The 57,671-nt window shown below is 40.3% G+C and carries 46 protein-coding genes and 2 pseudogenes (2 of these 48 only partly in view); 9 read left to right on the top strand and 39 right to left on the bottom strand.

Going from position 1 to position 57,671, the window contains the following annotated elements:
• Both JK635_RS22900 and JK635_RS22905 read right to left on the bottom strand, forming a co-directional pair.
• On the bottom strand, positions 1-805 hold the start of the coding sequence (locus JK635_RS22900; RefSeq protein WP_202656243.1) for a heavy metal translocating P-type ATPase. 1,262 nt of this gene lie to the left of the window's left edge; the window shows 805 of its 2,067 coding nt (coding positions 1-805); its start codon is at positions 803-805; its stop codon lies off the left edge, out of view.
• Between the two features lie 19 nt (positions 806-824).
• Positions 825-1,196: an ArsR/SmtB family transcription factor gene (locus JK635_RS22905; protein WP_202656244.1), complete on the bottom strand. Its 372-nt coding sequence runs from the start codon at positions 1,194-1,196 to the stop codon at positions 825-827.
• A 91-nt stretch (positions 1,197-1,287) separates the two neighbouring features.
• Between JK635_RS22905 and JK635_RS22910 the strand changes: the two genes are divergently transcribed.
• Positions 1,288-1,965: a YqjF family protein gene (locus tag JK635_RS22910; protein WP_202656245.1), complete on the top strand. Its 678-nt coding sequence runs from the start codon at positions 1,288-1,290 to the stop codon at positions 1,963-1,965.
• Between the two features lie 46 nt (positions 1,966-2,011).
• On the opposite strand, the gene JK635_RS22915 is transcribed toward JK635_RS22910, so the two are convergent.
• On the bottom strand, positions 2,012-2,572 hold the full coding sequence (locus JK635_RS22915; RefSeq protein ID WP_202656246.1) for a putative ABC transporter permease: 561 nt from the start codon (positions 2,570-2,572) through the stop codon (positions 2,012-2,014).
• 355 nt (positions 2,573-2,927) lie between these two features.
• On the opposite strand from JK635_RS22915, the gene JK635_RS22920 reads away from it, so the two are divergent.
• Together JK635_RS22920 and JK635_RS22925 are read left to right on the top strand one after the other, a co-directional pair.
• A complete protein-coding gene (locus tag JK635_RS22920) occupies positions 2,928-3,653 on the top strand; it encodes an ABC transporter ATP-binding protein (protein WP_202656248.1) in 726 nt (241 codons plus the stop codon).
• A complete protein-coding gene (locus JK635_RS22925) occupies positions 3,650-4,714 on the top strand; it encodes an ABC transporter permease (protein WP_202656249.1) in 1,065 nt (354 codons plus the stop codon). Before JK635_RS22920 ends, JK635_RS22925 begins: the two co-directional genes overlap by 4 nt.
• A 41-nt stretch (positions 4,715-4,755) precedes the next feature.
• Here JK635_RS22925 and JK635_RS22930 read toward each other — a convergent pair whose 3' ends face one another.
• From JK635_RS22930 to prfB, 9 genes are all read right to left on the bottom strand, one after another.
• Entirely contained in the window at positions 4,756-5,058 is a 303-nt protein-coding gene (locus JK635_RS22930) for an EscU/YscU/HrcU family type III secretion system export apparatus switch protein (RefSeq protein WP_202656251.1), read from the bottom strand.
• Complete coding sequence (locus JK635_RS22935) at positions 5,055-6,350, bottom strand: TP0910 N-terminal domain-containing protein (RefSeq protein WP_202656253.1); 1,296 nt, start codon at positions 6,348-6,350, stop codon at positions 5,055-5,057. Before JK635_RS22935 ends, JK635_RS22930 begins: the two co-directional genes overlap by 4 nt.
• Before the next feature lie 135 nt (positions 6,351-6,485).
• Positions 6,486-7,679 (bottom strand): PDZ domain-containing protein, encoded by a 1,194-nt coding sequence (locus JK635_RS22940; protein WP_202656255.1) that lies wholly within the window; start codon positions 7,677-7,679, stop codon positions 6,486-6,488.
• A 362-nt stretch (positions 7,680-8,041) separates the two neighbouring features.
• A complete protein-coding gene (locus tag JK635_RS22945; RefSeq protein ID WP_202656257.1) occupies positions 8,042-9,499 on the bottom strand; it encodes a S41 family peptidase in 1,458 nt (485 codons plus the stop codon).
• Positions 9,500-9,814: 315 nt separating this feature from the next.
• Positions 9,815-10,708, bottom strand: coding sequence for a permease-like cell division protein FtsX (ftsX, locus tag JK635_RS22950; RefSeq protein WP_202656259.1), 894 nt, complete (start codon positions 10,706-10,708; stop codon positions 9,815-9,817).
• Positions 10,698-11,384 (bottom strand): cell division ATP-binding protein FtsE, encoded by a 687-nt coding sequence (gene ftsE / locus JK635_RS22955; protein WP_202656261.1) that lies wholly within the window; start codon positions 11,382-11,384, stop codon positions 10,698-10,700. The genes ftsX and ftsE overlap by 11 nt, the downstream gene beginning before the upstream one ends.
• 310 nt (positions 11,385-11,694) lie before the next feature.
• Entirely contained in the window at positions 11,695-12,036 is a 342-nt protein-coding gene (gene cccB, locus JK635_RS22960; protein ID WP_202656263.1) for a cytochrome c551, read from the bottom strand.
• Between the two features lie 57 nt (positions 12,037-12,093).
• Positions 12,094-12,963, bottom strand: a complete 870-nt coding sequence (locus JK635_RS22965; protein WP_202656265.1) for a YitT family protein — start codon at positions 12,961-12,963, stop codon at positions 12,094-12,096.
• A gap of 169 nt (positions 12,964-13,132) precedes the next feature.
• A protein-coding gene (gene prfB, locus JK635_RS22970; RefSeq protein WP_202656266.1) for a peptide chain release factor 2 occupies positions 13,133-14,234 on the bottom strand; the annotation gives its coding sequence in 2 pieces (ribosomal slippage) (positions 13,133-14,161 and positions 14,163-14,234; 1,101 coding nt in all).
• 488 nt (positions 14,235-14,722) lie between these two features.
• Between prfB and secA the strand changes: the two genes are divergently transcribed.
• Positions 14,723-17,233 carry a preprotein translocase subunit SecA gene (gene secA / locus JK635_RS22975; protein WP_202656273.1) on the top strand — a complete coding sequence of 837 codons (2,511 nt, stop codon included), beginning with the start codon at positions 14,723-14,725 and terminating at the stop codon, positions 17,231-17,233.
• A gap of 187 nt (positions 17,234-17,420) precedes the next feature.
• Here the strand turns inward: secA and JK635_RS24835 are convergent, their stop codons facing one another.
• From JK635_RS24835 to JK635_RS23005, 7 genes are all read right to left on the bottom strand, one after another.
• Positions 17,421-17,552, bottom strand: a complete 132-nt coding sequence (locus JK635_RS24835) for a hypothetical protein (protein WP_306792991.1) — start codon at positions 17,550-17,552, stop codon at positions 17,421-17,423.
• Between the two features lie 34 nt (positions 17,553-17,586).
• Positions 17,587-18,906 carry a lanthionine synthetase C family protein gene (locus JK635_RS22980; RefSeq protein WP_202656274.1) on the bottom strand — a complete coding sequence of 440 codons (1,320 nt, stop codon included), beginning with the start codon at positions 18,904-18,906 and terminating at the stop codon, positions 17,587-17,589.
• Between the two features lie 47 nt (positions 18,907-18,953).
• Positions 18,954-20,807, bottom strand: coding sequence for an ABC transporter ATP-binding protein (locus tag JK635_RS22985; RefSeq protein WP_202656275.1), 1,854 nt, complete (start codon positions 20,805-20,807; stop codon positions 18,954-18,956).
• 21 nt (positions 20,808-20,828) lie between these two features.
• Positions 20,829-23,987 carry a lantibiotic dehydratase gene (locus JK635_RS22990; protein ID WP_202656276.1) on the bottom strand — a complete coding sequence of 1,053 codons (3,159 nt, stop codon included), beginning with the start codon at positions 23,985-23,987 and terminating at the stop codon, positions 20,829-20,831.
• 104 nt (positions 23,988-24,091) lie between these two features.
• On the bottom strand, positions 24,092-24,241 hold the full coding sequence (locus JK635_RS22995; protein ID WP_202656277.1) for a hypothetical protein: 150 nt from the start codon (positions 24,239-24,241) through the stop codon (positions 24,092-24,094).
• A 217-nt stretch (positions 24,242-24,458) separates the two neighbouring features.
• Complete coding sequence (locus tag JK635_RS23000) at positions 24,459-25,046, bottom strand: hypothetical protein (RefSeq protein ID WP_202656278.1); 588 nt, start codon at positions 25,044-25,046, stop codon at positions 24,459-24,461.
• A gap of 5 nt (positions 25,047-25,051) precedes the next feature.
• On the bottom strand, positions 25,052-25,939 hold the full coding sequence (locus tag JK635_RS23005) for a TetR/AcrR family transcriptional regulator (RefSeq protein ID WP_202656279.1): 888 nt from the start codon (positions 25,937-25,939) through the stop codon (positions 25,052-25,054).
• Positions 25,940-26,238: 299 nt separating this feature from the next.
• Between JK635_RS23005 and JK635_RS23010 the strand changes: the two are divergent.
• Positions 26,239-26,816, top strand: a pseudogene (locus JK635_RS23010) (Tn3 family transposase).
• Between the two features lie 279 nt (positions 26,817-27,095).
• Here the strand turns inward: JK635_RS23010 and hpf are convergent.
• Positions 27,096-27,635 (bottom strand): ribosome hibernation-promoting factor, HPF/YfiA family, encoded by a 540-nt coding sequence (gene hpf, locus JK635_RS23015; protein WP_202656280.1) that lies wholly within the window; start codon positions 27,633-27,635, stop codon positions 27,096-27,098.
• A gap of 269 nt (positions 27,636-27,904) precedes the next feature.
• Between hpf and JK635_RS23020 the strand changes: the two genes are divergently transcribed.
• Positions 27,905-28,399 carry a spore coat protein gene (locus JK635_RS23020; protein ID WP_202656281.1) on the top strand — a complete coding sequence of 165 codons (495 nt, stop codon included), beginning with the start codon at positions 27,905-27,907 and terminating at the stop codon, positions 28,397-28,399.
• A 182-nt stretch (positions 28,400-28,581) separates the two neighbouring features.
• Here the strand turns inward: JK635_RS23020 and JK635_RS23025 are convergent, their stop codons facing one another.
• From JK635_RS23025 to JK635_RS23055, 7 genes are all read right to left on the bottom strand, one after another.
• Positions 28,582-29,298, bottom strand: a complete 717-nt coding sequence (locus JK635_RS23025) for a ComFC family protein (protein ID WP_202656282.1) — start codon at positions 29,296-29,298, stop codon at positions 28,582-28,584.
• 66 nt (positions 29,299-29,364) lie between these two features.
• Positions 29,365-30,855: an ATP-dependent helicase ComFA gene (locus JK635_RS23030; RefSeq protein ID WP_202656284.1), complete on the bottom strand. Its 1,491-nt coding sequence runs from the start codon at positions 30,853-30,855 to the stop codon at positions 29,365-29,367.
• A gap of 166 nt (positions 30,856-31,021) precedes the next feature.
• Positions 31,022-31,861, bottom strand: coding sequence for a DegV family protein (locus JK635_RS23035; RefSeq protein WP_202656286.1), 840 nt, complete (start codon positions 31,859-31,861; stop codon positions 31,022-31,024).
• A 164-nt stretch (positions 31,862-32,025) separates the two neighbouring features.
• Positions 32,026-33,519 carry an aldehyde dehydrogenase family protein gene (locus JK635_RS23040; RefSeq protein WP_235888333.1) on the bottom strand — a complete coding sequence of 498 codons (1,494 nt, stop codon included), beginning with the start codon at positions 33,517-33,519 and terminating at the stop codon, positions 32,026-32,028.
• Positions 33,520-33,573: 54 nt separating this feature from the next.
• Positions 33,574-34,548, bottom strand: coding sequence for a PDR/VanB family oxidoreductase (locus JK635_RS24840; RefSeq protein WP_202656287.1), 975 nt, complete (start codon positions 34,546-34,548; stop codon positions 33,574-33,576).
• A gap of 30 nt (positions 34,549-34,578) precedes the next feature.
• Positions 34,579-35,097, bottom strand: a complete 519-nt coding sequence (locus JK635_RS23050) for a dimethylamine monooxygenase subunit DmmA family protein (RefSeq protein ID WP_202656288.1) — start codon at positions 35,095-35,097, stop codon at positions 34,579-34,581.
• A 26-nt stretch (positions 35,098-35,123) separates the two neighbouring features.
• Positions 35,124-36,110, bottom strand: coding sequence for a heme-dependent oxidative N-demethylase family protein (locus JK635_RS23055; RefSeq protein WP_202656289.1), 987 nt, complete (start codon positions 36,108-36,110; stop codon positions 35,124-35,126).
• A gap of 302 nt (positions 36,111-36,412) precedes the next feature.
• On the opposite strand from JK635_RS23055, the gene JK635_RS23060 reads away from it, so the two are divergent.
• Positions 36,413-38,281: a sigma-54 interaction domain-containing protein gene (locus JK635_RS23060; RefSeq protein WP_202656290.1), complete on the top strand. Its 1,869-nt coding sequence runs from the start codon at positions 36,413-36,415 to the stop codon at positions 38,279-38,281.
• A gap of 176 nt (positions 38,282-38,457) precedes the next feature.
• Here JK635_RS23060 and JK635_RS23065 read toward each other — a convergent pair whose 3' ends face one another.
• From JK635_RS23065 to JK635_RS23075, 3 genes are all read right to left on the bottom strand, one after another.
• Positions 38,458-39,981, bottom strand: coding sequence for an APC family permease (locus JK635_RS23065; protein ID WP_202656291.1), 1,524 nt, complete (start codon positions 39,979-39,981; stop codon positions 38,458-38,460).
• Between the two features lie 339 nt (positions 39,982-40,320).
• Entirely contained in the window at positions 40,321-41,004 is a 684-nt protein-coding gene (locus JK635_RS23070) for a response regulator (protein ID WP_202656292.1), read from the bottom strand.
• A gap of 125 nt (positions 41,005-41,129) precedes the next feature.
• Entirely contained in the window at positions 41,130-42,272 is a 1,143-nt protein-coding gene (locus JK635_RS23075; RefSeq protein ID WP_202656293.1) for a sensor histidine kinase, read from the bottom strand.
• A gap of 253 nt (positions 42,273-42,525) precedes the next feature.
• Between JK635_RS23075 and JK635_RS23080 the strand changes: the two genes are divergently transcribed.
• Positions 42,526-43,161: a YigZ family protein gene (locus tag JK635_RS23080; protein ID WP_202656294.1), complete on the top strand. Its 636-nt coding sequence runs from the start codon at positions 42,526-42,528 to the stop codon at positions 43,159-43,161.
• A 228-nt stretch (positions 43,162-43,389) separates the two neighbouring features.
• Positions 43,390-44,388: an LCP family protein gene (locus JK635_RS23085; RefSeq protein WP_202656295.1), complete on the top strand. Its 999-nt coding sequence runs from the start codon at positions 43,390-43,392 to the stop codon at positions 44,386-44,388.
• 111 nt (positions 44,389-44,499) lie between these two features.
• Here the strand turns inward: JK635_RS23085 and JK635_RS23090 are convergent, their stop codons facing one another.
• The 9 genes and pseudogenes from JK635_RS23090 to JK635_RS24845 all read right to left on the bottom strand — a co-directional run.
• On the bottom strand, positions 44,500-45,564 hold the full coding sequence (locus tag JK635_RS23090) for a glycosyltransferase family 4 protein (RefSeq protein ID WP_202656296.1): 1,065 nt from the start codon (positions 45,562-45,564) through the stop codon (positions 44,500-44,502).
• Positions 45,565-45,754: 190 nt separating this feature from the next.
• Positions 45,755-46,486 (bottom strand): WecB/TagA/CpsF family glycosyltransferase, encoded by a 732-nt coding sequence (locus tag JK635_RS23095; protein WP_202656297.1) that lies wholly within the window; start codon positions 46,484-46,486, stop codon positions 45,755-45,757.
• Positions 46,487-46,596: 110 nt separating this feature from the next.
• Positions 46,597-47,382: pseudogene (gene tagH, locus JK635_RS23100) on the bottom strand (teichoic acids export ABC transporter ATP-binding subunit TagH); the annotation flags it as partial.
• Between the two features lie 36 nt (positions 47,383-47,418).
• Positions 47,419-48,249 (bottom strand): ABC transporter permease, encoded by an 831-nt coding sequence (locus tag JK635_RS23105; RefSeq protein ID WP_202656299.1) that lies wholly within the window; start codon positions 48,247-48,249, stop codon positions 47,419-47,421.
• 114 nt (positions 48,250-48,363) lie between these two features.
• Positions 48,364-49,572, bottom strand: a complete 1,209-nt coding sequence (locus JK635_RS23110; protein ID WP_202656300.1) for a CDP-glycerol glycerophosphotransferase family protein — start codon at positions 49,570-49,572, stop codon at positions 48,364-48,366.
• The gene (gene tagD, locus JK635_RS23115) at positions 49,565-49,963 is read right to left on the bottom strand and encodes a glycerol-3-phosphate cytidylyltransferase (protein WP_202656301.1); all 399 of its coding nucleotides are present in this window, start codon (positions 49,961-49,963) and stop codon (positions 49,565-49,567) included. The genes JK635_RS23110 and tagD overlap by 8 nt, the downstream gene beginning before the upstream one ends.
• Before the next feature lie 213 nt (positions 49,964-50,176).
• Positions 50,177-51,952 carry an SH3 domain-containing protein gene (locus JK635_RS23120; RefSeq protein ID WP_202656302.1) on the bottom strand — a complete coding sequence of 592 codons (1,776 nt, stop codon included), beginning with the start codon at positions 51,950-51,952 and terminating at the stop codon, positions 50,177-50,179.
• Positions 51,953-52,417: 465 nt separating this feature from the next.
• Positions 52,418-56,002 carry a CDP-glycerol glycerophosphotransferase family protein gene (locus tag JK635_RS23125; protein ID WP_235888334.1) on the bottom strand — a complete coding sequence of 1,195 codons (3,585 nt, stop codon included), beginning with the start codon at positions 56,000-56,002 and terminating at the stop codon, positions 52,418-52,420.
• Between the two features lie 147 nt (positions 56,003-56,149).
• Positions 56,150-57,671 carry the 3' portion of a bifunctional glycosyltransferase/CDP-glycerol:glycerophosphate glycerophosphotransferase gene (locus JK635_RS24845; RefSeq protein WP_202656303.1) on the bottom strand. 728 nt of this gene lie beyond the right edge of the window, so only the last 1,522 of its 2,250 coding nucleotides appear in the window; its start codon lies beyond the right edge, outside the window; the stop codon is at positions 56,150-56,152.

The following is a 57,671-nucleotide window of genomic DNA, read 5'->3' on the forward strand; positions in this document are numbered from 1 at the left end:
CTTTGATTTTTAAAAAGCCCTCTCCGTTCAAAGTCCCGGCAAACACTTCATCATCTGGCCTTTTTTCTATAGGAACTGATTCACCGGTAATCGCCGCTTGATTCACGGATGAGGCTCCTTCGACAATCATCCCATCCATTGCAATCATCTGCCCTGGTTTGACCAGCATCAGATCGTCGATTTCAATATCCTCCGCTTTCACCAGCATCTCCCGGCCGTTACGGACGATCAGGGCCTCCGTCGGTGCCATTTCCATCAATGACCGAATCGAGTCTCTTGCTTTATCCATGGAATAACCTTCAAGCACTTCGCTGATGGCAAACAAAATGACGACAACGGCGGCTTCACTCCACTCTCCGATGATCGCCGCACCGATGATCGCAATTGTCATCAAGGTTCGCATATCAAATTCCAGTCGGAGCAGATTTTTCACACCGGTTCTAAAAAGCGAAAAACCTCCGGCGATGATGGCCGCGGCAAAAAGAAGATTGTTAGAAAAAAGGTACCCGGCCAACATTAACAACAGTGATACCCCTAGAAAAGCGTACCGTTTCCAAAATGATTCCTTCGGGATGGCTGCTGGACGTTCTTTTTCCGGATAAATCGTTAATTTTTCAAAAGCTCCGGCTTCCTGCAATTTTTCAAGACTGGTGTTTCCATAGACCGTCAGCTTGGAAGCACCAAAATTCACTTGTGCAGCAACAACACCATCCAGGTGCTGAACGTTCTTTTCGAACTTGGCGGCACAGTTTGCTCAAGAAAAACCCTGCACACGGTAGACATGTTTTTCAAGTGCGTTACCCATGGACGCCCCCTCCTTTGATTTACTTCCGCTCTGCCACCTCTTGCTGGTGTTCAAAGGCGATATGAATCAGTTGTTTAACATGGTCATCATCAAGGGAATAATAAACGAGCTTGCCCTCTTTACGGTATTTGGCCAACCCTAAACTGCGTAAATGTCTTAAATGGTGGGAAGCCGTAGCTGTCGTTGCCCCGACAATATGGGCGACGTCGCAAACGCAAAGCTCGTCTTCCAGTGTCAGCGTATAAGCAATTTTTAGCCGTGTTTCATCAGATAATGCTTTGAAAAGCTTCGTCACTTCAAAAAGATGCTGAGTTTTTGAAAGCTCCCGCTTAACGTGATCTGTTTTTTCACTATGGACACAAGTAATCTCACAAACATCGCGTTCTTTCATTGCGTCACCTTCTTCATTCAAATGTTCATTTGACTATATTATATTCAAATGTTTGTTTGAATGTCAATTATTTTGGAGGATTATGTTAAAAATGGGCTGGATTATGAAGCAAACGTGGGAATATGTATTATTTAGTCATTGGAATTTGGAACCGGAGCAAGTGCGGGATCTTATTCCGGCTGAGTTAGAGTTAGATTTGTTCGACGGAAAGGCCTGGCTGACAATGCTGCCATTTAAGGTGAGCCATCAGCGGTTTCGCCTTCTGCCAGAAATCCCCTTTTTAAATCGCTATTTGGAGTTAAACGTGAGGACATATGTCAAGCATCGGGGGAAAACAGGGGTGTACTTTTTCTCGCTTGATGCCAATCATTTGCCCAGCGTTTTAGGGGCACGAATAGCCTCACTGCCGTACCGGCTCGCGAGGATATCCATGGTTGAGCAAGATCAGCAGTTTGCTTTTTATTGCCAGCAAGTGTTTGACAACGGGGAGTTTTCGGTGCTTTATGAACCGGTTGGCGGCCCGGCTACGACGTCTAAATTAGGGAGCCTGGATCATTGGCTGTTAGAACGCTACTATTTATTTACAAAACTAGGACCGTTATTATTACAGGGCCGAATCAGCCATGAAAGTTGGCGTGTTTGCGGGGCAAATATCAAAATCCTGGCAAATTCAATTTCTCCGGTCGCCTCGGCAGGTGAGCCGCAGCTTGTTCATTTCTCACCCAGAAAAGAGGCGTTTATTTTTCCGTTGAAAATAGTGAAGGGGTAAGAATGGAGATGAACAAATTCTCCGCTTCCCCCCTCCTTTTTCACATTTATGGAATATCAGGCACCTCTTTGACAAGCTGCCTTGTTATATGTTTTTTTATTGTAAAAAATACATCAGCCATAAAATAAAGTACCATCGCATAGGCACCCCATCCCCAAAAAGGTGCAACAGCCCTATACATATCAACAAGTTGCGGGTGAATCCATTTTAGGCAAACCCAGGATAACACAAGCCAGCAGGCGGAAAACGGCAGACAGATATGTCCCTGGAATTGCAGCGGTGTATGCGAATAATCCCAGTACCGCTGCCCAAAAAACTTTTGCAGCACGACTCCTGACCAATATTCCACCATGGTGGGGATGATAAAACAGAGCAACAGGACAACACCCCAATGGGTTTCCGACGAAATGAAAAAAATTAGCAAAACAGGTGCAATGCCATACATCGGTTTAAAAGGACCAAAGAGAAAATTGGCTTTAAAAAACTTATGATTGACGATCAAATTATAGCTGTTTTCCAATAGCCACCCCAAGTAGGAGTAAACGGCAAAATAAAAAAGCACCGCTGCAGCCCCATCAATAGCAAGATTTTCCGAAAGACTAAACATTGAGCCCACCCTTTCATCCGTTATTTTCCAATTATTAGAGTGAACCCAATAGAAGGAAAATATGCAAAAATGCCTGACCCATGTAAAATTTAAGAAAATCATCATTTTTCGTCATGAGGGAATAGGTGCCTGACACTAATTAGCGAATCTTTAGTGCTTATTAGCGATTCTATCTCTTTTATTAGCGAATTATTAGAGTTTATTAGCGAATCTCAACCGTTTATTAGCGATTCTAAAAAAATAAACAGATTGCCGCTAATTGTTCATTGTAATTCGCTGCTTCGCATTTTAAGATGTTGATATAGAAATAGTCAACACGGTGTTCATTGCCGTAACGGCTTTGAGGAGGGATTAGATGAATCCAACCATAGTAGTAGAAAATGTGACAAAAAGCTTCGGAAAAAAGCCCGTATTAAATGAGATCAATGTAACGATTGAATCAGGGCAGTTATATGGACTAATTGGGCCCTCGGGGGCTGGAAAAACTACATTAGTCAAAATGATTGTCGGGATGGAGAAGTCAGATGCGGGCTCCATTCATGTCTTGGATAAAAAAATGCCGAACCTCGCCATTCTCCAGGAAATCGGGTATATGGCGCAGTCGGATGCCCTTTATGCAGAACTGACCGGTGAAGAAAATCTGAAGTTTTTTGCCTCACTTTTTAAATTAAGTAAGAGCGCACAAAAGCAACGGATCGCCTACGCAGCCGATTTAGTGAATTTGACCCCAGACTTGAAGAAAAGGGTTTCCGCCTATTCCGGGGGAATGAAGCGGCGGCTTTCACTGGCGATTGCACTGGTGCAGGATCCAAAGCTGTTAATCCTGGATGAACCAACTGTCGGGATTGACCCGGAATTAAAGCTATCGATTTGGAATGAGCTATTAAGGCTGAAAAATGAAGAGGGCAAAACGATTATCGTTACGACTCATGTCATGGACGAAGCGGAACGCTGCGATGTCGTGGCGATGGTGCGGAACGGCCGGATTTTAGCGAGCGGCACACCAACAGAGCTTAAGGACAGTTATCATGTGGGCAGCTTGGATGAAGTTTTCTTAAAGGCAGGGGTGAACCAAGCATGAGAATTTCAGCGTTAATTAAAAGAATAAGCCGGCAATTGCTGCGTGATAAACGAACATTAGCGTTAATGTTTGTGGCCCCGCTGCTTATTTTGACCTTGATGTACTTTTTATTTAATGGCAATACAGTTGACCCGAAATTAGGCGTTGTCGGAGTTGAACACAGCCTTGTACAGGGGTTGGAAAAGGTTGATATAAAGGTTAAAGAATATGAAAAAGCTACGAAAAACACCGTTGTAGATGATCATCTGGATGGTTTGCTACAGGTGGATGCCACCACCGGAAAAATGACCTTAACCTTGCAAAATGACGACCCAAGTAAGGCCAAAGCGTTGCAAATGAAAATAAGCCAAGTCGCTGCTGCCCAGGTGCAGGCAAAACTGATTCAACAAAATCCTGCCGGAGCCGCGAACTTGATAGCCGCTAAAATGAAAACAAAATATGTTTACGGCGATAAAGATACCGTCTTTTTTGATGTATTGAGTCCGATTTTAGTTGGCTTTTTTGTATTTTTTTTCGTGTTTATCATTTCCGGTATCGGACTTTTGCGCGAGCGGACAACGGGGACCTTGGAACGGCTGATGTCAACGCCAATCCGCCGCTGGGAAATTGTTACTGCTTATTTGACCGGCTATGGGATCTTTGCCGTCATTCAAACCATCATCGTCGTGACATTTTCGATCACAATTCTTGATATTGTATTGGTCGGTTCCATCTTTCATGTGATTTTGATTAATTTACTGCTAGCCTTAGTCGCTCTCTCCTTAGGCATTTTATTATCGACTTTTGCGGCCTCGGAATTTCAAATGATGCAATTTATTCCGATTGCTGTGGTTCCGCAAGTATTTTTTGCCGGGATCTTTCCACTTGATGGGATGGCTAACTGGCTTCAGGCCATCGCCAAAATAATGCCAATGTATTATGCCGGCGACGCCTTAAAAGCAGTCATGTATAAAGGCATGGGACTGGGTGAAATCAGCGGCGACCTCATCGCCCTAATGATCTTCGCAGCCATCTTTATCGTACTAAACATCCTTGCCTTAAAAAAATACCGAACACTCTAAACCGCTCACAAAGGAGGGAACATCCCCTCCTTTTTTGATGTTTACCCCTGTTGGTCACTTTCGTGTTCATCGCGATGCTGATCGACATGGTAGATGAAGGCGAAGACTTCAGCGACGGCCTGGTAGAGTTCCTCAGGGATGGTTTCGTTGATTTCAAGCTGGCTGAGGAGCTCAACCAGGGATGTATCCTGTTGGATCGGAATGTTGTGCTCCTGGGCTTTTTCGATGATTTTTTTGGCTACGAGTCCGTTTCCTTTGGCGGCCACTGATGGTGCTGCCTGTTCGTTTGCCTTATACGACAGAGCTACCGCCTTCATTGGTTTAGGTTGATTAGGCCCGCTCATATTTTAATATCCACCCCTTGATAAAGTTCCTTAGGCAGCGAAACTGATTGCCTCTCCTGAAATTCTGTCATTTGTTCCTTAAAAAAAGGTTTCACGTTAATGAAAGAAAGCTGATATCCAAGTTCCTCCAGCTTTTCCTTTAACACAGGCTTCCATATCGTAACAATCGGCTCGATTCCCTCCGTATCGTTGACGACGGTAATATGAACCACCTTGTTTTGTACCACCATATCAAGCATCGTCTGCCGCAGATGCTGCAAATCTAAATAGAATAAAATCCGGCAAAAATCGGGGTCAATTTGTCCGTTATCTTTTTTCCTTCCGTTCCATTGAATCGTCACGTCTGATTGCATATGTCCAAATGAAATTGGCAGTTGCATTACTAGTTGCTGCATTGGCGCCGCCGGATCCTGTGCGATGATTTGCATCCCTGTAAGCCGCTGCAAAAGCGGTTCCAACTTCTCTCCGGCTGCCCCAAGTTCCGCCATCGCACTCATGAGCAGCGGTTTTAACGTATCCAGCGGTTGCATGCTGTCTTTTCCTGCCAGCGACCATACGCCTACTTCCTTTTCATATGTAAGTCCCAGTTTGTGAATGATTTCCTGCAGCAGTTGCTTGACTGCTTCACCGCTATCAAACCTTACAATCCCTGAGTCAGCAGATCCATCCCTGAGGATATCCGCTATCAATTGTTTCAAGGGCGCAATCGTTTTCAAGGAAGCAAACTGCGGTTCCGCTAAAAATTGCTGCAGCTGCTTTAGTTCCTGAAAAAATGACGTCGATTCTTGAACAGCCACTAAGGCTTGAAAGGTTTCCTTCGTAAACGGCAAATTTCGGTTGAAGATGAATTCTAATGCGTTTAGCCCTTTAGTAGGATCTGTTTTAGAGCCAATCCACTCCGCTGCCTGCTTGAACGTGTCCGGTGTGATCGGCAAATTCCTTTCTAAAAAAAACTGCAGCAGCTGTCGGTTAGATTTTGTATCAGGCAGATGAAACTGTCTTAAGATCGATTCCGCCGCACGTTTATTCTGCTCAGGTTTGACGATCACCCTTAATTGAAGATCGTCGCCGCCGCTTGACTGGACTTGAAACCAATAACTGTTCCCAGCCGCCAGCGGTGCCTGGAGCTGGGCCTGCACCTGGAAATTCCCCAGCCTAACTAATGCTGTTTCATTGTGATACAATTCCTCTACCCGGCCAAATAATACCTGCCCCGTCCTTAAAGGAGGTACCTCCGCTTTTGGAATACTATCTTTTTGAAACAATAATGGCAACATTTGGATAGGACTCATTTGTCTGTTCCTCCATTGGTTGGTCTTTTTTGCAAGCAGGACGAATAATATTTCTTTCCCCTTAAACAATGCCTGTCAAACGAAACGCCTTAAAGGAGGATCCCTCAAGGCGTGTTTGCACATTCATATCCTTTATTACCCTGTCTTTTTGCCAAACTTATGCCCATCTTGGACGAAGAGGAGCCCGAGTTCATGGTGATCGCCTTCAAATAGCGCGCGTTGAACAAAGCGAATTTCGCCATTCGTATCGAGGACATCCAGCTTGCAATGAGCACGATTTTTTTGCAATGCCTCGTAAAAGGCCTTTTCATCGCTGATGGCGATTCCATTTGCTTTCACGATAACCTCTCCCACCTTAAGCTCCATTTTGCTGGCAGGCGAATCCGGAATAATTCCAATAATCATCAGACCATTATTTTTTTTCGAAAAATAAAACGGCTGGTTCACATCTCGAATATGAGCAATATAAGCCAATGCTTCGCGACCGATAAGAGCCAGCGTAGCAGCCACAATTGAAACAATTGGGTACCAATAACCGGCAATGGCGATCAGCGTGATAGCAATGCCCAAGCCAACTACCTGACGACCATGCTGCCCGATCGCTTCCGACGGCAACATCCCTTTAATTTGCTGTTGAAAGCCTACTGCAAACGGAACAAGAAACAGCGCGTACTCGTTAGCTCCCAGATGAAAAACCGGCCACCAGCTAAATGGAAGATCAAGAGCGCTTCCTGGGACGAGCATAAATAGCGGCACCAGCCAGAGACGTTTTACCTCATGCACGCCAACCACCTGCCCGCGTTTACTTTTTACCAGTTTTGGAGATGTGCCTTTCGTAGCATTTTTCACAATCAGAATGCCTTCCGCAATGAGCAACAGTCCGAGAATGATGACAATGGATGGGTAGACCAACTCATCTAAGGCTGCAAATGCCTTGGGAAAAAGAGAGAACGACCAGTTGTTATGAGCAATCAAGATGATAGCAAAAAAAGTGGCACTGACGGTATAAGCCGGTGACATCCAGCGAATATTGGTTGTCAGTGACCATAAAACAGTAAACCCGGCAATCAAAACGATGGCTGCAAATGGAACGGTTAGCCCTGTGCCAACAACCATAAGCGAAAGGATCAGCCCGAGAAATATTCCCAACGGAAACAATTGCCGCAGTTCGAAATAAGCATCCTGTGCCCTAATATGGAAATTTTTCCGCTCCCGTTTTACTCGTATGACGCCCAAAATACCCGATAAGAACACAAGATAGTATAAAACAGGATGAAGAAATAACTTGCCTGCTCCCTTTAGAAACTCCACAAGCCATATTTGCACCATACCTGCCACCGCCTCAATAAAAAATTTCAACTATATTTTAGTAGACTCTTACTCTTTATTTTACCAAATTAGGATGGCAAAACATATTGCTAGTTTATAGAAAAAAGGGGGAAAATCGTAGAATTTTATTGGGTGGTCCATTTTCCATAGAACTCCTACCTGAAACTATGTCATGTTAAGGGATTGGGGCCATGAGAGCGGGATACATCCCGCAGACCTTGAAAAATGACTCCTTGGAAAATTCCGTTTTATTTCCGAGGAAATTCGCCATGATTTTCCCATAATCGACACTTGTTTTGCATACACCAAGTATTCTCTAACAAAAAAACGAACCTCCCAGCTAAGAGGTTCAAGCAAAACTATTATTTTACAATTAATCGCAATGCGGTTTGCAGCTGCAGGTCATTTTTTGGCTTTTTCATTTCCTCGATGGCGGCTTCTTCCAACTTGGTGGCAGTTACCTCATCAATTTCCCCGGTTACCGCCAGGTCATTGTACTGTTGGAAGCCTTTAACCGCAGTGGCTGTTTCAGAGCTGAAGTAACCATCAGTTCGTCCCGGAGCAAAGCCCAAACCGGCTAAAATTTCTTGAGCATTCTTTACCTGTTCATTGTTCATATCGACTACCAGCGGCTCCTTAATTTGCAGCGGATGGGTGGTAAATATCGCAGGCTGGGCCACTTCGACGTCAGGCTTAATTCCCTTTTTGTGAATCCAATTACCATCTGGTGTCAACCACTTGAATAACGTTAACTTCACATTACTGCCATCATTCATTTCCAAAGCCTGCTGCACGGTTCCTTTGCCAAAGGTTGTTTCTCCGACAACCTTGCAGCCAGCTGCTTCCTGTAAGGCACCAGCTAGAATTTCCGAAGCAGAGGCGCTGCCTTTATTCGCCAAAACGACGATCGGATAGTCTTTTTTCTCGGAAATACTTGAAAAGAAACGTCTCTTTTCGCCATTACGCTCTTGAATTTGCACATATGGCTTATCATTCGGGACCAATTCTTTTAAAATCTCCTCGACGCTCATCAGCAGCCCCCCGGGATTACCGCGAACATCAATGATCAGTCCGTTAATATGATCATTTTCCAAGACCTTTAATTCCCTTTTAAAGTCCTCTGCGGTATTTTCTGAAAAAGAGGTAATTTCCAAATAACCAATTTTTTTGCCGTCTTGTTTTTTTACGTCGCTATGAACGGTTTCAAGCGGAATTTCATCGCGCTTGACTTTAATTTCCAGCGGCTCCTTCAAGCCTGATCGGGCAATCTCCAAGGTAACGAACGTCCCTTTTTTTCCCCGGATTTTCATCGTCGCTTGATTCAGATCCAGGCCATCAACACTGTTTCCATTCACCTTTAATATTTGATCATTAGGTTTGATGCCGGCTTTTTCCGCCGGTGAATTTTTGAATGGCGAGATAATCACCATTTTCCCATCAACCATGCCGACTTCGGCACCGATCCCTTCGAACGAGGATTCCAGTGTCTGGGTGAATTGCCGGCTTGTCTCCTTATCCATATAAACGGAGTAGGGGTCCTTTAACACTGAAAGCATTCCTTGGATTGCGCCTTCAACCAGCTTTCCTTCATCCACCCTTTCGACATAACGATTTAAGATGAGCTCATACGCCTGTTCGACCTTTTCGAGGTCATCACTCACGGCTCCGCTAGTTGTAACCGAAATACTTTTCGGAATGATGGCTTCTTCCATTGCGGATCTCGCTTGTTTTTTTTCAAAAAAGTGTAGACCGGCATATGTTCCCCCGGCACCGGTTAAAAGCGAAAGTGTCATCAATAAGGCAACCGCTTTACGATTCATCGAAACCCTCCTTATAAAAATGCCTGACGTTTCTGCTTGGCAAACTGCCTGACTAATAATAGTTATGTAAAAAATGGACGAGTTATGAATTTTTCGGTGCCTGACACCATAAGAAGAAAGATGAAAAAAGAGCGAAGCATAATCGCTTCACCCTTTTACAATGGTACGATTCCCATTGGATTGATATTGCCAGCGCTCTTTGTAGAGTTCAACTGGAGAGGCTAATCAGTAAAGTGGTCAGTGCTTCCCATAGTGGCAGGCCTGAAAAAAAAGAAATCAGGAGGGACAAACAGACAGTCCCATCCTGACCTGAGATTACACTTTTAAGAACTTTCTTACGGACATCACACTGCCCCATACTCCAATCAAAGCTCCCATTAACAACAGGATACCGGAAACTTGATACATAAATGGATCAAATGGCAGCAGCTTAATAAATGTGCCAGCAAGTTTCGGATTGATATAATCATAGGCCCGGTAATAGGCGATAGAAATCAGAACAATCGGTAAAATGGCCCCCAAAATACCAAGCCATAGTCCCTCGAGGAAAAATGGCCAACGGATAAACGAATTCGTCGCCCCGACTAATTTCATAATTTTAATTTCCCGGCGTCGGGCAATAATCGTTATTTTAATCGTATTCGAGATGAGGAAAACGGCTGTTAGGAACAGGCCAATAATAAGGACAACGCCAACATTTCGGCTTGCCTTAATAAACTTAAACAGTTTTTCAACTTTATCCTGGCCATATTTTACTTTAGCAACAAATTTAAGTTTTTCAATTTTTTTCGCAGTCTTCATCGTATCGGTTGGATGGACCGTTTTAACGATGAACACATCATTTAATGGATTGTCTTGTTTATACAGCTTAAAGGCCTTTCCTTCGTCACCCATCCTTTTAACTAAATCATTTAGTTCCTTTTCCTTAGGTGAGAAGGTGACCGTTTTGACTTCAGGAATAGCTTGGATCTCTGACTTCAATAAATCCTGGTCTTGCTTGCTTGCAGCCACATCAATATGAACGCGGATCTGGACATCCTCCTCTACCGTTTGCGCAACTCGGTTGAGGTTCATCATAATCACAAAAAAGACACCCACTAATATTAATGTCACGGTTACGGCACTGACAGAGGCAAAGGTCATCCAGCCGTTTCTGCTTAGACTCTTAAGGCTCTCACGGGCATGACGGCCAATCGTTCTAATTTTCATAACCGTATTCACCTCTTTGCTCATCACGGACAATTTTTCCGCTCTCTATGGCAATAACACGCCGCTTCAGCGTATTCACGATATCCCTATTATGAGTTGCCATTACAAGGGTTGTCCCGCGATTATTAATCTCTTCAAATATCTTCATAATTTCCCATGTCGTTTCGGGATCAAGGTTACCAGTCGGCTCGTCGGCAATCACCACTTTAGGTGAGTTCACGATCGAACGAGCAATCGATATACGCTGCTGTTCCCCGCCGGAAAGCTCATTAGGAAGCATTCTTGCCTTATGCTTTAAGCCAACAAGGTCAAGTACCTCCATCACTCTCTTTTTAATATATTTCGGCTGTGCCTCAATAACTTCTAAAGCAAAAGCAACATTTTCATAGACTGTCAGTGTCGGGAGAAGCTTATAGTCCTGGAAGACCACACCGATATTACGACGGTAATGCGGTACTTTTTTGGGTCTTAATTTTGCCAAATTGACGCCATTCATCAGGATCGTACCGGAAGTCGGCACTTCTTCACGGTAAATCAACTTAATAAAAGTCGATTTACCAGCACCGCTAGGACCGACGATATAAACAAACTCTCCTTGATTAATGCGAACATTTATCCCGTTAAGAGCGGTTACGCCATTCGGGTACTTCTTATACACATCTTGCATTTCTATCATCAGTAATCACCCGTAGTTTCATAGTTAAGATAAAGCATCATCGACATCATTCTTATCATTTCGACAAAATGGACCGCAATCACAAACATGGAGTGCAAAGTTTTGCATTGTTTTTATTATAACATCAAAAAGTATCAAAAAAAGCTTTAAAAATATTACAGTTTCATTTCAAAGAAGTAAATTATTGGCAGGAATAAGGCTTTACGGCGATATTTTTTCGGATGATCATGCTCATTATGTCGAATGATCCTAAAAAATTTTTCGACAAAAAACGCTCTGTCCACTTTAGACAGAGCGCTCCATGAAACGATTATTTTTTTGCTGCCAGCCATTCAGCCACTTGATCGGCTTCGTCACCAGCTGCAAGGCCAGCCGGCATAGAACCGATACTACCATTTTTTCCTTTATTAATGATATCGAGGATTTCAGCTTTTTTGTATTTGGCCCCAACTTTTGTTAAATCCGGACCAACACCGCCTTTTAGGTCGCCGCCATGACAGCTGGAGCATTTTTGATTATAAATCTTTTCCCCTGCTGAAGCGGTATCTTTGCCTCCATCAGAACCGCTGCCACTATCGGAACCGCCGCCGCAGGCTGCAAGGCCTAACACTAAAGATGAGCCTAGTAAAAATGTGACGATTTTTTTCTTCATTATTGCCACTCCCCCTACATGTGTAAATAATGCCATCATTGCTTTATTATACCAATATCAGGCGCGTTTGAAACCCTCTCCAAGTACCTCTGAGGCATCCATAACAACGACAAATGCAGACGGGTCAAGGCTTTTCACTAATTGTTTCAATTTTGTGAACTCCGTTTGATCGACAACACACATCAAAACCGGCCGTTCATGATCGGTGAATCCACCATAAGCTGATAGTTTTGTGACACCGCGGTCAATTTTTTTCAAAATTCCCGATCGGACTTCTTCATGATTATTGGTGATGATCATCGCCATCTTCGAACTGCCGAATCCGACCTGAATCAGGTCAATCGTTTTGCTGGTAACATACAGGCCAATTAAGGCATATAACGCTTTTTCAATATCAAACACAATCGCCGCGGTTAGGACAATCAATCCGTCGATCAGGGCGACACATTTTCCCAATGTAATGCCAGAATATTTATTAATAATCTGGGCCGCTAAATCGGTTCCCCCCGTTGAGGCCTGGCCACGAAACACGATACCCAGCCCCAAGCCGACACCGATGCCGCCAAACAACGCTCCAAGCAGTGCATCATGGGTCCACGGCTCCCAGCTTTTTGTTAGAAACACAATGAACGGGAGAAAAATGGTCCCGACAAGCGTTTTTACCCCATATTGTTTCCCGCCTAATAAAATCATCCCGGCGATAAATAACGGAATATTAAACGCCCATTGGACATAAGCAGGTTCGAGTCCCCAGACAGATTTTAAAATCGTACTGATCCCGCTAACCCCTCCTGAAGCAACTCTATTGGGCAGGAGGAATACATTAAACGAAATTGCAATGATGGCCGAGCCGATGAGCACCAGCAAATAGTCGCTGACCATGCGGATTTTCGGATTTCTGTCGGCCAAATTACCTAGTCTAGTCATGATATTTCTCCTTTAAAAGCAAACTTTTCGCAGTGAGTATAGCATGGGTAAAAAATAGTGTAAATGGCATTAAGTTGCCGTGGTAAAGCAGTAAAATTACTTTATTCGACCAGCTTTGAAATAATAAAGCCTTTGCCAAACAATACCGGCAAAGGCTTTTTGAATGTCATTATGAAATTCTCGAACGAAGATAAGCATTGATAAATGGATCGAGGTCACCATCCATGACCGCTTGGACATTACCAGTTTCAACACCGGTACGATGGTCTTTCACCATCGAATATGGGTGGAAGACATAGGAGCGGATTTGGCTGCCCCAGCCAATTTCCTTTTGCTCGCCGCGGATTTCCGCCAAAGCCTTTTCTTTCTCTTCCAGTTCCCTTTGATAGAGTTTTGATTTTAACATATTCATCGCCCGCTCGCGGTTTTGGATCTGGGAACGTTCCGTTTGGCAGGAGACAACAATCCCAGTCGGCAGGTGGGTAATCCTGACAGCCGATTCCGTCTTATTAATATGCTGACCACCGGCACCGCTCGAACGGTACGTATCTATCCGAAGATCCTCCGGACGAATTTCCACTTCAATATCATCATTAAATTCCGGCATCACGTCACAGGAAACGAAGGAGGTATGGCGGCGGCCCGAGGAATCAAACGGCGAAATCCTGACAAGGCGATGAACGCCCTTTTCCGCTTTCAAATAGCCATAAGCATTATGGCCTTTGATGCCTAACGTCACACTCTTAATCCCGGCTTCATCACCCGGCAAATAATCGAGCGTTTCCACCTTAAAGCCCTTGCTTTCGGCCCAGCGAGTATACATTCTTAAAAGCATCGAACCCCAGTCTTGAGACTCTGTTCCCCCAGCTCCCGGGTGAAGCTCCAGAATCGCATTATTTTTATCATACTCATCGCTTAAAAGCAGCTGCAATTCATATTGGTCGAGCCGGTTCGTAAGTTTCTCCAGCTCGGTTTCAAGTTCGGCCTGCAGCTCAGCATCATTTTCTTCCTTCACCAGCTCGTAGGTGAGTTCCAGATTCTCATATAACTCATTCATTTCCTTAAATTCATTGACTTGATCCTTTAAGGCATTTGCCTCATTTATAACTTTCTGGGCCTGCTCCTGGTCATTCCAGAAGTCTGGATGCAGCATCATATCGTCCAGTTCAGCAATCCTGGCCTCCTTATTTTCAAGGTCAAAGAGACCCCCTAAAGTCCGCTAACGTGGCAGCCATTTTTTCAAGGGTATTGCGAATTTCTGCTAATTCCATCTTTTCCACCTCTATAAAATAAATATCATTCCAAATATCCTTACAGATTGCTTGCATGCAATTTTCCATTTTCCATTATAACGCAAGACTTAGGAAAAATTCAAAACACAGATATTCCGGTAAACATTAGTTTTAACTGGGAGCACTGATTATTTGCTTGAAGCGGAGGAATAGCCGGAGGTATAATAATAGGATAGCAAAATTCGCCGCAATGGATCATTGTTGTCACTGCTGCTGTTTAAGTGGTAATATATAAAAGGAAAATTATCGGAAGTCATTAAGAAAAGCGGAAGCGCCTTGACCATCGCCGTACAAACTAGAGGGGCTACGACTGAGATAAAGGAAACACGATAAACGAAGTGAATCGATGTTGACTTATCGTAGGGAGGAGGCCTGAAGTTTGCTAGGCGATAGGCGCTGGAGCTGGACAATTCTCAAAGCGGAAATGATATAAATTTTGATAAGTAAAAAAGGAGCGTTCTTCAAATATGGGGATTTTAAATAAAGTCTTTGATCTGAACAAGCGCGAGTTAAAGCGGTTGGACAAGCTTGCCGTAAAAATTGACGCACTTGCTGGGGAAATGGAAAGACTCAGCGACGAACAGCTTCGTGAAAAGACAGCGGAATTTAAGGCACGCTACCAAAAAGGAGAAACACTTGACGACCTGCTTGTCGAAGCATTCGCCGTGGTTCGTGAGGGTGCCCGCCGCGTGCTCGGTCTATATCCGTTTCACGTGCAATTAATGGGGGGGATTGCCCTCCATGAAGGGAATATCGCCGAGATGAAAACCGGTGAAGGGAAAACCTTAACCGCGACAATGCCGGTTTATTTGAACGCTCTTTCTGGTAAAGGCGTTCATGTCGTGACCGTCAACGAATACTTGGCAAGCCGGGACGCTACCGAGATGGGGCAGTTGTATGAATTCCTAGGTTTAACAGTTGGCTTAAACCTAAACAGCATGGACAGCCAAGAGAAGCAGGCAGCCTATAATTGCGATATCACCTACGGGACCAACAACGAATTTGGCTTCGACTATTTGCGTGATAATATGGTTCTTTATAAAGAGCAAAAAGTGCAGCGCCCGCTTTATTTTGCGGTCATTGACGAGGTTGACTCGATTTTAATTGACGAAGCGCGGACACCGCTGATTATCTCCGGTTCAGCGCAGAAGTCGACCTCTCTTTATATTCAGGCGAATGCCTTTGTGCGGACGCTGTCTAAAGATGTCGACTATACGTATGATGAAAAAACAAAAGCAGTCATGCTGACCGAGGAAGGCATCAGCAAAGCCGAGAAAGCCTTTGGGATTGACAATCTATTTGACATTTCGCACGTTACCTTAAACCATCATATTAACCAGGCTTTAAAGGCAAATGTCTCGATGCACCTGGATGTCGACTATGTTGTCCAAGACGGTGAAATTGTGATTGTTGACCAATTTACCGGCCGTCTAATGAAGGGGCGCCGCTATTCTGAAGGCTTGCACCAAGCGATTGAAGCCAAGGAAGGCGTCGAAATTCAAAACGAAAGCATGACCATGGCGACGATTACATTCCAAAACTACTTCCGAATGTATCAAAAATTAGCCGGTATGACCGGTACCGCGAAAACGGAAGAAGAAGAGTTCCGAAACATTTACAATATGAATGTTATTGTAATCCCAACAAATAGACCAATTATTCGTGAAGACCGCCCTGACTTAATTTACGTCTCGATGGAAGGCAAGTTCCATGCTGTAGTCGAGGACATCGCTGAACGTCACAAAAAAGGACAGCCGATACTTGTCGGTACCGTGGCCATTGAAACATCTGAACTCGTGTCAAAAATGCTAACGAAAAAAGGCATTCGCCATAATGTCCTAAACGCGAAAAACCATGCCCGAGAAGCGGAAATTATCGCCGAAGCTGGCCAAAAAGGTGCGGTAACGATTGCCACTAACATGGCCGGTCGTGGTACCGACATCAAGCTCGGTGAGGGTGTGGTCGAGCTTGGAGGACTTGCCGTTATCGGTACAGAGCGTCACGAAAGCCGCCGGATTGACAACCAGCTGCGCGGACGTTCCGGACGTCAAGGCGATCCTGGGGTGACACAATTTTATCTATCGATGGAAGACGAGTTGATGCGTCGTTTCGGTTCTGATGCGATGAAAAACAGAATGCAAAAACTCGGAATGGATGACACTCAGCCGATTCAAAGCAAAATTGTCTCACGTGCTGTTGAATCAGCGCAAAAACGGGTTGAAGGCAACAACTTTGATGCTCGTAAACAATTACTGCAATATGATGATGTTCTTCGCCAACAGCGGGAAATTATTTACAAGCAGCGGGACGAAGTTTTAGAATCTGAAAGCCTAAGCGACATTGTCCAAAATATGATTTTACGATCGCTTGAACGCCATATTAACGCACTGGCACCTGCTCATGTGGATGAAGAGGAATGGAACCTGCAAGCTATTGTTGATTATGTCCATGCCAACCTGCTTCCGGAAGGCGATATCACCTTATCCGATCTGAAAGGAAAGGATCCGGAAGAAATGGTCGAAGCGATTTTTGCCAAAGTGAAGCAACGTTATGAGGAAAAAGAACAGCTTCTCGAACCTGAACAAATGCGTGAGTTTGAAAAAGTTGTTACACTGCGGGCTGTCGATTCCAAATGGATCGATCATATCGATGCAATGGATCAGCTTCGTCAAGGAATTCATTTGCGTGCATACGGACAAACTGACCCGCTTCGCGAATATCAGCACGAAGGCTTTGCGATGTTCGAGGCGATGATTGAATCGATTGAGGATGAAACCGCGATGTATATTATGAAGGCGGAAATCCGTAATAACCTTGAGCGCCAAGAGGTTGCTCATGGACATGCGGTAAATCCGAAGGAAGACGGCGAAACCGTCAAGCGGAAGCCGAAAGTAAACAAACAGCGGATCGGACGTAACGATCCATGCCCCTGCGGCAGCGGTAAAAAATACAAAAACTGCCATGGAGCAGCAGTATAAAGCAGTATAAAAGATAAGCTAAGAGCACCGGCTATTGATGAAGTCGGTGCTCTTTTTTTCATATTGGGGTACCACCAACAATCGGAAATTTTGTACGCTAAGCAAAATTCGACACGAAAAAAGCCAAAAACCAGTACGTTAAGGGATTTGGCTTTCATTATCGATTAATTTTTATTAAAATGCCTTTTCAGCTAAACAAACTTCTTAAGTAATATACTATACTATTCCCTAATAGGAATTTTACAGCAATTATTATAATTAATACAAAAGCGCCAGCCACAACTACTATTGATGATTTGTTCTTCTCTTTATCTGCCATGTACCGACCTCCTATTATCCGGACTTCAAAGTTACTAATCTGTTAAATATATGAATGACCAAGTAGGCTTTTGTTTGATTAGAATGGATTGTAGCACCATGTAGATTCCACTGATTCCGTCCAATGAGCCAATTGAAGTCCTTTTTACCCCGTCAAAAGATACATCCTCGAAGCCTAGTAAACTATCTTCATCTAGTTCATAAAGCAGTCTGGTGATTAATTGGTTTTTGAATACTGATAGGTCATCATCTAATGTTTCTATATACATTAAATGTGTTAAATGAATAAGTCCTGCAAGCCCATGACAGAAGGTAGGGCTTATAATGTTTAAATCTTCAAAGTTTCTATTACTCAATGATCTATAAGCAGTTACAGCCATTTTTTTATACTTCTCATTTTTTAAAGCTCTTCCACAAATCCATAAAGCCCTTGCTACGCCCGGTGTTCCATAACACCATCCATTAGCTCCTTTTTGATTATCCGATAAAGATTTATTTACATATTCATCATAATTTACTTTCGAAGGCCACCAAATTCCAAATTCATCCTTCTGAACCCAAGATACTAACTCATCTGCCATATCCTGAAGGGTTTCGGGCAAATTAACAAGCTCATACCCTTGTTCTATGGCTAGAGCCATGATCGATAGGGGGCCGCATATCCCATGGGCCATCCCCAAATCTAAATGTCCGCCGGGATAATTTTCCGAATCATTATTAAGTTGATTTTTCATGGTAATAAAATATCTGGGGATTCTGTTTCCTTTATAGTTAACAGTTTCATTTAATCGAATAAAATATTCTAAGATATTTTTAATGGAAATTTCCGCTTGTTTATTTTCCTTTAAAATTAAAAGATATCTGGCTATTCCAGCTAATCCATAAACCGTTTCAAAATCCAAACTTGTGGTTTGGCCTTCATTCAGATTTTTAGTTGCAATCTGTATATAAAGGTTTATATTTTCAAGTATTAAATCATTTAATTGACTGACAAAGCTTGAATAATTCTTTCCATCTGATAGCAAATAAACGGAAGCAGCAATTCCAGTGAGTCCTCCCCACAGTGATAAATTGTTTACTTTCCCCTCTGATATGGTTTGATTTAACAGCACCAACATCTTATATCCGTACTCTTCTAAAACAGAACTGTTGCTATTAATTTGCGAATGGAAAGAAACTAAACCTGATATTCCGGAAGCAAGTGTATAGTCCACATCCAAAGTTTGAGCATTTTCCACTTGTTTTAAAGTTGCAATAAGAATCTCAGGCTCTTTTAAATCCATAATTAGTTTATTTGTGAAATTTGATATGATCCGATTAATACTTTGATTCAAATCCGTTTCAATTACCTGCATGATCATACTAACCTCCCCTTCTATTAATGGAGTTGGGAAAAAGTTTTCTAATGCGCAGTTTGAAATTGCTCGATCTGCATATTGTACAGTTCCGCATATATTTCATCCTTTTCCATAAGTTCTTGATGTGTACCCATTTCCGCAATTTTTCCTCCATCGAGAACAAGTATCTTATGAGCATATCGAATAGTTGTATAACGGTGCGAGATAAAAATGCCAATTCGGTCATTTACCAGATTGTTAAACCTCTTAAATATATCTTTTTCAGCCTCAGGATCTAGGGCTGCACTAGGTTCATCCAGGATATACAAAGACGCATCTCTCATAAATGCTCTGGAAATAGCAATTCTTTGCCACTGTCCGCCGCTTAACTGATACCCGTCTTGGAAGTACTTACCAAGTTGTGTGTCTAAATAGTGGGGTAATTGGCATGTAAGGCTGGCAAGTCCCGCATTTTCGAGAGCTCTATTAATTTCAAAGTCATTTTCAATATTTTTAATATCCCCGAATCCCACATTGTTTCTGAGCGACATTTCATAGTGAACAAAATCTTGAAAGACCATTCCAATTTCTTTATACAATTGATTCTCGGTAAAAGATTTAATGTTCTCACCGTTGATTAGTATATCCCCTTCATAATCTGAATAAAGAAGTGTAATCAGTTTAACAAGCGTAGATTTACCAGACCCGTTTTTTCCGACTATCGCAAGTGTCTCTCCTTGCTCTAATTCGAATGAAATGCCTTTTAATGCATAAAAATCTGTACCTGGATACCTAAAGGAAACACTTCGAAATTCAATTGACCTAATTTTTTGATTGGATGCTATTTTTTTGTTAGATTTTGAATGCTTTGCAGACTCCGTTATATTTGCTTCCCGTGAGTAATCCAAGAAATTGAAGAGTTGTTCCACATACAAATTATTTTTGCAAATATCTACTATGTTAAATACGATATTTTGTGAATTAGTAAATGTTAAAGTTACGGCAGAAATATAAGCAACAAAGTTACCAATATTGATTTTACCGGCAAATGCCGAATAGGCAATATACATGATGATAGTGCTTATTAAGATGTTGCTAATTAATTGGGAAAATAATGATATTCCTGTTCTTTTATTAGCTAAAATCTTATCTTCTTTTAAGAAACCACTAATAATTGATTGATACTCGCTTAAAAAATGAGTATGTAATTGATTTAATTTAGCCTCTTTAAAACTGGAGTCTCTCGTTAATAAGAATGTCAAATACCAAGCTTTCCTGTGGCGTGGAATCCTTGAGTAATAAATTAGGAATTCCTTTTTCCCCAGATGTAAATAAGCAAAAAAGAATAATACAGGAATTAATCCGAGTGTTAACGCAATAATCCAATTCCAGGTTATTAAAATTGCCGCTGATGAAAACAGGGTAACAAATCCCGTTAATATTCCAAGAATTTGTTCGAAAATCTCGTAAGGTCTATAGTTAGCTTCTTGCTGAGACCTTTGTAGCTGATCCTGTATGTAGGCATTTTCAAAATTTGCCAGGCTCATGCTGCCTACTTTCTTAAAAATCTCCACATTTACAAAGTTTGAAATATAGGTTTGATAAATAGATTTACTATGCGTTTCAAAGATTGTGATAATCTCGTTCAGCAGTGTTAATCCAACAAAAACAGCAACAGCACTAGCGATAGGAAAAAAGCTACCTGTTCCCTGCATCTTCACTATTGTATTTACAATGCTTTGAGAAGCCAATAGGAGCAAAGCGGGAATTACACCCCTTGTTATATTAAAAATTAAAATCAATAAGAAATGTAAGGAATTTGCATTCCATAAAATTTTAAAAATTCTTGGCCAATACGAAAATGCAAACACAATATTTTTTAAGCTAACTGGTTTTTCTGATTGAGTTGAAGCTTGCATGGAGACCTCCCTATAAACCTATTAAACCGTTGTAAACTGCCGGGAGAAACTTTTAATAGCATGACGGTATAAAGTTAAGATCCTTGTTTCATATTCTCGGTCTATACCTATAAGGCGATTAAGGTGTAAGTGTATTAGACTGTCTAAAATGTCCGCTTTTGTGGAATATAAGTTACTCTTAACATATTTTGTAATGGAATTTGAATAAAATTGTAACGGCATCTCTCGTAATAACAGTAATTCTTCCAAGCTATTATCAAAAGGTATTTGTTCTGGATTTCGAGCCACAAACCTATCAAAGAAATCACCATATACCTCTTTATTTGTTCGATATTCAGTCAACCACTCTTTGTAATTAACCCGCTGGTTTAACCACTCCAGTTGGCTTAAAGGTTCAAAGCCAAAACATTTCATATAATGGTTAATATTCATAAATGCAACAATGTCAGTAGATACAGGCATACTCTCAAAGTGTATTTTTTTAATTAATTCCAGTGCAATAAGGCTGTCGAAATAGAATATATCTTCTGCCTGTTCTATAAGGTCTGGCCCCCCATATCTTTCAATTTCGGGATCATAAGTATCAAAGTTAGTCTTATAAACAATCCCTGTTTTCCTTAGCTTTTTTAACCATTTAACTAATGTAGGTAGTCCCTGATGAATTAGCATATCCGAAGGCGCCTTAAATCGAATCCTAATGTGGAAATTGGGATCTCTATATCGCATGAAAAAAAATAAATCAAACCACTCGTTATTCTGTATAAATTCATATAGGTGAGTACCAATTAGTTCGTTTTGACGATCCTCGGGACAATAAAGCTTAAGATAAATCCAATTTTCAAATGGAAATTCCATCCTCCTCTTCTGATTTATAAGTGGAAGAGATTTATTTGTATTAGGAATCACAACAGACGCTTTATCTCTTATGTCCTTATTTAAAAAGGAAAAAACATTTTCCCTACATATTTCATTGGTAGTTTGTGCTTCTAAATTCTCTGTCAATGTTAATATAGAGGCCCCCTTTAGCTTGCTCACCTCTTTGAATAGATCTTTTAAATGTTCATGATTATCCAAGTTAAGTAAGATTTTGTTATCAAAGTAGACTAAAAACACATACTGATCTATGTAGTATTTTTCTCTATATTGACTAAATTTCTCAATAAATGTTTCTTCTGAATCGCAATCTTGAAAGGTATTTGATCTTATATTCCACTTCGCAGGTGATAAAATAAAGTTTTTATATACAATTCTTGGGGTAAATGGAAGCCCTAAATTTGCGATATTATTAAAAAAGTACGGAAAATTATTTCCTGTTCTTTGTTCCCCCATTTCGAAAAGAAATCGATAAATGTTTGGACATAAGGAGGGGTTTAGCATGTGACTCGCTAAAGGTATCAGTTCTTTCCCCATGGATATTGATTTTAGATAAAGTCCGTCATGAGTAGCTCCTACCGCAATATCTTCTAAATCAATATTGTTTTGGGTGTGTATCTTGTTAGTAATGTTAATTGAATACTCTCTTCTTTCATCGGTTTGGCAAATGTTACCATTCCTCTCGCTGATCGGTGTGGGAATTACTTCTGCCAAAATGCTATCAGGAAAATGATCCTGTTCTTTTTTGGCAATTTCCTTCCAAATCATTTTATCTTTACTCTCTAAGTAAGGAGTAAATCTCCCCAATGTATTTCCTGCGCCCGCTGCATAAGGATTATGACTTAAAAGGAACTTTATTTTGCCGTTTCCTTCATTGATCTCTAAAAAATACATATCCATTGAAATTGGAAAATCCATCTCTTTTACAGGCATATTAACTTTTACTTTTTCCATATGATGTTCATTCAGCGAAAGCTCCGAAACACCATTTAAATTGCATTCTATTATTAAGTCCAGAAAAAATTTATCTATTTCCCCTAACCCTGTTGTTTTACTATTACCGCTAATCTGGTTTTTTGCGGGAGGATATTGATAATCACCAAGAGGCCCCAAGCCTATGCCTTCTTCCAATAGTTCTAAAACTGGCACTTCTCTTTCCAGCCCATAGTTTTGCAAGAATTTTGAATGATATTCTTTTAGCGCATGATTCTTATAACCACCATTATATGCATTCAAATGGCACAACAGATTTGCAACTTCTTCAAGTTCTTTTTTATGTTCATCGGCTAATTGATAAGGAGTGCCCATTGTAATTAGGTCTATTTTTAGAGGGGATCTTGTTTTTACTACACAGTTCATCTTCTCAACAATTTCTAAATAGAGATCCAGTCCTTCCCCTAGTTCCGTTTGTTCATATTTTTTAATAAGAAGCTCGATATCGATAAGCAAATATGTTAAAGGGAGTTCTTCATTTTCCCTAATAAGTATCTCCAATATATGAGTTAAACAATTTTTTGAATTGGGAGGCAGTAATTCGGTAGTAAGAAATTCTTGCTGAATTAATTGAACAATATAATTCTCTACGACTTCCAAACTAACCTCTTTGTATTTTCTATGTATACTTGAAACAAGCTCTTTATATAAAATGGGGGTTTTCGCCATCTTGAAAACCACTTCAGTTATTTCGTTATAATTAATTGAAGTAGCAATCAGTTCTTTATCTTTTGATTGTTCATTAATCATCTCTGTCGTGCAATTTAATTTAGCTCTATTCCCATTAATGAGCACTCCCTGGTTAACAGCGACTTTTATTCCATTTAAAACCTGTTTTTCAGCTTCTAGCAATCTTATCAACTTTCCAATCCACTCTCTGTCCGCCCGAACTTGCTTTTTAAAAGATCCAGTAGTCTTATTTATTTCGTTATCCATATTTGAAAATTCCCCCAAACCGACACTTGCACATAACCCAAATGGTGTTGGACGGGTTGAAAGACGATTTAAATATCTAAAAATCCCTTTAATTACATTCTTCTTACTTTTTTCCTTACTTTCCAAAGTGATTGTGTCTATGGATTCGAGAAGCGTTAAACTTGATACTGCTATAGCTTCTCGAATCATTTTATTTTCATTAACTAAATTTTTATAATAAGAAAGCTGTGCATCTATTGAAGAGTTGTTGTTAAATGTTTTTGCTAGATGTTTATAAAAGAAATTCACGGGCAAAATAGGAGTACGAACCATAAATTGATCAATAATCTCGAAAAATCCTTGATTGCCATTACGCTCATTCCTATATTGATTATGCATCTGCTATAATTTCCTTTCTGAAATATAAAAGAATAGTTCATCCCGTATCATACATACGGGATGAATCTTAACTTAGACTGTTCAATTCATCGCTATTTTAGATATTATTTGTTCCCGCATCCAAAAGAGATGCAGATAGCAGTTGGACAACGGCGAAGAGACTGCCTAATAATTGTTCCAATTGTATTTGGCTGTACTTCTCCTTGGAGTTTAACTGCATTTTTTTGAATGTCTAAATCAAATTTCTTTTCCATTTCTATTCCTCCAATATTTGTAATTGCGATCGATCACAATTACAAATTTAGTATATCAACCTCATGGATGTCAACTCCTCCCACTTTAAGAATATATTAACAATATTTTGTGGTGGAATTTTGTATTTCTAAAACTTTACTTGTATTACATTCTTCTAACATTATTGCTTTGTTCTTAACTTTTCTGTTCATTTACATATATAAGAAAACGACTCCCTCAAGAGGAAGTCGTTTTAGATTTTGGTTTATTTTTCTCTTTATTGTCAATTGCTGTACCATATATGATAATCACAAAGCTTAATGCAGTATTAACGAACATGTTAAGAATTAACAGAAGAATTGGAAATTCAATATTTGGTTTCCAATAGAAATTCATCAAATTAATTAAGAGCCCAATTATGATTGTGTGAATGGTTGCCCCGATAACCTTAACTATCGGATTCTTATGCTTAGCTGCATATATAGCAAGGGGAGCTAATATGATCATACTTGTATAAGATATAATAGCCAACCAACTCCCTAATTCAATGGAGTAATCAGGAATCAGTGAGGGCAATACCTTCATGATCAACTTTAAGCTAAACATATAAAAGCTCAAATAAAAAATTACTCCTATTGTATTTAAAAAGAAACGTTCTACAATCAGATTCAATATTTTATATTGTTTTTTTCTAATTTCATATATTATTTCAGCAGCAACAACAATGATTATTATTCCTAACATAACGTATAATTGAGTTCCTGGTATATTTCCCTTAAAAATTTCTATTAAAAATTTTACAACCTCGATTAGTTCACCCAACATTAAATTCACCTCTTATTATTTTCAAGTTTTTCAAAAACTTCAAGTAAATTCTCCGCAATGAATTTCACTTCATTAACCTGGGCGATATTTCGTAACATCCCTTTTACGATGATGATATCCGGGTTCTTTTTCTTCATTTCACTATTGATTAAAATAAGCGATGATTCTACTTCGCGAATGGAATCTGGGGACAGATAAACGCTTTGAATAATTTTATTAATAGAGCAGAGCTTTTCGTAGATTTCACCGATGTAAATGTTTTTATTATTTGCCTCTACTCTCTGCAAATAGTTTTCGCTTAAAATTGGTTCTATCTCTTTGCTTTTGAATCCATTAAATACACAAACAACCGTGTCTGATATAAAACCAACCAAATCATCAATAGAAATATCGGCGCCATCCAGGATGACAACTGCAGAGTATTCCTCAATCAGACTATTTAGAATAATAGCCATATCTAATACACAGTGATTCAATTCTTTTCCACCAACATATTTCATCAGTTCTTGAAATCTACGGTAGATTTTATTCCGTTTATCTTGAATAAACCCGATTACTGATTCGTCATTTATATTCTGTTCCTTCATTTGCATGATAAGGAAATCTTCATGTTCTAAAGCAACCGACAAATAGCTCTTTAAAACGCCGTGCAAATAATCTATTCTCTGGTCAAACGTTCCTTTTACATGGGGGGGTTCCTTATCCAAACTTTTATAAAGACAATCTAAGTAATGTTCATAAATAGCTACAAGAATACTCTTCTTTGAGGAAAAGTGGGTATAAAGAGTACCCCGTGCGATTCCTGTACAATTTGCTATTTCTTGAACATTAGTCAAATGATAACCTTTTTCCGAAAATAGTTTTAAGGCTGCTTGGATAATTTTCTCCCTCATTGTCAACACCCCAATAATAGATAGTCTATTTTAATAATTGAACTGAACAGTCTAGTCGATGCAAATTTTATACTTAAATGGATAAATAATCAATATATATTTATGGTTAATTGGAAAAAAAAACAAAAGCATCACTATTTCTTATATGCAAAGTAAAAAACTATTCGTCAATATTATGAAATGGCGGCCTTAACAGAACTCAAAAACCATATCCGTTCTGGTGATGTTTAGGTTGAAGGCAGTCGGCTACGGATCAAGTTTTTGGGTTAAGTCATTTATTGGGATTCCGTTTCGCACCAATGCTAAGAGATATAAGTGACGCAAAGTTATATACCATTTCTTCGCCTAATGACTTTCCAAATATAAAAGGCATATTACGAGGCAAGATTAACACGAAGGTCATTAATGAAAATTTTGATGATGTATTAAGGCTGGCACATTCAATTAGGGAAGGAAGGGCTTCTGGGTCATTAATGATGGGAAAACTAGGCTCATATGCAAGACAAAGCAACATTGCAACAGCACTTCGGGAAATTGGAAGAATTGAAAAGACAATTTTTATTCTTGACTACATTACGAATGAAACATTAAGAAGAAGACATCTTGGGTTAAATAAGGGAGAAGCCATGAATGGACTAGCCGGTGCCCTATTTTTTGGTAAGCGTGGGGAATTAAGAGAGCGTGGTGTACAGAATCAACTACAAAGGGCAAGTGCTTTAAATATATAATCAATGCGATAAGCGTTTGGAACACGGAGTTTTTAGGAGAAGCAACAAAAGAATTTAAGAAGAATCATGCCCTGAAGGAGGAATTACTCCCACATATTTCACCACTGAGCTGGGAACATATTAATCTTCTTGGGGGAATACAAGTTTGATTCAAATAAAATACCTGCTAACATGCTAGATGCTAGACCTTTGAAAAATAATTAATCAATAACAAAAGCCAAATCCCATTGCGTACAGGTTCTTGGCTTTTTTATGTTGAATTTTGTTTAGCGTTCAAAATTTCCGAAATGTTGGCGGTACCCCATATTGGGTTAGCAGGGAATTAAGCCGGCGCAAGTAACGACTGCCTATCCGCAAGCAATTCCTGCTTATTTATTAGCCAAAAAACGCTGCCTGGAAACAGGGGCAGCGTTTTTTGAGAACTCTAATTATTGTGCTTCAATTAAGCCATAGCGGCCGTCTTTACGCTTGTAAACCACGTTAGTGCGGTTTGTTTCAGCGTTAGTAAATACATAGAAGTTATGACCTAACAGGTTCATTTGCAGAATCGCTTCTTCACTGTCCATTGGCTTTAGATCAAAGCGTTTTGTACGGACTAGCTCTAGTTCATCATCGTCATGAACATCGTTATTTGTATTAGTAAATTGGAAAGGAACGGTCCCTTTCTCACGGAATTTGCGGTTAATTTTTGTTTTATGTTTCCGAATTTGACGCTCTAGTTTGTCACCAATCAAGTCAATCGCCGCATACATATCAGAATTGGTCTCTTCCGCACGTAAAACTAAATTTTGCAGCGGAATGGTGATCTCAACCTTTGATGTTTTATCTGGATTGAATCTAAGATTAACATTTACTTTTGCATCGGGTGCTTCAGTAAAATAACGCTCCAATTTAGAAATTTTCTTTTCAACATATTCTCTAATTGCTGGAGTTACCTCAATGTTTTCACCACGTACGTTATAGTTCATCTGTGGATTCCTCCTTTTTTTAAGGCTATGTAGTTACATTTCTATTTTACCCTATGATTCTCCTGCTAATTAGGAAGAAATTATTTGTCGAATTATTGACAAAAACATTGGGTAAATAGTGACAATGCTTCAACACCACCTTTTCCTGGGAAGGTAATTTTATACCTGAGCAACGGCTCAATTATATTTTAATATTACAAGGGACAACTTTCCAGTAAAAAGGGCCATGAATAAGGTAAATTGATGTAAAAATTAAGGAGGGCCCCGTGATGACTCAAGAAGAGAGAAGACTGCTTGCCTGGCACGAAACATTGGAGCTGCATGAATTAGTTGCTTTCCAAGCAACCGGATTAATGAAGTTAAAAATGTCAATTAATAAAGTAACCGATAATGAATTAAAGGAGCTTTATCGAAAAGGTATTCATGATCTTGAAACAAATTTGAATGAACTGCTTAAATTTTACCCACAGGCGCAAGGCTATCAATCGCGTGACAATGATGCTCGTGAAGACTTGGGCTTTTTCGCTGCTGACTTGCTCGCCCTTTCCAAAAGTTTGGTGCGAAATCTTGCGGCGGCGATTACGGAAACAGCAACACCTTCATTGCGTAAGGTTCTAACCCGTCAGCTTACAGGCGCCATCCATGGCCATGAAAGAGTATTCAACTACATGCACAAACACGGCTACTATCCGGCCTACGACTTAGGCCGCCTACTCGGCCACGACATCGAAAACGCCAACAAAGCCCTAAAAATGCGCTATTGAAATATCTTGATGGTTCCTTCACTGGTGCCTGACACCACTCGTGGACATTTGTCCGTATGGGATGGACACTTTGGCAAAAAATGTGTCCATCTCCAGTGGACAAAATGGCGTTTTTGTCTTTTTGTGGTGCCTGACACCACTATTGTTGACACCACTATTGTAACGCACCACTATTGACACGATTATCGGGCAAGCGTTACCGATTGGATGCTTTGGGCTCCTGCTTGTTTGAGCAGTTTTGCTGCGTGCCTTACGGTTGAGCCGGTGGTGTAGACATCATCGATGAGAAGAATCTTTTTATCTTGGATATCTGCTTCGGGGATGAGCTTGAATACTTGGGGATGGTGGATCCGTTCTAATCTTGACTTTTTTGATTGTTTCTCTGAATGGATGCGGGTGAGGATTTCCGAAGAAGGCAGACCCGCTTCCACCAACAGTGCAGACGCTTGATTAAAGCCGCGCTCATACAGCCTTACTTCGCTTAAAGGTATCGGGACAAATAAATCAGCTTCCAGGTTCTTTATGACCTCCTTTAAATAAGCAGCAAACACTCTGGCAAGTGCATAATCGCCGCGAAATTTATACTTAGCAATCACTTCTTTTACAAACTCATTGTAAAGAAATAACGAGTAGTTTTTTGTCAAAAACCCCTGCCATTGCCCATCCTCCTCCCAACGGAAACAATCGTGACAGAGATCGCCATCGCGAAATTTCTCTTCAACCAAACATAATGGGCGGCCACAGATTCGGCATGTTTCCCCGGAGATTTTCTCCAGCTTCCCTTTACATTCGGTGCAAATCAGCCGTTCTTTTTCTACTGAAAAAATTGCTCTCCAGCCAATCTCCGGCATCATCCGCTGATGACAAATCAGACAATAATTTTCTGGAAAAAGAACCATTTGAAATATCCCCTTTCTTACAGGTGTATTAGTCTTAGAATCCCACTGGCTTTAGCCGTGGGAGTGTTACAGATCAATCAACTTGCGCTTAACACCTTCTTTGTTCATGGATACAATTTGCCGCTGCGCACTTACCATTGCCTCAGTTTTTCCATAGTGGAAAAAGGTCACCACCCCATCAGGGAAGTCCTTACTCCTGCCGGCTCGACCAGCGATTTGTACCAGGGCACTTTCGCTAAAAATGTCATCCTCCGCTCCGACAACCGCAACATCGATATTAGGGAAAGTAACGCCCCGCTCGAGAATCGTAGTCGTCAGCAGCAACGCGATTTCCTTGGAGCGCATTCTTAATACTTTTTCTTTCCGTTCAGGATCTTCGGCATGAACTGCTTCAATATTGGGGACAAACTTTCTTAGAATGTGGAGGGCTTTTTCCATTAGCGGAATATGTGGAAAAAAGACTAGCGCCTGTTTGCCGACCTCCAGCCGTTTTTGAATCCATTTGAGTAGATTTGTCGGGAGTTTATTTTGCTGAAGCTGCTTTTGCCAATTTCCGCACCAGACGAATTCAGGGACAGGCAGAGGATGGCGATGGAACCTAGCGGGGATGACGGTAAATGCTCTTTTTCCGGAAAGGCATTCCTTTTGCCATTTGACATTCGGGGTAGCCGTTAAGTAAACAATCGCCGACTCCGGTTTGCGTGCCTGAACCGCTGCATATTGAAGCGATTCCTCCACTGTATAAGGAAAGGCATCAACCTCATCTAAAATGAGCGCATCAAAGGCATGATAAAAACGCAGCAGCTGGTGGGTAGTTGCGATCGTCAGCGGGGCGTACGTATGGCGGTCCTGGCTGCCACCATAAAGTGAAGCAACCTCTATCTTCGGAAATGCTGCTCTTATCCGGGGAGTAAGTTCAAGCACGACATCTGTTCTTGGGGTTGCAATACAAATTCTTTTGCCGGCTGCAATCCCGGCCTCAATCCCGGCAAACAGCACCTCTGTCTTCCCCGCTCCGCAAACTGCCCAAATTAACCACTCTTTCTCTTGCAATATCGCTTCAGTCACTCGATTGGAGGCTTCCAATTGACCTTCGGAAAGTGCCCCTTGCCAATCCAATATATTTTGTGGTGAGCCGGTGTCAGGAACCGGGCCATTCCAGCCAATTAACGGTGTACATTCACTGATTCGCCCCATCATCAGACAATGCCGGCAATAGCGGCAGGTTTCACCACAGCGGGCACATGGGAAAGTCGCGAACCAGTGTGGCTCCTGATTGCCGCACCTGGCACATAACAGCTTTTTCCCGTCGTATTCAATTCCTTTGCGGCAGGTTATGTATCCATTGTCATAATGGGCTTGGATTTCTGCAAGCGAGAACGGGAGATCATCTAATAGGAGTTGTTTTCCGGTTAAGAATAGCTGGAGTTTGGGGTCGAATGGAAAATTGGGATTTAGCGGAGGCTGAGGGATATCCGGGATTTCCGAAATGCGCTGAGAGTCTTTTGAAAAACTTTTCTGGAACGTCAGCCTTCCATCTTTTAGGAGAAAACGCATAGCGGCACCTCTTTTGGAATAATTTAAATACCTTTGGATTGCTTTGACATAGAATGTCAAAATCCCTCCCCAAGAGTGAATGATATTGTTAAATTTGTTTGAACTTTAACGATTAAGAAAAACCATTCCAGCCAAGACCGGAATGGCAGCAAATTTTATTGCAGTTTTATTTCTTCATCCACCCCATCCCCATCGAGCCTTCGCCAAGGTGGGTACCGATGACTGCGCCGAAATAGCTAATCGAGAATTCAACGTTGGGGTACATGGCAGCCAGCTCATCACGCCATTCCAGTGCTTCTTGTTCACGGTTAGCGTGAATGATCACGGCGCGATATTGCCCGCCTTTAGCAGCGTCTTCCCCCAACAAATCGGCAATTCGCTTTAAAGCCTTTTTCCGTGTTCGAATTTTTTCAAACGGAACGATGACCTTATTTTCAAAATGCAGCAGCGGTTTTACCTGTAACAAACTTCCAAAGAAAGCTGCAGCTCCCGACAGACGGCCGCCGCGCTGCAGGTGTGATAAATCATCTACCATAAAATAAGCACGTGCTGTTGCTTTCAATTCCTCCAAGCGGGCGATAATCACCTCAGGGTCCTCGCCCCGTTCAGCCCATTCCGCAGCTTCTAAAGCATAAAAACCTTGAACCATGCAGCTAATTTCAGAGTCAAACGCATATACCTTTATCCCTTCCACCATCGTACCTGCTGTAATTGCCCCTTGGTATGTGCCACTAATACCGCTGGACAGGTGGACGCTGATAACTGCGTCGTAATCTTCAGCTAAATTCTCAAATAACTCGACAAATTGGCCAATTGGCGGTTGTGATGTAGTAGGCAGTTCCTTCGTCTTGACCTCTTCATAGAACTGGTCCCAGGTGATATCGATTTCTTCTTGATAGACCTCATCCCCAAAAATTACATTCAACGGGATCATATGTATATTCGCTTTTTTTCGCATTTCCTTTGGAATGTACGCGGTACTATCGGTTACTACTGCCGTTTTCATATCGCAACCATCCTTATCTTTTTCTACTAACTATCTACATAGTTAATATTTTATCCGAAAAGGAGAGAAATTGCATTAATTAACGCGAAAACAGTTAATAACTAAAAAGAGGTTGATTCAAAGACAGCTGCTATCTTTAAACCAACCTCTTTTCTCATTCCTTATTATTTGTTTGAAAACCAGCCTGTTGGTCCTACCGCCAGATTGATGTTAATTTGTTTTACTTCTTGGAACTCATCCAGCCCAAAGGTTCCAAGACTTGAACCTATACCACTTTGTTTATATCCATGCCATGGTGCTTCATTATAGGTTGGGCCATACGTATTAATCCAAGTAATACCAGCCCGTACTTCCTTTATTACCCGCATTGCTTTGGCACCATCTGATGTGAATACACCACCTGCAAGGCCATAGATCGTGTCATTTGCCAGTTTAATGGCTTCTTCCTCATCTTTGAATTTTTGAATCACGGCAACAGGCCCAAAGATTTCTTCTCTTACAATCCGCATCTCCGGAGTTACATCAATGAACACAGTTGGTTCAACAAAAAATCCTTTGTCTAACCCATTTTTCGTCAGACGGTTACCGCCGCAAGCGAGCGTAGCACCTTCTTGTTTACCGATTTCAATATATTCTAAAATGGTATTCAATTGTGCTTCACTAACAATGGCCCCCATTTCAGAGCCTTCTTCTAATCCTGGTCCCACTTTGATATTTTTAGCGCGTCTGACGAACTCCTCAACAAATTGATCATAAATGCTGTCTTCGACAATAATTCGGCTTCCAGCAGAACATACTTGACCGGAACCAAAGAAAATACCAACTAAGGCATTATCAACAGCAGCTTCGAAATCGGCATCGGCAAAAATAATATTTGGTGACTTGCCACCCAGTTCAAGCGAGATTTTTTTCAAATTGCCTGCAGCATTGCGCATAATGCTTCTACCAACCTCAGTGCTTCCGGTAAATGAAACCATATCGACATCTGGGCTGGCCGCTATTACCTCACCAATTACAGAACCTTTTCCTAATACTAGATTCACGACACCTTTTGGAACCCCAACCTCTTCAATGATTTCAACCAGTTTCGTCGCTGTTACTGGAGTTACCTCAGCAGGCTTATAGACAATAGTATTTCCAGCTGCTAATGCCGGAGCAAATTTCCACACACTCATTAAGAATGGAAAGTTCCATGGTACAATTAGTCCTGTAACCCCAATTGGTTCACGAATAACCATTGCTTGTACCGGATCGGCAACATGGTACGTTTCTCCATCCGGAGTTCTAATCAGACCTGCATAATAGCGGAAACAAGATGCAGCATCATGGATATCAATATCAGCCTCCGCTTTAATTTTTCCATTATCTTTTACTTCAAGTTCTACTAGCTCATCATGTTTTTCATCGATTTTATCGGCAATTTTCAGGAGGTATTCCGCACGTTCTTGTGCACTGATCTTAGACCAAATACCGCTATTAAAAGCTTCCTTTGCCGCTTTAATGGCTTCCTCCGTTTCTTCAACGGTTGCTCTGGGAGCGATCGCAATTAATTCACCATTTGCCGGGTTCATCACCTTATTGGTATCTTGATTGCTGGAAAGCCGCCATTCCCCATTAATATACATTTTTAATTCGATTACTTGAGTGGTTGTTGTCATAACTATCGCCTCCTATTATATTAAATAGCTCTTTTAGAGCGTGGAACAATTGGTTTACAGTTCCAGAACAAGCTCTTTTTCGGATTCTTTGGCTCTGGAGCAACAAGTTAAAATAACTTTCTTTGAACCTCTTTCACCATCTTTGTAGAAGTGATCACGATGATCCACTTCTCCTTCCATCACCTGCACTTCGCAGCTCCCACATCCGCCTACTTTACAAGAATGGGGAGCCTGAACCCCAGCCTTTAATAGCGCTTCTAATAACGTTTCTTCTTCAGAAACTGCCACTTTCTTATTGCTGTTCGTCAGTTTTACAACAAAAGGATTTTTTGGCCCTTTATCAGCAACAGCAAATAATTCAAAATGAATGGCGTAGCTTGGGTAACCATAGCTTTCAGCGGCTTCTCTAAACTCTTTTACCATTGAAGCGGGTCCACAGAAATAGACATGTGAGCCAATTCGATGTTCAGCCATTGTAACAGGTGTCATTTTTTTCGGAATCTCTGTTCTAGAAAAATAGAAATGACATTTTCCAGGATATTTTGCCATCAAATAATCATAAAACGCGCAATCCTCTTTTGTTCTTGCCGCATAATGCAATTCGAACGATTTACCTTCAGCTGTTAAATCTTCCATCATCGTCATAAATGGAGTAATCCCGATTCCGGCGGCATAAAACACGTGATGTTTCGCTGCTTTAAAAGCCAGTGGGAAATGGTTTTTTGGCCAACTGATTTCTAACCGATCTCCCACTTTAATTTCATCATGCCAATAAACAGAGCCACCTCTTGAATGGTCGTCTTTCCGAATAGCAATCGCATATTGGGTACGGTCGGTTGGATGACTAACAAGTGAGTAGTTCCTTTCAATGGTCTCAGCGCCATTTTTTACATAAGTGGCAATATGGGATCCCCCGGTAAAGGCAGGCAGTAATTCTCGATCAACCGGATACAAGTGGAAGCGCTTTATATATTTTGTTTCCTGGACTATTTTTCCTACGTATACTTCAATCTTTCCGAATGCTTTCATCAAAATCACTCCCATCGTTATGTCCTTCAGTTAATTTGTAGTTGCAAAAGCAGGGTTGTAAGGATAGCCAATATATCCTTTGCGCTCTCTTGAGAAGAAAGGGCCAATTTCCAGACTGATTTGGCAATGGTCGCAGACAATATCCGTTTCTTCTGCCGCTGCTTCTTGCAAATGATAGCATTTTAAACAATAAACATAACGTTTCTTCTTGCCAGAAATTAGTGTCTGAATTTCACCTTCTGAAAAGCCAGCCTCAATGGCCGCTGCAAAAATAGATACAGCATCCTCCCATTTAGCTGAAATATAAAGTTGCGTCCCCATTTTTTGCTGATCTAATATTTCATTAACATGGCTCAGTTGTGTTTCATCATTAAACTCAATGAGCTCATATTCTGTTTGACCATTTATTTCGTCAATCAATTGTTGGATGGCGTCTGCTTCTTTTGGTTCAGCAGAAATAATCAGTATTTTTCTGCAATCCTGTCTTACCGTAAATTTTTCTACAATGGTTACCGATTTATCAAATAATACCGGGTTGCTATATACCATTCTCGATACCTCCAATCTTTAAGGCTTTAGTTCGTTTGGAACTCTATTTTTTCGACTAAGTTTTTTAAATATTCCACTGTAGGCTCAATAAACGGGCTAAACCCTTTATATTCAGCCATTGGCTTTGGAATATCTGAAAGAATTGAGTAGGTTTGATTCAGCCATTCTGGCCTTAATACTAAATCTTTCATTGCCAGGAACTGCGTATTTAACACGAACAAAATCGCATTACTTCTTGGCATCCGATAGAAAAATTGTTCTTCTACACGCAGTCTGACGAGATCGCCGGCATTTTCAGGAGTGACCAAAAAGCGTGTTGGACCCCAAGTATCAAAGGTTTCATAGTTTACATCCCAACGATTCGCCATCAAGTTCCAGTTAATTCTCGTCCAAGGTTCACCAGGTAAAACATTGCGGATTAAGAAATTACGGACTCTTTCAGCCAGCGGTACACCCGTACGTGACACAAACGGCACCGGTGCGTGAATTTCGTCAAAGGTCATTCCTTTATTCCAGTGAGGTGAGAATAACGCGGCATAAGATTCTTGGGCGACTTCCAAATATAGATTATCATCTCTGTGAACCATTAAAACGAAGTCCGTGGTAAAGTGACGGCCAATTAAATCAAGCGGCTCAAGCTCGATACTGGATGCATCTCCAAAAATAAACGATTCCGTTTCATTTAAGATGTAGTTATGGAAAGTCCAATGATTACCGTTCTTTTCTACCTGAAAGTGCTCCGGATAGCGATCAACCGCCATTTCAATCAGCATTTCTACTACTTCCCATTGCATTGCCATCGTATGTGGATAGGATTGGAATCTTACTGCAGGCTGTTCTTTCAGTAATTCTCTTTTTCTTTTGATTTGTTTTTCATATTCTGGTGTGATGACAACACAATTTGTATGATCCTTTTCAAGTTTTCTTAAGTCGTTGGAATACCGATAGTTAGAACCTTCTTTAATATTATGAAAAGGGTAGGGAAATAGATCGAGATTAGTAGATTCGTACACACTAAATTCCTCCTTTGATTTTGAATCATAATATAATTTTTTGGATAAATAATCAGAAAATTATATTATTTACTTCACTAGTAATGCAATAACTGTGCCAATTTTAAAATATGGATTTCCTAAGTTTTTATACCTTTGCAATATTGTTAAAATTTCATTTACAAAATATCCATTCAATATTGAAATCCTTACCATATCCATTTCCTATATTCCACAAATTCATATTTGAAACTTCGATTCAAATATGAAATAATTTATTTGGAATAGTAGAAAAATTCAAACTACTGAAAAGGAAGTGTTCGATGGGAGTGTCCATGATTTTAGCGAATGAACAATTACTTCAAGCCTATCAATCAATTATTCTATCCATTTACAATGAAATTATTGTAACAGATAAACAGGGAATGATTTTATTTCGGAGCGGAAAACTGCAAAACTTTTGGTCTACAAACACGACCTCCTTGCAAGGAAGAATGTTTACTGAACTCGAGGAAATTTCATTCTTTGGTGATCCCATTTTAAAATTATTAAAAAGCGAGGTACATTCTCTTCAATTAAAGGCATGGAATGGCAATCATATTCTCATTACCGTGTTTACATCCAATCATGCGGGTGGAGAATTAATCATATGGGGATTAAAAAGTATTTCCGATCATGTCATAGAGCCAATGGAACAATCCGATGACACAAATACCCAACATACTTCCCCGATTGTCGTCCATAGTCCAAAAATGAAAGAGGTACTTCACACGATCGAAATGGTTTCAAAAGTATCTACAACCGTTCTTTTACTAGGGGAATCCGGTGTCGGAAAAGAAATGATCGCGAAAACCATTCATCAATTAGGAAATCGAAGCTCTAAACCGTTTATTGCCGTTAACTGCGGTGCCATTCCTGAAAATTTATTAGAAAGTGAATTATTCGGTTACGTAGGCGGAGCATTTAGTGGGGCTAACAAAAATGGGGCTCCCGGAAAATTTGAACTAGCAAATGAAGGAATCATTTTTCTCGATGAAGTTGCCGAAATGCCACTGAACTTGCAAGTAAAATTACTTCGAGTTTTACAAGAAAAAGAAGTTACCCCATTAGGGAGCTCAAAACCGATTCATGTTGATGTCCAGATTATTGCTGCAACAAATCAATCATTAGAAAAAATGGTCAGAGAAGGACGATTCAGACAAGATTTATATTATCGGTTAAATGTCGTACCAATTGAAATCCCCTCTTTAAGGGAGAGAACAGAGGAGATCCCGTACTTAATCTATCATTTCATAGCTAAGTATAATACGTTATATCAGCGAAATATCCATATTTTACCAGATGCGATTGATTTATTTTGTATTTACGATTGGCCGGGGAATGTTCGGCAACTAGAGAATACGATTGAACGAATTGTCGTCACGAGCAAAGAATTAAACGTGGATTCAAAACTAATTCACCATTATCTTCCATGGAAAAAGACTGAAATTGAAGAACCGCCGATCGTTCATCAAATAATGCCACTGCAAGAAGCAGTTGATTTGATTGAAGAACAGCTGATTAATATGGCTATGGAAAAATATAAATCGGTTAAACTTGCAGCAAAAGTACTCGATATTAGTCAACCTACAATGAGCAGAAAGTATAAAAAAATTCGTGAGAAATTACAACAGGCAGCTCTTTCTCCTTCCAATAAAAGACAAATACTGGAGCAACATTTAAATAAACAATTACGATCCATGGCGATTGTTACTTCAGCTGTCATTCTTCCGGAAGAAATTGCTGAATTAGTGAATAATTCTAGTATTTCAACATCCACCCCCACCTATAAAAAGGTTCAAGAAAAACTAACCAAAATACGAGAACAAGAAGGAATCATTGAGTGGGTCTACATTTTTAAACCGGTAGATTATAACAAATTTCTTACGATTGTTGCTGATGAAGATTTCATCATTCCAGCGGGACAAACATATGAGGGTCCGTCGGAAATGATGAAAGTTGCATTTGAGGCGATGAATGGGAAGCCAGGAGTAACCCCTTTATATAAAGATATTTATGGAGAATGGAAAACAAGTTTTGCTCCTTTAACGGATCATAACGGAAAAGTTTTAGCCATTATTGGATTTGACCATACGAGATCGTATATCGAAACAGAATTAAAGAAAATAGAGAATATGTTAAAAACGCATTAGGAAATTTTCTCAACATTAGCCAAAAAAAGTATAGGGGGTTGAATGTGGAAAAGCCTCTTGGAAATACGAAGGATCCAATAGCTACTAGCGTAAAAAAGAGAGTGCCTTCAAAATTTTTTTTGGAAGCACCCTCTTTTTTTTCATTTCTCTATTAACACCATTTGAAATATGATAGATCATTGCGCTTGTTTATGCGGAGAGACATATTTTTTCGGTATCGCATCATCATACGGCATGTCACTATGTCCGTAGCTGCGATGAATCATCATATAAAGTAATCCGAGACCAATAACAATGACCCCTGAAATGAGCACGATATAGTTGTCATACCAAGGTGCCTCCGGTGTTCTGGGCCAGCACATGTTGACCATTGCGATGATTCCGTAGATAAGCGCACCGATATTCACAGGCAGTCCCCACTGGCCCAATTGATACTTCCCGCTTGGCTTCCAACCTTTTAGTCTAGCTCGAAGTGCAGCAAGAACAACCATTTGGAATCCAATATAAATGCCAAATGACGCAAAACTAATGATCTTTGTAAGTGCATCTTCAGACACTTTTGAGCCAAGAACAATGATTGCTGGAACAATAGCTGCAAGAAGCAACGAATAAGGTGGAATGTGACGAGCGGGTGAAAACTTTTTTAAGAATCGGCTGCCGACAATCATATCATCACGTCCATAAGAATAGGCTAGTCTGCTGGCTGCCGCTTGTAAGCTGATTGCACATGAAAGGAAAGAAATCAAGACAATCCCTAGAACGATCTTTGCACCAACATTACCAAATGCATTCGTTAACAATGTATCAACTGGTGTAACGTCTTTACCAGAGATAACTGCTGGAATATCAGCAACGGAAAGTACTAAAGCAAGGCTAACAAAAACTGCGGCAGCACCGCCAATGTATATCGTCCGGCGCATGGCCTTTGGGATCAGAACACCTGGATTGGGTACTTCTTCTGCCACATCACCACAAGCCTCGAACCCAAAATATAGAAAAGTTCCAATTAATCCAGCTGCGGCAAATGCATAAAAGTAGTTATGGCCGCCCCCGGCACCAAAAGAATCAAATAACACCCCGAGACCATGATGTCTTTCTGTGGCAAGCAGCCAAAAACCAACTACAAGCGCACCGATAAGCTCAGCAGAAAAACCAATGACTGCTGCAGCTGCAAGAACTTTTGTGCCCAAAAAATTAATGATAGTCGAAAGTATAAGAATAACGATTGCACAAACAATGGTTGAGTTCACGGATATTTCAAAACCTAAAATCTGTGCCAGAAATGGCCCAGCTCCATATACAACACTAGAAATGGTTACGAACAAAGCAATTAAATAAACCCAGCCGGTCATCCACGCAAATTTGCGCCCCCATAATCTTCGGGCCCAAGGATAAACCCCTCCTGCAACCGGGAATTGTGCAACAATCTCACTAAAGACAAGGGCAACTAGTAATTGTCCGAGACCGCAGATGATAAGGCTCCAAATCATTGGTGGACCACCTTGCGCAAGTGCGTACGCAAATAACGTGTACACACCTACAACTGGGGAAAGATAAGTAAATCCTAGCGAAAAATTTGCCCAAGGACTCATATCGCGGCGAAATTCAGATTCATATCCTAGTGAAGCCAAGTGTGCAGCATCACTATCAAGATGTTCTGAAGCAGAAACGCCTATTTTTTTGTTCGGATATTCTTGCATAGTTTTACGCCTCCTTAAAGTGGTAGTAATATAGTGTAATCCATGCAAATCTTGTGCCAATGGAATAAATTACTATAATTTTCAGTAAATTCAGATTTAGGTAAAGATAGATTTTATAATGTTAATTTCAATTATGAAATTTGTATTCATTTATGAATCTCATTTTAATTAATGGAGTGAAATTGAAAATACAAATTCTTTATGGAGTAGAAAGATAAGAGGCCCCTGACATTATCTATCATTTCGGGGCAAAATAAAGAAAGGCACTAGAGGAGCTCCATTAAAAAACACGCAGCGGCCTGCGTGCTTTTGTTAAAGCTATTCATTTTCCGTTCATTCTTACCGGACCTCCACCCAGCCATTTTTGATGGCGGAAACGACGGCTTGCGTGCGGTCGTTGACGTTCATTTTTTGCAAAATATTGCTGACGTGGTTTTTGACCGTTTTTTCACTGATATATAAGGCCTCGCCGATGCCACGATTGCTTTTTCCATCGGTCAGCATTTGCAGCACTTCACATTCGCGGCGCGTTAATAAATGCAGCGGACGGCGAATTTCGGTTGCCGGCAAATAAGAACCGCTGCGAGAGACACCGGCCGCAAGCTTGCGATATTCCTTCACCAAATTATGCGTCACCTTTGGATGCAGGTATGAGCCGCCGTCAGCAACAACGCGAACCGCTTCAATCAGGGCATCGGCATCCATTTCCTTTAATAGATAGCCCATTGCCCCGGTTTGCAGCGCATGGGCCACATAATTTTCATCATCGTGAATCGATAAAATGATGACTTTTGTTTTCGGGTATTTTTCAACCAGTTTGCGAGTTGCTTCGACACCATTCATTTGCGGCATGTTGATATCCATGATCACGACATCCGGGCGGTACTCTTCGACAAGCGTTAATGCTTCAGTCCCATCATTACCTTCAGCAACCACTTGAAACGATTTTTCAAACTCTAATATTCTTTTAACACCTTCCCTAAACAACTGGTGGTCATCAATAATAATTATTTTTGTAGTCATTTATGTACCCCTCCTGATCCTTTTTACTCTTTTAGAAAATAAAGGTAGTGTGTACGAAGTTCAGCTAAATTTATTTCCACCCTATAACCGAAAGATAGTTCGATAACCCATTTCTTAAAGTAACACTAGTTGATTAATGGAACACGAATGGATACTGTGGTACCTTTACCCATTTTTGAATCAAAGGTGATTTCACCATTTAGCAGATCGACCCGTTCTTTCATACCGATCATCCCGAAGGACTCCGGCTTTTTCTGATTCATATCGAAGCCAACCCCATTGTCCTTAATCATCACCAACACTGCGGTAGTAGAGAGTTCCAATCTTACTTTAATTTGGCCGGCATTAGCATGTTTCAAGGCATTCTGTACCGATTCCTGAATCAGACGAAAAAGGGCAACCTCATACTTTGGCGGCAGTCTTAGTTCGTGCCCGATCATTTCAAATTCAATACGTGAGTGGTTATGATATTCTTCGATCGTTTGTAAGTATTTTCTGAGGGTAGGGACTAAGCCTAAATCATCAAGGGCCATGGGACGAAGGTCATAGATAATCCGGCGGACTTCGTAAAGCGCCGAGCGAATCATTTTTTTAAAGCTTTGAATCTCAACTAGCGAGGCTTCTGGCCCCTCCTCACGATACACACGTTCAATTAAATCAGAGCGGACAATGACATTGGCAAGCATTTGCGCGGGTCCATCATGGATTTCCCGTGACAGGCGTTTCCGTTCTTCTTCCTGGGCCTCGATAATTTTCAAGCCAAAGTCCTGCTTTGCTTTTGCGTGTTCATAGGCTTCACCAAACTGTTTCAAATCACTTTGCAAATAATTCATCACCACTGAGATTTGCGAAATCAACTGGTCTGCCCGTTCGATCGTCTCAGTCAGGCCAATCAGCCGATACTCCAGGTCATTGCTTTTTTCAAGCAGTTGCTTCTTAAGCTGGTCATTTATTGAGAGATCCATTTGCAGCTGATGCGCCTGTTCATACGCTTTACGGATTTCCTGTTCCGTAAAGTTTTTAAAATTTCTGCTGACTTTTGACAGCTTGTTTCGCGCCTTCTGAACCTGTGACCGCAGCTGTTCACCTTCTTCCAGCAGCTTGGCCATGGTCAACTTGATTTCTGCCAATTCATTTGTTAATTTATTGTAATCTTGACGACATTGCTCACTGATTTGAAAAATATCACTCTTACTGCAAGTTACGGTTTCGAGCATTTCTTGACGAATCTCATCAATTGATTTTACCTGTATTTGTTCAAGTTTCATTCTCATTTCCTCCAGGGTTATCATTTCCCTTTAGGTCTTTTATCACGTTTTACCGATAGATGCGGCGAAACCCTATTAAAAACCCCTTCCAATCGCCCTAAAGACCCGCAAATCCCTAAAAAAATAGTATAATAGATGAATAGCAGGCAAATTTCACTTGCCAGCCGTCACCTGTATATTATAACATTCGAACTTTACACCAATATTAAAGGTATATTTCATTAATTTTTTTAAAAAGAAAGGAAAAATTTTGATGCTGTCGCGCTACTTTACCGTGAAAGAATATGGTGAACATGAAATTATCATCCAAAAGTCTCGCTTTATTGCACAAATCAAACGTGCTGAAACGGAAACTGAAGCTCAAGCGTTTATTCAAGAAGTTAAGAAAAAGCATTGGAACGCCACTCATAACTGTTCTGCCTATCTTATCGGAGAACATGATCAAATTCAGAAAGCCAATGACGATGGTGAGCCGGGGGGAACAGCCGGTGTCCCGATGCTCGAAGTGTTGAAGAAAAGAAACCTTAAAGATACCGTCGTCGTTGTGACCCGTTACTTTGGTGGGATTAAATTAGGTGCCGGCGGTTTAATCCGCGCTTACGGCAAAGCAACCTCTGAAGGACTGGATACGATTGGCATTGTCGAGCGAATATTGAAACAAGTAATTCATACGACGATCGACTACACATGGCTTGGGAAAATCGAAAAGGAACTGCGTGTCTCAGAACATAAAATAAAAGAAATTCATTATTTAGACAAGGTTGAAATCGAAACATACGTCGATGAAAGCCTGGTTCCAAGCTTCAGAGAATGGATGATTGAATTAACCAACGGACAATGCACCATCCGCCAGGGAGAAACCGTTTATTTAGAGGAAAACGTTGGATAAAAAAGGTTCATCTTTGATAATGATTATATTGGCACTTGCATAAGATGACAATTGGGAAAAAAATCACGCCATCGCAAAAAGCTTGGTTTTCGTTTAGGGCCCAAACATAGGGGTTGCGGCGTCTGCAAAAAAATATTTTACCAATCTGGTAATCTATTATAAAATAAAGTTTAGTATTCAAGTTTTTTAGCCAGAATTAGACATTTTTCTACGTTGAGGAGGAACGGCATGTCTATTGATAGACAATCTTATAAAAAAAGTCAAAAAAAGAAAAAAAAGTGGAGACGCATTTGGTTCTGGATCTTGACACCAATATTATTATTGCTTGTAGGTGCGGGTGTTTACGCCGGAACATTGTACCATAAGGCGGAATCGGTCATGAATAAGTCGTATAAGCCGATTGACCGCGACAGTGCCCGGGCAAAGCCGCTGACGATTGACAAAACCTCGATTTTATTTATTGGTGTCGATGACAGCGAAAAACGGAAAAAGAATGGTCCAGGCCGTTCTGATGCCCTAATGCTTGCCACTTTTAATAAAACTGAAAAATCTGTTAAGCTGCTGAGCATTCCGCGTGATTCCTATGTTCACATTCCGGAAAAAAATATTTATACAAAAATCAACCATGCCCATGCTTATGGCGGTGTCAAGCTGACACTGGAAACAGTCGAGGAACTGCTCGATATCCCAGTTGATTACTATGTAAAAATGAATTTCAATGCCTTTATCGATGTCGTCGATGCACTTGATGGAATTACCGTCGATGTTCCCTATACTTTCTCAGAACAAGACTCAAAAGACCATCCTAAAGCGATTACGCTGGAAAAAGGTGTCCAAACATTAAATGGTGAACAAGCCCTGGCCCTGGCCCGCACAAGGAAAAAAGACAGTGATATCCAACGGGGCCAGAGACAGCAACAAATTCTCAAGGCCATCATGACGAAGGCAGCTTCCGTGAAGTCGCTGGCTAATTACGCAGACGTTATGAATGCAGTCGGAAAAAATATGGAAACGGATTTAACTTTTGATCAAATGAAATCCTTCCTCGGTTACCTCCAAGCTGGAAACAGCCTGAATATTGAAACGCTCAGTCTAGCCGGTTCCGACTCTTATATCGATGGAATTTACTATTATCAATTAGATCAAGCCAAATTGGCAGAAACAAAACAAATTTTACAGAATCAATTACAGCTCACCAACAACAATACAACTTCTACTACCAATTAACCCGGAACACACTTCCGGGTTTTTTGTTTGCGGTAAACAGCATAACATATTGCTGCATCCGAACACTCTAGCAAAACAAAAACCGACAGCCAGCATGCGAATTCATGCTCACTATCGGTTTCGTTCTGTTTTTATCATTCCCATGATCCGAAGCAATGGACGATAATTTTTATTGATTAAACCAATGTTCTCGACAAATATTTCAATCGCTAAAAGAAGGATCGTAATAAAAATAATCGAGCCCCAAACAGTGGTCATTGTAAAAATAACAGCTGCCAGTCCAAACATTGCACTCATCGCGTAGATCAATAATACCGTTTCCCGATGGCTGTAACCCAGCTTCAAAATGCAATGATGGAGATGTGATTTATCCGGAGCCGACAATGGATTTTTATTATATAGCCGGCGAATAATCGCAAACAATGTATCTGAAATGGGAACACCCAAAATAAGGATCGGCACGACAAACGAAATGACCGCAATATTTTTAAATCCAAGGAGGGCCAAAACGGAAATCATATAGCCTAAAAACAGCGCACCAGAATCTCCCATGAAAATCTTGGCCGGATAGAAATTATATTTTAAAAACCCAACGGTACTGGCAATGAGAACGATGCCCATGGCAACCACATAGGCATTTCCCATCACAACCGCCATACCTGTTATCGTAATTAAAGCGATGGATGATACACCAGCTGCCAATCCGTCCAAACCGTCAATTAAATTGATCGCATTGGTGACACCGACAATCCAAAGCACCGTAATGGGAATGGTAAAGATACCGAAATCAATGCGCCCGTTAAATGGCAGATTAATGAACTCTACATCCACTCCACCCCAAAAGACAACCACAAGCGCGGCAACAATTTGTAATAAAAACTTTACCCTGGCAGAAAGATCAAAAATATCATCCAAAATCCCTGTCACCAAGATAATGAAGCCGCCAGCCACAATCGCTGGATGAGCTGCATCATAAGGACTTTCCGGCTGCAAGATCAATATTCCTAACAGAAAGCTGATAAAAATAGCCAACCCGCCTAACCGGGGCATAACTTTATGATGTACCTTGCGTTGATTTGGTTGGTCGGTAGCTCCAATTTTAAAAGCAAGTTTTTTTACGAAAGGAGTAATAAGAATGGAGCATAAAAAACATAATATAAAGGTCAGGTACAGCATGTAGATCCTCCTTACGGATATGGTGCCCCTCTAGGGTCACTTCGAAACAGGCACATATTTCTACATATAACGTTCATATTATAGCACACATTTTTCATTTTGGGATAAAACATAGCCATTATCGTTTTATTTCAGTAATATATTTTTGAGACCCATAAGGATAGACGGATTTAATCTGCTAAAGTTTCACTTATTTCGACAATTTTATTTTAATCATTTTTCCTAAAAATTTCGGCAGCGCCAGCATTCTTTTCCATCTTGTCGGCTGCATCAGCAACCGATAAAACCATTCCAAATTTAATCTCCGCCAAAATAACGGTGCCCGCTTTACTTCCCCCGCCAACACATCAATACTGCCACCAACCCCAATAAACAGTCCTTTTGAAAACTGCGGTAAATTTTCAAAAATCCATTTTTCCTGTTTTGGAAAACCCAAGGCAACGAACACAATATCCGGGTTCGCAGCCTTTATTTCCTCTGTAACAGTAGGATCCTGCCAATCAAAGAAGCCATGATGGCTTCCAGCAATCTGCAGCTGCGGATAGTTGCTGCGAATATTCTCGACCGCCTTTTGATTGGTCTCCGGCTTGCCGCCAAGAAGATAAATCCGCCACTTCCGCTCATTGCCAAGCTCCAGCAGGCGCACCGTTAAGTCAAATCCGGCCACACGTTCTTGAATCGGGTTATTTAGGATCTTGGAGGCGATCACAATACCGATACCATCTGGAACTACCAGGTCGGCAGCTTGAACAATCGACTTATACTCAGGATGCCCGTCAGCGTACATGACAATTTCCGGGTTAGCGGTGACGATAAATGCTTTCTGTTGGCTTTTAATATACTCCTCAAGTTGAGCCACGACGTCATCAAACGATTTATTGACAAAGTGAATTCCTAATATCGGGACTAGATTTGTTTCCATTACGAAAAAACCTCTTTATCTGAATTTCATTGTCCAAAAAGAAAACCTAAACAGCACGGCCATTTAGGTTATGATATTATCTGGGTCAATAAGCGTTAAATGGTGGCCAGCCCTCTTTGTTTTTGCATCACTTTTTCGCGGAATTTCTTTTGTTCCTCATTGGACATCGATTTATATTTCTTTAGGAACTTCTCGTATTGCGGAATCACCTCTGGAACAGGGCCATATTGTTTAATTTCGCCATATTCCAGCCAAATGGCCGTTTCACAAAATTCCTTAATTTGTCCCATTGAATGGCTGACAAAGAATATCGTTTTTCCTTTTTCTTTAAACTCAAACATCTTGTTCTTGGATTTTTGTGCAAAAACCTGGTCCCCTACCGACAAGGCCTCGTCAACAATCAGAATATCTGGATTAACGGTAACGGAAATGGCAAAACCGAGTCGTGACTTCATCCCGCTAGAATATTTTTTTACCGGTTGATCAATAAATTTGCCAATATCGGCAAATTCAATAATTTCCGGCTCCATCGCCTGAATTTCCTTCTTTTTAAAGCCGAGCATTAAACATTTTAATTCAATGTTTTCCCGCCCTGTTAATTGGTTATTCAGCCCCGATGAAATCGCAATAATCGATGTTTGTCCAACGGTTTCGACTGTTCCCGTGGTAGGGGGGATTACACCGGCAATGATATTCGATAAAGTGGACTTTCCTGAACCATTCACCCCAACTAAACCAACGACATCACCTTGTTTGGCGGTAAAAGAAATATCCTGCAAAGCATAGAAATCTTCCCCATAACCACCCGGCAAGATTAAATCGAGCAATTTCTCCGTCGGCTTTGTATGCATCTTATATTTTTTATAGACATTCTTGACAATTACGGATTCAGTCATTAAGAATCACCTCAATTTTAAGCACAAGCTAAGCTTCTATAAATAATCGACAAACCGATTTCTAAATTTTAAATGCAGCACTGAGCCAATGATGAAAAAGACAAGTGTAATTCCCCAGAAATATAAGGTCATGGAAGGGTATTCCCAAATATACCATGATGTTCCCAATAATGACGCCCGATACCCCTCCACAATATAATATAACGGATTTAATTTTAATAAAAAAGTCAAATCGACATGATGAAATTCCAATTTGTCCCTATGCCATAACAGCGGTGTTAAGTATAGCAGCATTCTGGTAATAGACTGAATAAGTTGCTGGACATCTCTGATGATTGTTGCCAAAGTCGATGTAATAAGTGCAAGCGCCAACAGGAAAATGAGTGTTGCCAGCATAAAATAAGGCAGTTGAATAAAATAAGCCGATATTTTAAACTGGGTAAATTGTAAAATAATCGTGATCAAAGCGACAAGCATTAAATGCGAATAAAACCCAGCCATAATGACATAGGAAGGAATGGCACTCATCGGGAAACTCATTTTGGCAATTAACTGAATTCTTGAATAAATTGATCTGGAAGTGCTGGTGATCATTGGATTCACAAAAAACCACACGACCATCCCTGTTGCCATCCAAATAAAAAACGGCGCTTGAACCCCATTTTCCAAGGGGATTTTTTGCCCGCCACGGATTCCGATTCCAAAGACAAACCAATAAATGGCCAACTGGATGGCAGGATTTAATATCTCCCAGAACCTTCCTAAATAATTGTTGACATTGGCACTTTTCATTTCAAAAGCAGACAATCTTAAGATCAGATAAAAGGAACTAATTTGCTCCTTTATGATAGTGATCATTGACTTCATGAAAAATTAGTCCTTCCTTTAACAAGTATAACCTTGTTCATTATACATTAATTTCTCCAAATGGGCATTATAAATAACAAAGCTTCGAGCAATGAACAATCTCGAAGCTTCTGTTCAACTGTAATCGTGCAATTTTTCATAAGCTTGAGGGCTGCTTTTTTCTTGAAATAAATAGCGAACCAAGTTGGCGCTTGAATGGCCATTGGAGTATTTATTCCATTGCTTGGCATATTGGTCGATTTTATTAAAGTTAAAGTTATTTTCCTTAATTAAGTTAATAATGGAATCAGTATCTTTCACGATCGGACCTGGCAAGTTTGCCGGAAATTCGTCTAGGAGCCCGCGTTTCGCTTTATACTCCTCCAAATCATACGTAAAAAAGATCATCGGACGATGTAACAAAGAAAACTCAAACGGGATCGACGAATAGTCGGTAATTAATATATCAGCAACCAACAGCAGCTCATTGATTTCATATTCATCAGATGAAAAATCATATAAAAAGTCTGGCATAAAATCATCCAAATATAACGAAGTTCTCACAGCCGGATGTAGCCTTAACATTAAAATAAAATCATCACCCAGCTTCTGACGCATTTTTTTTATATCCAAATGCAGTGAAAATTCATTCAACTCCGTATCACGATAGGTCGGAGCATAAAGAATTAGTTTTTTTCCGGCCCATTCAGGAAATTTACTCAATAGAGTTTCCATGGCCCGTTGTTTTGCCGCTTCGTTGAAAAAGAAATCAGTTCTTGGAACGCCTGTTCTCAAAATATGGTTTTCATTCAGCCCAAAAGATCTGATAAAGGTCTCAGCCATCACATCCGAACCAACCACCACTTTATCAAACCGGTTGTACACTTGCTGAAAGCGTCGATTGGCCCGCTTGCTGCGATATTTTACCGATTCATCTTCAAGTCCGAATTTTTTTAACGCTCCTGAAGCATGCCATAACTGAATACACTCCACTTCCGGTTTAAAGCGGACAGAAGCTAAAAAGCCAAAATAATTATCGATTAAAATATATCGTGAAGTCGCCAAATGATAAATCGACCTGCACCAGTCCAATACATTCGCTGTTTCCAACGGAATCGTTGTTACACCCTGGTATTCCCTAAATTTTTTAATCGCTTTTCCTTTGCACAGAAATACTACTTCTGTGTGGATGTTTTGCCGTTGCATTTCCTCAAAGACATAATAACTGTTATCGCCGAAGCTGATGACAAAAGTTGTTTTATCTTTAAGCGGCAGGTGATGAAAGAGTGAAAATACGCACTTAAAGACAAACAAATACAAAGAAATGGCTAGTTCTCTAGCCATTCTTTACCATGTTCAAATCTGTTTTAATTTTGGTAGTGGAAATGCCGACTGTTCTTGGTAAGTAAATCACTTCACAATAATCTTTGAGGAAATCAAATTTTCCTTCCCAATCATCGCCCATGACGAAGATATCAACATTGTGTTTAATGACATCTTGAATCTTTTGATCCCAGGTTTGTTCTGGAATCACTTCATCCACATAACGGATCGATTCAAGGATCAACTTTCGATTTTCATAACTGTGATAGGCTTCTTTATGCTTCCCTTTATTAAATTCATCAGTCGACAGACCGACAATCAAATAGTCGCCTAACTCTCTAGCACGTCTCAATAAGTTAACATGACCAAAATGAAGCAAATCGTATGTTCCGTACGTTATTACTTTTTTCATTAGAGATTTCCTCCTAATATTATTGTTGGAAATAATCCGTTATTTATTCAATAAAAGTCGAATTTTGTTCTGTCAATTGTCACCACACTATTATAAAACTACCACTCTTAAATTTCAATCCTTTCTTTCCCAATAAATACCCAATTATAATCAGGAAACTCCTGAACAAAAAGAATCAGGCACCATGTGAAACACGGTGCCTGAATTTCCCGATTAAGGAAGTTCTCTTTTGATGTACGATTTGCTTACCCAGCCTGTTTTACCATTAGACATATTTACCTTGTACCATTTTTTCGTTGCATCCTCCATCAGCTTATGTTCTTTGTCTAATGCTAACGAAACATATTGATTTAGTTTAAAGTCACCAATATCTTCGCCAGTTGTTGAAGGGGTGGAACGAATATTTAAGGATGATGCATTGACAACTCTTCCCAAGTTATAGACGGAAATATAATTTTTGTATGATGAAAAACTAATATTCGAAAGTGTGTACGTTTTTTGGTTGTAACCCACTTTCACATGAAAATTATTTGTCTTTTCAAGCAATGTAAAAATTTTACCTTTTTTAATGGTGCTGGATAAATCTTTTTTGGCAATCGCTTGAATTCCTGCAGGGAATTTATCACTGCCAGACGGAATTGCCGGTATGGAAGGATAATTTGTATTGATTTTCGGGTTTTCATACGTTTTTTTATTAAATGCTATGATTTTTTGCATATGAGCGGCAATCTTATTTCCCCAATTTTCGTCACTGGCATACCAATAGTTCATCCCGATGCTCTTGCTGGCAATCGTCTTTCCCTTAGAATCCTTCGTCTTATAGCCAAGCATCGCCCCTTCAAAATGGGTCCCGTTTGGATTTAAATAATCAGCTTTCATTTTTTGGGCAACATAATTAATGCATTGTTCCACGGAGGAAAACCGATAGGCACCGACAAATGGGGCAGCATCATAGGCCCCATAGCCAAACAGATTATTTTTTCCAATTGAGATATTAGAAGTACCGAATGCACTTTCATGGATGGCATGAGCAGCTAAATACAGAGCGTTGACACCATAGGTATTTCCGGCATTGATAAATGCCTGCCCTTTATTAAGCAGGACGCTTTTAGACCCATAACGTTTATAATTCGCCGCAATGTAGGCATTGATCTGCTGCGCTGTTACCGTTGATTTCGTCCTCAAATCAATAAAACGATAGTCAGTTAAATCATATTGCTTTAAATACTGATAATAAACATAACCAGTTTTTCCGCGATACGTTACCTTATACCAGTCACCATTTAATATCTCGGAAGACTTTACAGTGGTCCCTTTAGGAATTGTAATCAAAACGCTGGTTCCTTCTGGGGATTCACGCAAATTTAAATTGGCCGTCACCAAATGTGTTTTTTCTTCTTTTGGTGTTTCAGCAGGTTTGTCATTAGGTTTCGTGGTCTTACTGACATCACTGCTATAGACATAGTAGTATTTATTTTTATAAGAAACCCGATACCAAGTCTGTCCCATGCTGTTCAAAACTCGCTGTGTCGAGTATAAAACCGTTTTACTTGGAACCGTTACCATTGCCTTTTTTGTATTTGGCGCTGCATAAAGTCTGGCTGTCTTTTTCGTAGAATAATAAGTACCTAGAGTTTTTGTATAAACATTATATTCTTTGATGTAGTCACCGCTGACCCAGCCGGATTTCGTGATATTTTTCCCTTTTGATTTATATGTATAAGATACTTTATACCAGCTTCCCTGTTTTTGGGATGAAGTAACTGTTTTTCCTTTTGGAATCGTAAGAACCGTTTTGCTCTTCGTACTTGGACTTGTACGCAAGCGTAAGTTAGCAGTTGTTTGATAAGAAGTTTTACTAAACTTAACCAGGCTTGCAGCTTCTGCATGGTCAATACTTTTAGATAGAAGCGGTATTATCGTACAAGTGCTGTAACTGCCAAATAAAAGACTTGTTGACAAAACCGCCACTTTGCCAATGTTTTTCAATGAAATCACTTCCTTTTCTCTCTATTTCTCTACCTTTCTACAGGAATCTACAATTCTAGTAAATGAAAAATGGAAAAATACCGCGAATTAACTCTTATTATCTCGTATTACGTAAAAAAATTAAATAGATCGCTTGGAATTAGTTCCATCAAGTCGAGAAAATAGGTGCTTTTTCCTATACATAAATGTAGACTCGCCGATTGGCAAGTCCGTAAGTACGGTTCATGAGGGTTTACCCGTCTGTTTTGCGGATTTACCCGTCGAAAATGGAGAATTACCCGTCTAATTGTTGAATTTACCCGTCTAACCATTCGAACTGGTAAAATAACTCAAAAAAAATACCACAGTATCAATGACTGTGGTGTGAGTACCTATTGATATTTTTATCCCAATTAACAGGCAGTACCCCGTTAACTAGTGGAAGCTTCACTTTATGAAAGCGGAATTGGGTTTGCCTGCGTCTTGTTATTCGAAAATCTTATAAAACGTCCCCATTGCTCGATGATTGTATTCACTTGGTACAAATACATCCATGTTATAATGAGATTCTTTATCAGCCATCTGCCGTAAGCCGGTTTCAAGACCCTCTATGCTATTTTCAACTAAAAGACCGTAGCGCCCATCTTCAAGAACGGTCCGGTTGGCAACAATGTCCGTTGCGATGATTTTCATTCCATGGGTCATTGCCTCAAGCAAAACCATTGGCTGTCCTTCATAATGTGAGGACAAAACAAAGCAATCACATTGTTTCATCAGATGGAACGGATTTTCAACCTGTCCGGTCAAATACACATCATTCTCAAGCCCCAGTTCTGATATTAAAGCTTCCAAATCATTCCGAAGCGGGCCTTCACCTAAAATATAAAGCTTTGCATTCCTTACGTCTTGACGAAAACGGGCAAAAGCTCTAATCAAATTATCTTGGCCTTTTTCCGGTGAAAGCCTCCCCATATTTATAAAGTTATAATTATCGCTTGTCGGGGCAGGAATAAACCGGTTTCCTTGGTGTATTCCCAAGGTCATGATATGTTCGAATGATCGTTTCTTCAACCAGCCAACAGGTTTATTTTCATAACTGAAATGGAAATACACATCATCAATATTTCTTGCCTCCCGATCAATAGTTACACTTTTTCCATTATAGTCTCCGAATTCAGGCAATACTTTTGCAGAGGCGGAATCAGGAAGAGTGTTCCAGATGACATCATCATCCACTAATCGAATCACGGCTGTTTTTTTCACTTCCTTTGTGGTAAAGAAAATCGGCTCAGTAATGATCGTAAAGGCTCTTTGATCAAGCCAGCCGATTTTTTTTCCGTTATTGTAGAAAAAGTAATAGGTTCCTTTCGCCGTCCTGGCACTATTTGTAACAATCACTTTTGCATCCAGAAGTTCAATGGCCTCCATCACCTTTTTACAGCCGGGATTGGGATAAGGTTTTGACCAAATGGTAAATTTCCCCGGATCTGTTATCGCCGCAAGCTCATATAAATTTCTTTCTTCCAATATCCGATTGGAGACAAGGGTTTGATGTTTCTTATAAGTAAGCAGTTGATAGACCGTCGTTTTCAAGCTGGCTAAAGCTGTTTCTTGCAAGTTAGATAATGCGGAAGATTCAATCCAGCCAATGACCGTACCATTGAGAGAAAACCGGCTATAAACACCGTGAAAGGTCCGTGCCTCCCTATCAACCTTTACCAGTTTTCCTTGATATTCTTTAGCGGCAGATATTTTTTTGATTCCTTCCGTTTTGTACGGCTGATTCCAAATGTCCTGACCTAGTACATAACTGATGATCGCTAATTTATTCACTTTCATTTCAGAGAGGATTCGGTCAGGTAAAAGCTCGAAACATTCTTGATCCAGCCAGCCAACAATCCGGTCTCCAATCGAAAATTTATAATATATTTTTGCCCCGGCATGAGCTTTCCGTATAATCGTTGCCTCTTTTTGCAAAAAATCATTAACTGGGGCGATTTTCTTGGCACCGCTAATTCCAGGAGGACGATTCCAGACAAAATGGTCTTTCCCCATCCTAATCATGGCCGGAGACTTGAAAACCACATTACTAATGATCGAAGCGGATAGAGCAGTTCCTTGTTCTTCCGGCTGAACGGACGGATTGTCATCCGCTAAACGTAAGATTTTTTCATAATTGATGGAATTCATGACATAATCAAATTTTTCTTCATCCGCATATTGGCCTAAGTTTTGTTTATTGACCTCCATTGTTCCCAGGGAAACACTGACCAGTTTATCAAACCGATGATAAACAGAAAACAGCCCTCTTAAATTAATCCGATGCGGTTTGCGACCATTAATCGTCCGCTCGCTGTCAGCCAATAGATTATTATGCATATAACAGATTTTTTTCTTGGCATCAGCGGCAAGGATGTATTTTGCCCAATATAAGCTATAGCCGCTGAAATCGATCACATAATCAAATTGCGCACGCCCAAAAAGACGTCGGAAATCCCTTTTATAGGCATTCTCCGGATAAAGCCTTTTTGTAAAACGAGTATGGACCCCACGGTTATGAATCCATTTATCGCGGTATACCTCCACAAAGCTATAGGCCGGCTGTCCTGTGCGAAACAAAAAGCGGGCGTTTTTATTGACCTTAGCGATATTATTTAATACTTCTTTTGAATTCGCTGGCTGCATAAATATACTGACATCAAACTGTTGAAAATCGATATTATCCATCAAATTGATAAATGAAGTGGTGATCCCATTGTTTCGCATTCCACCGGGATAGATAAGAACTTTTTTCTTTTCCTCTGCCAACGGTTTAATGACATTCAATACGGTCTCTGCTTGTTTAAATATATAGTTAACAATTCGTTCGGTTACATTTCCATCATCATGTTTAGTAAATCTCTTTTTGGCCTGTTGATAAACTTCTTGATACTCATCCTTTATTTGGTCGAGCTCCCGAATAGCCATTGCCACTTCTTGAATGGTAAACAAGGTTGGACCCGGTAATTCATCATCGCGTAAATAGCGGCCTCTTTCTTCGTTATAATCATCATAGTCCCAAACATAAAAAAGAATCGGTTTATTGGTTACCAAAAAATCAAAAAAGATGCTGGAATAATCGGTGATTAATACATCTGCCATACTTAACAGTTCGTTTGTGTCCATATAATCGGGGATGAGAATCTCCTTAATTTCGAGATAATTTTTGGCTGTATCATATAAAAAAGGATGCACCTTGATGAGTAAATTATAGCTTTCTCCTATCATGTCCTGCAGATAGGCGATATCGGCAATAATTTGGAGCATATCATTTTTAGCTTTTGCGATATTGCTTCCCTTCCACGTCGGAGCGTACAAAATCGTCTGTTTGTTCGCGTCAATGGCTAACCCTAATTGTGATAAATAGCCTTTCACTTTCTCGGGATTGCTTTGATACGTAAGGTCAATCCTTGGATATCCTTCTTGAAGGATTTCACCATTATAGATTCCCTTCAACTTATAACTTTCAAGAAACATCCTTGTCGTATGTTCATTTGGGCTTAACAAATAATCGGCACTTAGAAAATTACGAACGACATTCTGTGACAGCGATGGATTTCCGGGAATATCAAAGCCCATTTTTTTTAGTGGTGTCCCATGCCAAGTGTTAATATAAATTTGCTCGTCTTTTGGGGTGAAATACGACGGAAAGGTCGAATTGTTGATAAGATACTGAGAAGTCGTCAGTCTTTTAACATATTCCTTGGAATTACGCCGGACAAATAATACATTTTTCCTTTGCTTATATTGCCTTATGACGTGTTCTAAACCATTTAGGCTGGATACCGACCAAATATGCTGGTAGTCCTTGAATTCAGGATGATGCAATAAATATTTAAAAATCGCATATGGACTATCAGAAATACTCTTTCCATCTCTGCTTTCATAAAATATCGTGTGATCACACACCTTACATTTTTCAAAGTATCGTATGTATTGATAATTTCGGCGCTGGCTTTCCTTTCTCAGATACTGATATAACGGGTCAACGACAAACTTAACCCGCCTCTTTAACACCTTTTTGTTAATCAAAACTCTACAGCTCCCTTATACCTGTTTAATTGTGTCTGGTCTACACCATACATTTCTTCCCACAAATCAGTCAGGTATACATGAGGGCCATTTAAAAAGGTACATGGTAGACCTAGTTCCCGGATCTTCCATGTACCACTTTAACAATTATTCATTTTTTAAAATGACTTCCTTAACCACTCTTTCCGAAGCATGTCCGTCTTCTAAGGAACAGAAGCGCTGATAAAATTCATTCAATTTTTCATTTGGAATATTCCCTTGCGACAAGAACTTGACCGCTTCGATTACTTCTTCTGTCGTCTTCACTATCGGACCCGGGGCTTTTTTCTCAAAATCGAAGTAAAATCCTCTGATATCTCCCTTGTATTCATCGATGTCATAGGTAAAGAAAATCATCGGCCGCTTTAAATTGGCATAATCAAAAAACACGGAAGAATAGTCAGTAATCAATAAATCACTAATAATATATAAATCTTGAATATCCTCATGGTTCGAAAAATCATAAGCAAAGCCTTCATATGGTCCAAGTTCAAAGTTTTCGGCAACCAAATAATGCATCCGAAGAATAATAATGTATTCCGATCCTAATTCCTGCTGAAGTTTTGTTAAATCCAGTTGCAAATCCATTTTATATTTCCCTACTTGATGAAATTGATTATCTCTCCAAGTAGGTGCATAGAGTATCACTTTTTTATTCAACGGAAGCCCATGCTTTTTCTTAAACGTCATGGCCCTTTCTGCCAGGTCCGAACGATAAAAGACATCATTTCTTGGGTATCCAGATTCGACAATCGTTTTATCAAATTGAAAGGCCCGTCTAAAAATTTCCGTTGAGTATGGATTAGGCGAAACAAGGTAATCCCAGTTTCTTGATTCCTTATAAAAGTTTTTCTTATATTTATCAGTTGTCGTTCCCGGCATTAGCACTTCTTTTTGATCTTGCGCAAGTCTTTTCAGCGGTGTCCCATGCCACGTTTGTAAATAAATGGTGTTCTCCGGCTTTGGAAGCCAAAGCGGCATGCGGCTATTCGTCACCCAAAACCTTGCCCTTGCCATTAAAAATAGCCATTTAAGCGAAAACCGTTTAACAAGAGGGACACCCTTGTCAGGAAAGGCGCTGCGAAAGCGTGGATCGATACTCCAATACATCTTATAATCAGGATAATTTTCCTTCAAATATTGATAAATTGCCCGTGGGTTGTCACTATACTGCTTCCCGAGAAAACTCTCAAACATAATCAGCTTTGGATCCGTCTCCCTTTTCGCCACAAATTGAAACGCTTTTTTATAAACATACCTTTTTAACGTTGCTGGTCTTTTAAGCGCATTTCTCATTTCCCTTGCAGCAATATGAAATTGCATCGTTTTCCTGAACTTATTTCTATCTTTCTGTTTTAGATATCCAAATTCAATCCTAATATGACGTGGCTGTGAGGCCAGAAGCTGCCAGTTAAAGCAATCGAGCGCTCCGGCTATAAGTTGGAAGAACTTCTCAAAATTATTGGGCTCACGAAAAATAAAGATGGCGGATCTACGGTAAAAGCCTAATAATAATTTATCAAGATAGTTTTTGGCTTGTTCGTTTTTCCGATACTTCTTATTCAGATCCAGGTACAGTTGAATAAAGTCGATAGTCCTTTCCTCAATTGGCCTTTGAATAAGTGCTGGT

Source organism: Neobacillus paridis (genome assembly GCF_016765675.1).
GTDB classification, from domain to species: domain Bacteria; phylum Bacillota; class Bacilli; order Bacillales; family Cytobacillaceae; genus Neobacillus; species Neobacillus paridis.

Coding starts and splice junctions, on each gene's coding strand:
- JK635_RS22905 (WP_202656244.1), bottom strand. CDS start 1,196: ATGAAAGAACGCGATGTTTGTGAGATTACTTGTGTCCATAGTGAAAAA.
- JK635_RS22910 (WP_202656245.1), top strand. CDS start 1,288: ATGGGCTGGATTATGAAGCAAACGTGGGAATATGTATTATTTAGTCAT.
- JK635_RS22915 (WP_202656246.1), bottom strand. CDS start 2,572: ATGTTTAGTCTTTCGGAAAATCTTGCTATTGATGGGGCTGCAGCGGTG.
- JK635_RS22920 (WP_202656248.1), top strand. CDS start 2,928: ATGAATCCAACCATAGTAGTAGAAAATGTGACAAAAAGCTTCGGAAAA.
- JK635_RS22925 (WP_202656249.1), top strand. CDS start 3,650: ATGAGAATTTCAGCGTTAATTAAAAGAATAAGCCGGCAATTGCTGCGT.
- JK635_RS22930 (WP_202656251.1), bottom strand. CDS start 5,058: ATGAGCGGGCCTAATCAACCTAAACCAATGAAGGCGGTAGCTCTGTCG.
- JK635_RS22935 (WP_202656253.1), bottom strand. CDS start 6,350: ATGAGTCCTATCCAAATGTTGCCATTATTGTTTCAAAAAGATAGTATT.
- JK635_RS22940 (WP_202656255.1), bottom strand. CDS start 7,679: ATGGTGCAAATATGGCTTGTGGAGTTTCTAAAGGGAGCAGGCAAGTTA.
- JK635_RS22945 (WP_202656257.1), bottom strand. CDS start 9,499: ATGAATCGTAAAGCGGTTGCCTTATTGATGACACTTTCGCTTTTAACC.
- ftsX (WP_202656259.1), bottom strand. CDS start 10,708: ATGAAAATTAGAACGATTGGCCGTCATGCCCGTGAGAGCCTTAAGAGT.
- ftsE (WP_202656261.1), bottom strand. CDS start 11,384: ATGATAGAAATGCAAGATGTGTATAAGAAGTACCCGAATGGCGTAACC.
- cccB (WP_202656263.1), bottom strand. CDS start 12,036: ATGAAGAAAAAAATCGTCACATTTTTACTAGGCTCATCTTTAGTGTTA.
- JK635_RS22965 (WP_202656265.1), bottom strand. CDS start 12,963: ATGACTAGACTAGGTAATTTGGCCGACAGAAATCCGAAAATCCGCATG.
- secA (WP_202656273.1), top strand. CDS start 14,723: ATGGGGATTTTAAATAAAGTCTTTGATCTGAACAAGCGCGAGTTAAAG.
- JK635_RS24835 (WP_306792991.1), bottom strand. CDS start 17,552: ATGGCAGATAAAGAGAAGAACAAATCATCAATAGTAGTTGTGGCTGGC.
- JK635_RS22980 (WP_202656274.1), bottom strand. CDS start 18,906: ATGCAGGTAATTGAAACGGATTTGAATCAAAGTATTAATCGGATCATA.
- JK635_RS22985 (WP_202656275.1), bottom strand. CDS start 20,807: ATGCAAGCTTCAACTCAATCAGAAAAACCAGTTAGCTTAAAAAATATT.
- JK635_RS22990 (WP_202656276.1), bottom strand. CDS start 23,987: ATGCATAATCAATATAGGAATGAGCGTAATGGCAATCAAGGATTTTTC.
- JK635_RS22995 (WP_202656277.1), bottom strand. CDS start 24,241: ATGGAAAAGAAATTTGATTTAGACATTCAAAAAAATGCAGTTAAACTC.
- JK635_RS23000 (WP_202656278.1), bottom strand. CDS start 25,046: ATGTTGGGTGAACTAATCGAGGTTGTAAAATTTTTAATAGAAATTTTT.
- JK635_RS23005 (WP_202656279.1), bottom strand. CDS start 25,939: ATGAGGGAGAAAATTATCCAAGCAGCCTTAAAACTATTTTCGGAAAAA.
- hpf (WP_202656280.1), bottom strand. CDS start 27,635: ATGAACTATAACGTACGTGGTGAAAACATTGAGGTAACTCCAGCAATT.
- JK635_RS23020 (WP_202656281.1), top strand. CDS start 27,905: ATGACTCAAGAAGAGAGAAGACTGCTTGCCTGGCACGAAACATTGGAG.
- JK635_RS23025 (WP_202656282.1), bottom strand. CDS start 29,298: ATGGTTCTTTTTCCAGAAAATTATTGTCTGATTTGTCATCAGCGGATG.
- JK635_RS23030 (WP_202656284.1), bottom strand. CDS start 30,855: ATGCGTTTTCTCCTAAAAGATGGAAGGCTGACGTTCCAGAAAAGTTTT.
- JK635_RS23035 (WP_202656286.1), bottom strand. CDS start 31,861: ATGAAAACGGCAGTAGTAACCGATAGTACCGCGTACATTCCAAAGGAA.
- JK635_RS23040 (WP_235888333.1), bottom strand. CDS start 33,519: ATGACAACAACCACTCAAGTAATCGAATTAAAAATGTATATTAATGGG.
- JK635_RS24840 (WP_202656287.1), bottom strand. CDS start 34,548: ATGAAAGCATTCGGAAAGATTGAAGTATACGTAGGAAAAATAGTCCAG.
- JK635_RS23050 (WP_202656288.1), bottom strand. CDS start 35,097: ATGGTATATAGCAACCCGGTATTATTTGATAAATCGGTAACCATTGTA.
- JK635_RS23060 (WP_202656290.1), top strand. CDS start 36,413: ATGGGAGTGTCCATGATTTTAGCGAATGAACAATTACTTCAAGCCTAT.
- JK635_RS23065 (WP_202656291.1), bottom strand. CDS start 39,981: ATGCAAGAATATCCGAACAAAAAAATAGGCGTTTCTGCTTCAGAACAT.
- JK635_RS23070 (WP_202656292.1), bottom strand. CDS start 41,004: ATGACTACAAAAATAATTATTATTGATGACCACCAGTTGTTTAGGGAA.
- JK635_RS23075 (WP_202656293.1), bottom strand. CDS start 42,272: ATGAAACTTGAACAAATACAGGTAAAATCAATTGATGAGATTCGTCAA.
- JK635_RS23080 (WP_202656294.1), top strand. CDS start 42,526: ATGCTGTCGCGCTACTTTACCGTGAAAGAATATGGTGAACATGAAATT.
- JK635_RS23085 (WP_202656295.1), top strand. CDS start 43,390: ATGTCTATTGATAGACAATCTTATAAAAAAAGTCAAAAAAAGAAAAAA.
- JK635_RS23090 (WP_202656296.1), bottom strand. CDS start 45,564: ATGCTGTACCTGACCTTTATATTATGTTTTTTATGCTCCATTCTTATT.
- JK635_RS23095 (WP_202656297.1), bottom strand. CDS start 46,486: ATGGAAACAAATCTAGTCCCGATATTAGGAATTCACTTTGTCAATAAA.
- JK635_RS23105 (WP_202656299.1), bottom strand. CDS start 48,249: ATGAAGTCAATGATCACTATCATAAAGGAGCAAATTAGTTCCTTTTAT.
- JK635_RS23110 (WP_202656300.1), bottom strand. CDS start 49,572: ATGGCTAGAGAACTAGCCATTTCTTTGTATTTGTTTGTCTTTAAGTGC.
- tagD (WP_202656301.1), bottom strand. CDS start 49,963: ATGAAAAAAGTAATAACGTACGGAACATACGATTTGCTTCATTTTGGT.